Genomic DNA, 57,671 nt, shown 5'->3' on the forward strand with positions numbered 1-57,671 from the left:
CGATCAATTCGTTGATGTCACCCTCGCTCAGGCCATGCTCTTGCAGCAGTTCGCGTGTGTGTTGGCCCAACAATGGAGCGGCTTGACCCGTGTCGGTGGGTGTTTCCGAAAAGTGAATCGGGCAACCAATGCCGCGCGTGGTGCCTGCTTGCGGGTGCTCCAACGTGACCACCATGCCGCGTGCCAGGGTTTGCGGGTGTGACAGTGCCTCGCCAATGGTGTGCACCGGCCCTGCGGGCACACCCGCTGCATCCATGTCGGCCTGCCACTCGGCGCGTGTGCGTTGGCGCAGCACCGCGTTCATGAGCGTGACCAATTCGTCCAAGTGCGCCATGCGGTCGCTGTTGGTGACAAATCGGGGGTCTTCGCGCCACTCGGGGTGGCCCAGCACTTGGCAGATGCGCTCCCAGTTGGTTTGGTTGGCTCCGCCGATGTTGATCCAGCCGTCGCTCGCCTCAAAGGCTTGGTAGGGTGCGGTCAGAATGTGTGCCGAGCCCGTGGGCTGCGGTTCGCGCTGCGTGGCCAGCCAAACAGCGGCGTGCCAGTAGGTTTGTTGCAGGGCCGCGTCGCTCAAAGAGGTGTCCACCATTTGACCCTCTCCGGTTTTGAGCTTGTGGATATAAGCGGCCAAGACGCCCGTGGCCGCCAAAATGCCCGCGTTCATGTCGGACACGGCGTTACCGCTTTTGGTAGGGGGGCGACCGGGCTCGCCCGTCACCGCCATCAGGCCGGCAAAGCCTTGTGCAATCAGGTCAAAACCGCCTTTGTTGGCGTAAGGGCCGGTGCGGCCATAGCCCGAGATGGCGCAATAGATCAGACCTGGGTTCACCTCCCTCAGAGCTTCGTAGCCCAACCCCAGCTTTTCCATGGTGCCACCCCGAAAGTTCTCGACCAGCACATCGGCGTCTTTGACCATGCGGAGCAACAGGGCGCGGCCTTGCGGTTTTTTCAGGTCAATGGCCAGGCCGCGTTTGTTGCGGTTGAGCATCAAAAATGGCGCGGACACACCGTTGACTTGTGGGTCGCGGTAGCCCCGAGCGTCATCACCGCCGGGGAGCTTCTCGATCTTGATGACGTCGGCCCCCATGTCGGCCAACAGCATTCCACAGGTGGGGCCCGACATGATTTGTGTCATCTCGAGGACGCGCAGTCCGGCCAGTGGGCCTGTGCGTGTGGCTTTTGCCAAGCTCGCCATATTCAGCGGCCTTTCCAAAGGGGTTTGCGTTTGGCCACAAAGGCGTTGACGCCTTCGTGGAAGTCTTGGCTGCCATAGGCCTGGCGTATCAGGTCTTCAGCTTCTCGAATGGCGGTGGCGCTGTGTTTGACCAAGAGATTCAGAGCCTGTTTGCTGACCTGCTGAGTCACCGGGGCCAAGGCCATCAGGCGCTGCACCAATTCTTGGGTTGCCGCATTGATGTCGCTGGGCTCTGCCAGTTGGTGCAAATAGCCGCAGGCCAGGGCTTCGTCCGCGCCGATCATCTCGGCCAGCATGAGCATGCGTTTGACGCGTTGCGGCCCGAATGCGGCACTCAGGCGTGTCACGTTGGCCACCGACAAGCAGTTGCCCAAGGTTTTAGCAATTGGCACACCCAATTGCGAGCCCGGTGTGGCCAGGCGAAAGTCGCAAGCGGTGGCAATGGCCAGGCCGCCGCCAACAGCCCAGCCTTCAATCAGCGCCACAGTGGGCATGGGCAAAGAGCAAAGCAAGTCGATGCAGGCTTCGATTTGCGCCTCGTAGGCCACGCCGTCTTGGCCCGTGCTGAAGGTTTTGAATTGCTCAATGTCGGTACCGGCTACAAAGGCTTGGCCTCCTGCACCACGAAACACGACAGCGCGCACGCTGGCGTCAACTTTGAACGCTTCGCAGTGTTTGCTGAGTTGTTGGTACATGGCCCAGGTCATCGCATTGCGCGCCTGGGGACGGTTGAAGGTCACCGTGGCCACACCTTGCCGGATGGCAAGGTCCACGGTGCCTGCTGCCAAGGTGTCTGTCATCAGCTGTCGAGCTTGACGTTGCTGTCTTTGACCACTTTGGCCCACTTGACCTGCTCGGTGCGGATGAAATCAGCAAAGCGTTGGGCCGATCCGCCACCGTCTTCTGCGCCAAATTGGGCCAGTTTTTCCATCACATCGGGCATGAGCAACACTTTGTTGATGTCTTCGTTCATGCGCTGCACCATGGCCGGAGGCATTTTTCCCGGTCCTGCCAAGCCGTACCAAGTGGTGGCTTCAAAGTTGGGAAAGCCTGCCTCCACCATGGTGGGTACATTGGGGTAGCTGGATGCACGCTTGGCACGGGTCTGCGCAATGGCGCGTACTTTGCCGCTTTTGACATGGGGTGTCGCAGCGGTCATGGTGTCAAACGAATAGCCGATTTGGCCCCCAATCAAATCCGCCAACATCGGGGCAGATCCTTTGTAGGGAATGTGGATGGTGTCCACACCCGCTGCCAATTTAAAGGACTCCAAAGCCATGTGCTGTGCCGAGCCTTGACCGGCAGAGCCAAAGCTCACCTTGCCGGGATTGGCCTTGCATTGAGCGACCAGTTCGGCCACGGTTCTGGCGGGCTGGTCGTTGTTCGAGATCAGCAAATTGGGCGTGATGCCGACCAAGGTCAAAGGCGTGAAGTCGCGGTCCACCACATAGTTGAGTTTGGGCATGAGCGCCGGGGCCAAGGCGTGGCTGTTGATGTGCGCCATCAGCAGGGTGTTGCCATCGGGGGGAGCTTTCGCCACAAACTCCGCAGCGATCACACCGGTCGCACCTGCACGGTTTTCCACCAACACGGTGATGCCCCACATGATTTGCAGTTTTTGCGCCACGATGCGGGCCAAGATGTCGGTGCCGCCACCGGGTGCAAATCCCACTAAGATGCGCACCGGTCCGGCGGGCAGGGTTTGGGCCTGGATGGCCGGGGTCACCATCGTTGCGGCTGTGGCTGCCGTAGCGGCCACAAAGGTTCTGCGTTTCATGTTGTCTCCTTGGGTAGTTGTTGGAAATGCACGCGAGAAAACGGAAAGCCCTAGGTTCTATGTCCTGTGTTCAGTGATTCGAAAAATGGTCCATGATGGCCTGCACGCCGCTGCCTTGCAAGGCCACGCCAAACAGCTTCAGGCCCATTTCGCAGCCCGCCACGGTGGCGATCAAGGTCAGGTCGTTGCTGTCGCCCAGGTGGCCAATGCGGAACATTCGGCCTTTGACTTTGCCCAAGCCCGTGCCCAGTGAGCAGTCAAAGCGTTCGTGAATGACTTTGCGCACCGCGTCGGCGTCCACACCCTCGGGGGTCATGACGCCGGTCAGGATGGGTGAGTAAACGGCCGGGTCTGCGCACTGGATAGGCAGACCCCAAGCGTTCACGGCCGCCCGCACGCCGGCGGCCCAGCGCTGGTGACGCGCAAAGACTTTGTCCAGACCCTCGGCCAGCAGCATGTCGCAAGCCTCGCTCAGGCCATAGAGCAAATTGGTGTTGGGGGTGGAGGGCCAGTAGCCGTTTTTGTTCATCTCAATCATCTCACCCCAAGCCCAATAGCTCCGAGGCATGCCGCCTTTTTGAGCGGCTTCGATGGCGCGGGGTGACAGGGCGTTGAAGCTGATGCCAGGTGGCAGCATCAGCCCTTTTTGTGAGCCGCTGATGGTCACGTCCACGCCCCATTCGTCATGGCGGTAGTCTGCACTGGCCAGGCCAGAAATGGTGTCCACCAACAGCAAGGCGGGGTGTTTGGCTGAGTCCATGGCACGGCGAACGGCGGCGATGTCGCTGGTCACGCCGGTCGAGGTTTCGTTGTGCACCACGCACACGGCCTTGATGCTGTGGCCTTTATCGGCCTTCAGGCGCTGCTCGATCAGGTCGGCTTGTACGCCGTTGCGCCAGCCTTCCAAGCCAGGCAGGCTCAAAACTTCGGACTTGAGACCCAGCTGGTTGGCCAGCTTGTTCCACAAAAAAGCAAAGTGCCCGGTCTCGTACATCAGCACATGGTCGCCAGATTGGAGCACGTTACTCAGTGCCGCTTCCCACGCACCGGTGCCCGAGGCGGGATAAATCATCACTGGGTGGCGCGTTTTGAAAATCTTTTGCACATCGGCCAGGACTTTCAGTCCGAGGGCGCCGAACTCGGGACCACGGTGGTCGATGGTGGGCGAGCTGATGGCCCGCAAGATGCGGTCGGGTACGGGTGAGGGGCCTGGGATTTGCAGGAAGTGGCGACCGGTGGGGTGGAAATTGGTGACGAGCATGGGTAAAAAAGCCTTTCTGTTGAGCTTATTTTTTGTATTCAAAATACATTTGTCAAGGGCATTTGCCCTAGAATTCGCTTCATTACCAAGTTTTTTTGTATTCAAAATAAGTTCATGGCTTCAGAAAACCTGTCTATTGCCCGCCCTGTCTTGCACGAAAAAGTCGCACACCGCTTGCGCCAAATGCTGGTGGAGGGCTTGATCCCGCCGGGTGGCAAACTCAATGAACGCACACTTTGCGAAGAGCTGAGCATTTCGCGCACCCCGCTGCGTGAGGCCATCAAAATGCTGGCCGCTGAAGGACTGGTGGAGCTTTTGCCGAACCGGGGTTCTGTGGCTGTGCAATTGAGCGAGGCGGATGTGCGCCATACCTTTGAGGTGATGGCTGGCCTGGAGGGCTTGTCGGGCGAGTTGGCTGCGCAGCGCGTGACCGAGACCGAGCTGAGCGAGATCAAGGCATTGCATTACGAGATGATGGCCGCCTACACGCGGCGCGACCTGTCGACTTATTACCAGGTCAATGCGGCGATTCACCGCAGTATCAATGCGGCGGCCAAGAACCCGGTGCTGACCGCAACTTACAACCAAGTCAATGCCCGTTTGCAGGCGCTGCGATTTCGTTCTAACCAAGACGGTGACAAATGGCAATGCGCGGTGGACGAACACATCGCCATGGTGCAGGCCCTGGAAGCCCGCGACCCAGCGGCCCTGCGGCAAGTGCTGATGCAGCACCTGGACAACAAGCGCAACGTGGTCATCGACCAGCTGCGTGCCGTGCGCCACAGCATCGACAGCACCCCAGACACCTCATTCATCACCGAAGGACACGCCCCATGAACGCCCCTTTGCCGATCGATTTGTCCAAATCCTTGCCCCACCATGCCTACGACAAAGTCGCTCACATCAGCAACGAGGTGGCCGGTATGTTGGCCAAGCGTTTGCGCTCGGACACCCGGGGTGAGGTCCTCTTTTCGGCAGCCGATAGGGGTCGCTACGCCACCGATGCGTCGATTTATCAGGAAATGCCTGTGGGCGTTTTCGTGCCGCGTGACGATGCCGATGTGCGCGTGGCGCTGGACATTTGCCGTGACTTGGGTGTGCCCATCGTGCCGCGCGGCGGCGGCACCAGCCAGTGTGGCCAGACGGTGGGCGCAGGCTTGGTCATTGACCATTCCAAGCACATGCGCAAGATGATGGCGGTGGACGCTGAGCAGCGCACCGCCACCGTAGAGCCAGGCCTGGTGCTGGACCACTTGAACGCAGCACTCAAAACGCATGGCCTGTGGTACCCGGTGGATGTGTCCACCAGCGCCCAAGCTACCTTGGGCGGCATGGCCGGCAACAACTCGTGTGGCAGCCGCTCTATCGCTTACGGCAACATGGTGCACAACGTGCTGGGTGTCGAGGCTTGGTTGGCCGATGGCAGTTTGCTCGAATTTGGCGCCTATGAAAAAGCACAAGGCCGGGCTCGCCAGATTGGCGATTTTGTGCGCGACTTGGCACTGCAACATGCGAGTGAACTCGATGCCCACTGGCCTAAAGTGTTGCGCCGCGTGGCCGGTTACAACCTGGATATTTTTCGCAACCAAAACGAGCGGCCTTACACAGCGGACGGCTCGGTCAACCTGGCGCATTTGCTGATTGGCAGCGAGGGTACGCTGGCCCTCACGCGTTCGCTGACTTTGCGCTTGGCCGATTTGCCACGCGCAAAAGTGCTGGGCGTGGTGAACTTTCCCAGCTTTTACCAAGCCATGGATGCGGCACAGCACATCGTTAAACTGGGGCAGGGCATGCCGGTGGGACAGCTGTCGGCGGTCGAGCTGGTGGACCGCACCATGATTGAGCTGTCTTTGCAGAACCCTGCATTTGCCCCAACCATCCGCACCGCCTTGTCACCCCACATCAACGGCGGCATGCCCGAGGCGGTGTTGTTGGTGGAGTTTTCTGGACCGAGCAAAGGCGACATCGCGCACAAGATCAAGGAGCTGGTAGAGCTGATGGGCGACTTGGGTTTGCCCGGCAGCGTGGTCGAGATGGTAGACGATGCGCCGCAGAAAAATCTGTGGGAAGTGCGCAAGGCGGGCTTGAACATCATGATGAGCCTGCGCGGCGACGGCAAGCCGGTGAGCTTCATTGAAGACTGTGCCGTGCCACTGGAGAGCCTGGCCGAGTACACCGACGCGCTGACCGGCGTGTTTCGTAAATACGGGAGCCGGGGCACTTGGTACGCCCACGCCTCGGTGGGCACCTTGCATGTGCGGCCCATTTTGGACATGCGCCGCGATGGGGCTGCCAAGATGCGCGCGATTGCCGAAGAGGCGAGTGAACTGGTGCGCCGCTACAAAGGCGCTTTCAGTGGTGAGCATGGTGATGGCCTGTGCCGTGGTGAGTGGATTGGATGGCAGTTTGGCCCGCGAATCAGCGAGGCTTTTGCTCGCATCAAGCACGAAATGGACCCGCAGCAACTGCTGTGTCCCCAACGCATCGTTAACCCACCCAAAATGGACGACACGTCTTTGATGCGTTTCCCTCCGACTTACAAGGTGGTGCCCATACAAACCGCGCTGGACTGGCGCGCTTGGGATGTGCAAAACGACCCGGTCACCGAGCAAACCAGCGCCCCAGGCACAGGCGGCGACCCTGCGCAGGGCCTGGCCAAGGCGGTGGAGATGTGCAACAACAATGGCCATTGCCGCAAGTTCGATGCGGGCACCATGTGCCCCAGTTACCGCGTGACCCGCGATGAGCAGCACCTCACACGGGGCCGTGCCAACACCTTGCGCCTGGCTTTGAGTGGCCAGATTGAGGGTCTGGCAGGCCATGACGCCTTGTCCAGCCAAGCTGTGCACGACGCGATGGACCTGTGTGTGGGCTGCAAAGGCTGCAAGCGCGATTGCCCCACCGGGGTGGACATGGCCAAGATGAAGGTCGAGTTTTTGCAGCACTACAAGGCCAAACACGGCCATACCCTGCAAGACAAGCTGGTGGCCCATTTGCCCGAATACGCGGCTTGGGCAGCACGGCTGGCCCCAGTGCTCAACCTGCGCAACCGCATGCCCTTGCTGGCCGCTCTGACTGAAAAGCTCTTGGGCCTGTCGGCCAAACGCAGTTTGCCCGAATGGCAGATGCGTCACTTCTTCAACACTCCGCCAAGCGCTGCACAAGCGACTGCCAGCCGAGAAGAGGTCTTGGCAGCAGCGCGTGGCGTGGTCTTGTTTGTGGACACTTTTAACGGCTACTTGGAGTCGGCCAACGCGCATGCGGCTGTGAAGGTGCTGCAGGCGGCCGGCTACACCGTGCATGTGGCCACCAAGTTGCAAGAAGACGGTCAACACTTGTGCTGCGGCCGCACCTACTTGGCCACTGGCATGGTGGAGCGCGCCCGTGAAAAAGCCAACGAAGTTGTGCAAAGTTTGCTGCCTTTTGCCGAACGGGGTTTGTCCATTGTTGGCTTGGAGCCTTCGTGTTTGCTGACCTTGCGCGACGAGTTGCTGGTGATGGGTTTGGGCGAGGGCGCTCAAAAGATTGCGCAGCAGGCTTTGCTGTTTGAAGAGTTTTTGTCCCGGGAGGCCCAAGCAGGACAGCTGGATGTGCTCAAAGCGCAGATCGCCCCGGTGGACCGACCGGTCCTGCTGCACGGGCATTGCCACCAAAAAGCCTTTGACGCCGTATCACCCGTGATGGAGGTCTTGCGCTGGATTCCGGGCGCCAAGCCTCAATTGATCGAGAGCAGCTGCTGCGGCATGGCGGGCAGTTTTGGCTACGAAGCCAAGCATTACGAGGTGTCCATGCAAATGGCCGAGTTGAGTTTGCTGCCCGCCGTGCGCGCCCAAACCGACGCGATCGTGGTGGCCGACGGCACCAGTTGCCGCCACCAGATCCAGGACGGCGCTCAGCGCGAGGCCGTGCACCTGAGCCAGTTGCTGGCGGGTTTGCTACCAGGCTGAGCCACTGAGCCCAAGTGTCTTAAGGCGGACTGAGTGCCAAACGCAGTCCGCTGGTCCACGCGCGGGTTTGGGCGGTGATTGGATCGGTGAAACGCACCGACTGGGCCAGCAATTGCAGGGGCTGGCTGAAGTCTTCCGGTGTATCCGGCCCGCGCAGGACGGTGGGGTAAAACTGGTCCCCTTCAATCGGGATGCCCAAGGCGTTCATGTGCACACGCAACTGGTGGCGTTTGCCGCTGATGGGCTCCAGCGCATACAGCGCCCTCTCGCCATCGGTGTGCAGCAAAGCGATTCGGGTCTCGCTGTTGGCAGGCCCTGGCACCTCCTGCGTTCTGAAAAAAGGCTCGCCTGGCACCAAGCGGCTGGTGTGCACCAGCGGCAGCTGCAGGTGCGGCGCGTGCGCAGCCACTGCGTGGTAGGTCTTGTGGATCTGATGGTCCCGAAACAGCGCGTGGTAAGCGTCACGTTCTTGCAGGCGTTTACCGAACAAGACCAGACCCGCGGTTTCGCGGTCGATGCGGTGCAGCGGCACCAACTCGGCGCAGCCCGTCTGGCGCTTGAGCTGCACCAAGAGGCTTTGCTGAACATAACGGCCCGTGGGCGTGACGGGCACGAAGTGCGGTTTGTCCACCACCAGCAAGTGATCGTCTTCAAACAGGACCTGCGCCTGAAACGGCAACACGGGCTCGTCGGTCAGGTGCCGGTAGTAATAAAGCCGCTGGCCCGGTTGGCAACTTTGGTCGGGCAGGGCCGCTTGGCCGTCTTCGTGCAGCACCAAGCCTCGCGCCAAACGTTCGGCCCATTCGCTGCGCGAAATGCCGGGCATGCGCTGGGCCAAAAAATCGAGCAATTGCGGTGCGCCTTGCGGCACCGAGACAACGCTCGCGCTCACGCCGTTGCGCATGGGCAACTGAATGCCCCGCATGGGCAACGGGACGGCGTGCCCAACTTGGTTCATGTCAGACCCGGCGAAACACCAAGTCCCAAACCCCGTGACCGAGTTTGAGGCCCCGGTTTTCAAATTTGGTCAGCGGCCGGTAATCGGGCTTGGTGGCAAAACCGTCGGCCGCTTCGCTGGTGTTTACGAGCAAAGGCTCGGCGCGCAGCACACCCATCATTTGCTCGGAATAAGGCTGCCAGTCGGTGGCCAGGTGCAGGTAGCCCCCAGGCTTGATGTGCTGGGCCAGGCGGTGCACAAAGGGCGACTGGATCAGACGGCGCTTGTGGTGGCGGCTTTTGTGCCAAGGGTCCGGAAAGAAGATGTGCACGCCGTCCAGGCTGTCGGTGCCCAGCATGTGGTCCATGACCTCGATGGCGTCGTGTTGCACGATGCGGATGTTGGCAATGCTTTCTTCGCCACAACGCTTGAGCAAGGCACCCACACCCGGCTCATGCACTTCGCAACAAAGAAAATTGTCACCAGGTCGAGCCTGCGCGATTTTGGCCGTGGCGTCGCCCATCCCAAAACCGATTTCCAAAATCAGCGGCGCGGGACGCCCAAAGGCGGACTGCACATCCAGTCGCGCAGGGCTGTAGGGCGTCATGAACTTCGGGCCGAACTGCTCAAACGCCCGCATTTGACCCGAACCCATGCGGCCGGCGCGCAACACATAGGTTTTGATCTGCCGCATGAAAGTTGCGTCGGAGGCAGCCTGTTCGGTCATATTTTCGTGAGCTGTCTGCTGTTGGGTGTTCTCGGGGGGCTTCATGAAGGGTGGCTGGATGGCCGAATTGTTTTGCAAAGCCTGCGATTATCGCGGTTGCAGTCGGGGTTGGGGGTCGAAAGCCAGTCTTGCCAACACCGCCCAGCACCCAAGGTCTGAGTTGAACCGCGTTCAAACCCGACAGATCGCTTTTGCTGATCTTTTCTCTTCAGGCCTCCCTTTCTCTGAAAATATTGAATTTATCATTTAATTCAAAAAAAGTTGTTATTTGTAATATAATAGAGCAAACTAGTTGTTCAAGATGTATCTTTAAACAATACACGAATTTTGGAAATGGTTGATGAAAACACATCACTTCACAACTTATCTCGCTGTCACTTTGAGCCTGTGCCACATGAGTGCCAGGGCTCTAACGCCTGAAACAGAACCTTTCTTGGCCTTGGCGCTCCAAGAGGTCATGGAACTGGAAATCACCTCGGTGTCTAAAAAACCACAAACGATTTCCCGCGCTGCGGCAGCCGTTTTTGTCATCACCGGTGACGACATTCGTCGCGCAGGCGCCCAAAGTATTCCGGATGCCTTACGGCTGGCGCCTGGTCTGCAAGTGGCACAAATCAGCGCCAACGCATGGGCGGTGAGTGCTCGCGGCCCCAATGGACGCTTTGCCAACAAACTGTTGGTCTTGGTGGATGGGCGCACCGTGTATTCACCCATGTTTTCGGGCACGTCATGGGATGTCCAAGACACCATCTTGGCAGACATTGACCGCATTGAAGTCATTCGAGGTCCGGGTGCAGCCCTTTGGGGTGCCAACGCTGTCAACGGCGTGATCAACATCATCACCAAATCTGCAGTAGCCACGCAGGGCACCTTGGTCGACATGCGCGCAGGCACAAGCACAGAGGGTCAAATTTCCTTGCGCCATGGTGGCCAGTTAGAAGGTCTTGGTCATTGGCGTCTATATGGTAAAGCGTTCGAGAACAAGGCTTTCACCCTTGCCAATGGTCAAGGCAAAGCCATGGACGCCTGGAAGCAACAACGCCTCGGTTGGCGTGGGGACATGAACCCCACTGCGCAAGATGCGGTGACCGTCCAAAGCGAGATTTACCAGGGCACCTCCGGTGAGTCCGCCTTGCTCAACCGACTGCTGCCGCCTGGAAATCTGCTGCAAGGAACCACTCAAACTGTTTCTGGCGGACATCTTTTGGCACGTTGGCAGCGCGAACTGCCCAACAACAATTCACTCACACTGCAAACCTATATTGACCATTCCAAACGAGATTGGCCAGCCCATCCGTTCATGCGTTTGAACACCCTCGACGCTGACTTTCAATACCGTCACCGCGCCTTCAAAGGCCATGACATTGTGCTGGGTGCGGCGATGCGACGTAATGAGAAAACGTTTCATGCCTCGACCACTGGTTTGCCAGACGGCATCGTCCAATACGACACCTTTGGCATCGACCAGTTGAAAACACGCATGTGGAGTCTGATGGCGCAAGACGATATCAGCTTGATCGCGGAATCGCTCACACTCACCTTGGGTAGCAAGTTGGAAAAGTACGACAACGACAAGCTGAAACCACTTCCCAACGCCCGGATACTTTGGACCCCCAATGACAGGCAAACACTCTGGGCCTCTGCCAGCAAAGCCATTCGCACCCCCAGCCTGATTGACAACCATGGCACGATCCGTGCGCTGTTGCCGCCGGAATTCACCCTCAATGGGAGTGGCCTGCCCCGCCCGGGTTTCATCGAGGTGATGGGTCGCAGCACTTCCGAACAGTTATGGGCGTATGAAGTCGGTTGGAAGCAACGTTTGGCCCCCGGTTTGACGTTAGACACATCCGCTTATTACAACGATTACACCCAATTGCGAGCTGGCAGTTTTAATTTGAACAGCACGCGCTGCATGTCCTCCTACAACATCCCTTTACCCCCTGGCGCACCGCCATTCGCAGAGTGCTACTTGCCTGCACCGCTGCCCAATCAGTATCTGATCCTGCCCGCCACGCTCACCAATGATTTCAGTGGCCACAGCTATGGCTTGGAAGCTTGGCTCGATTGGCAAGCCTCACGCAAACATCGCCTGCAAGCCAATGTGACGCGCTACGCGATGGTCCTCAAGACCGCCGCCAGCAATGTCTACAGTTGGGACTCCCCTGACAGCAGTCCGAAATGGACAGGCTCCGCGCGCTGGTCCTACACCCCTGATTCACGCACTGAACTTGACCTGATGGTGCGTCATGTGGGGGCGCTGCGTGATGTGCTATTTGGTCAATCTGTACCCAGCTACACAACTTTGGATATGCGTTGGGCTTGGTCCACAGCACCTGGGGTGCAATGGAGTGTGACGGGGCGCAATCTCATGACGCCGCGCCACCTGGAGTTCGTGTCTGAGGCCGCTGACGTAGCGCGCACACTGGTTGGTCCTTCGGTGATTTTGGGGCTGCGTTTGCAGTACTGAACCTACAGAAACGGCACGCGTTCGATGCTTGTGCAATTTTCTTCGTTCGTTCGCACCACATGGTGCGGTGGACTCAGCGTGATGGTGCTGTGGTCTTGCCTAGCTGCTGGCGCTGCTTGGGCGGACCCACCGCGAGAAGCTCGGATCAAAGCGGTCTTGGTTTTGCGCTTGCTCAAATTCGTAGACTGGCCACCAGAGAATGCACTGCGCATGTCCGAGTCTTTGCAAATTTGCACTTGGGGTGAATCCCCCACGGAGGCCGCTTTGCAAAGTTTACAAGGACAGAAAATCAGAGACCGTGAAGTCCGAGTCCGCAAAGTCAGCACACCGCTGGACACACGGGGTTGCCATGTACTCTTTGTGAGCGAGATGGTGCGAGATGTCACACCCGCACAGCTCTACAACTCGGGCAGCGCCGCAGTGCTGACGATCAGTGATATGCCCGATTTCAACAAACGCGGAGGCATCATCAATTTGGTTCGACAAGAAAACCGCATCGGATTTGAAATTCAGCTGCGCTACGCGCGCGAGCAAAGATTACAAATCGGTTCCCCATTGCTTGATTTGGCACGTGTGGTGGATTGAACAAACTGTTTTTGTATGCGCAAACCCGACCTGATCCAAAACAAACTGAACAGCTTGATGCTGCGAGCTGTCCGCTTGGCGCTGTTGTGCACCACTTTGCTTTTGGTGATCTATCAAGGCTGGACATTCAAGCAAAACATGTTTGACCGCTTGTCGGTGGTCGCTCAAATGTCGGGGAGCAACCTGACTGCCGCTCTGGAGTTTGAAGACGCGCGTCAAGCGCAACGGCTGTTGCAATCGGTTCAGGCAGAACAAGACATCGTGGCGGTGACCTTGTACAACAGTGAACGTCAACGCTTTGCCAGCTACACGGAGGCACGCCAAAAAGACTTTGCACACCCGCAACAGTTGAACATTGCACAGGCGCATGAACACAGAGACTTTGACCTGCAAACCAAGTTGATCACACACACTGCGCCCGTTTTTTTGCACAGCGAAACTGTCGGCTATTTGGTGATCAGTGCCAGCCTCGATCGGCTGTTTCATCAATGGCTGATCAGTCTTTTACTGATTTCTTTGATTGCTTTGATTTCGGGTTGGCTGGCCATGCGGGCCGTGGCTTATTTACAGCAGCGACTGGTTGAACCCATCACCCAGTTGGCGCAATCGATGCGCCAATTCACCCAAGAGCAAGATTTCAGCCTGCGTGTGCGCAGCGCCTCAGACGACGAGGTGGGTCAACTGACCCAAGGCTTCAACGAGATGCTGGCCAATTTACAAACACGCGACATTGCGCTGGCAGACCGGAACCGCCAATTGGCACAAAGCAACAGCGAATTGGCCCTGGCTGTTGATCAAGCGACCCAGGCGCGCTTGGTGGCAGAGCAAGCGGCATACGTCAAGGCGATGTTCTTGGCCAATATGAGCCATGAAATTCGAACACCCATGAGTGGCATTTTGGGCATGACCGAATTGCTGCTTGAAAGTCCGCTGGACACAGAACAACGCAACCAAATGCAAACTGTGCTCGAATCTGGTCGCGCCTTGCTCAACATCATCAACGACATTCTTGATTTTTCAAAAATCGAGGCCAACAAGATGGTGCTCAGTCCCTCGGATGTGAATCTGCCCCATTTGATGCGCGATTTGATGCAGTTATTCCAACGCAGCGCCGAACTCAAAGGTTTGTCCTTCAAGCTTTGTGTTGACTCGGACGCTCACCTTTGGTGCCGCGTCGATGCCGGGCGTTTGCGCCAAGTTTTGGCCAACCTCTTGGGCAATGCCATCAAGTTCACCAACACCGGTCATGTGCATTTGAACCTCAAAGACATCAACCAGAGCGAACACAGCACGCAATTGCGCTTCGAAGTCACAGACACCGGCATTGGGATTTCCACCGAGCAACACGAGCAAATCTTCGATGAATTTAACCAAGGCGATATCAGCACCGCACGTCGCCATGGCGGAACCGGCTTAGGGCTGGCGATTGCGCAGCGTTTGGTCAAACTCATGGGCGGAGATCTGCAAGTGCAAAGCCAAGTTGGTCATGGCAGCACGTTTGGTTTCACGTTGGCGTTGGAAAATGCCCACAACCCCAACTTGACCCACAACAGCTTGCCGCATCAGGTCATGCCAAGCACCGTTGAAGCACGGCCCTCGCTGCAAGGCAGCCGACGCGTGTTGGTGGTGGAAGATCACCCTGTCAACCAAATCCTTGCATGTACCGCTCTCAAGCGCTTGGGTTGCGAGGTCGACCTTGCAAGCGGAGGGAAAGAGGGCGTTGAAGCCGCAATTTCCAATGCCTACGATTTGGTGCTCATGGACTGCCAAATGCCTGATGTGGATGGCTATGAGGCCACGCGTCAGATCCGCCTTTGGGAAAGCCGCCAAGGTCCGTCGGCCCTGCGAGCGCGCATGCCCATCGTAGCGCTCACTGCGCATGCCATGCCGGGTGATCGGGAAAAATGTGAAGCGGCCGGTATGGATGACTACCGAAGTAAACCGTTTTCAGGACAAGACCTGTTGGATGTCTTGCAGCGCTGGACATAGCGCAGTTGCTGACTCGGCCAGCCACGACCCAAGAATCAAGTTTCAGACAGTCCTGTTCGATCGAGTCGATTTGGCTGGCAAGCGCATTGGAGTTCACAGGGCTGCTTTGTGTGAACTTACCAGTCCATCACCGCGTAGCCCACCGTCTGCCCTGTTTCAAATATTTCATGAGCCTTGGCGATTTGGTCCAGTGAGAATCGGGCTCCGCTGCTGTGTTGCAACTGTTGGTGCGACAGAATGCAATGCGTCTAGGTCAAACTTCCCGCCCAAGGTGTTGGCGTGCACAGTTGTCCAAAGCTTTAAGGCTTGTTGAACCGGTGTGTGTTCGGGCAGCTTAGGCAATCCCAATGCATGCGCTGCTGTGTTCAGCGCTTGGAAGGGGTGCTTCAGGTCCAGTGCCAAGGCCCCGTTTTGCTTACTGAGTTTTTCGCCATGGGCGCCCAGCACCAGTGGCGTGTGCAGGTAGTGGGGTGTGGGCAGCCCCAAGGCGCGCTGCAGCACGATTTGCCGGGCCGTGTTATCGGCCAAGTCTTGGCCGCGAACCACATGGGTCACGCCTTGCGCGGCGTCGTCCACCACCACGGCCAGTTGGTACGCCCACAGCCCATCGGCTCGGCGCAACACAAAGTCCCCTACTTCTTCACACACGTTTTGTTGCTGAGGACCCAAACGGCGGTCGGTCCATTGGGTGAGGGCAGGCAGGCCCAGCGCGGTTTGCACCGCCCGTACATCGAGCCGCCAGGCTCGGGCGGGCTTGCCATTCAGGCCGTGGCGGCAGGTGCCAGGGTAAACCGCCGCTTGGTGGCGTGCCACCGATTGGGCTTGTACTGATTCGATGTCTTTGCGTGAGCAGCCGCAGGGGTAAGCCCAGCCTTTATGGATCAGTGTGTCCAGTGCGCTTTGGTAAGCGGCGTTGCGCTTGTTTTGCCACATCACTGGGCCGTCAGGCACCAGGCCACAATCGGCCAGTTGCTGCAAGATGGCCAGGTCGGCCCCTGGCACGCAGCGCGGCGTGTCCACGTCCTCGATGCGCACCAGCCACTGGCCGCCGTGGGCACGCGCATCGAGCCAACTGGCCAGTGCCGCAACCAGCGAGCCGGCATGCAAAAGGCCGGTTGGCGAAGGCGCGAACCGGCCTGTGTAAACCTCAGCCATGCGGGGTCAGAGTCAGGTGATCAGCGCTTTTTGAGCACCGCCAAGGCCAGCTCCAGGCCCGAGACGAAGGCGTCTTCGACCCGGTGGCCCAAACACCAGTCGCCGCACAGGCCGATGCCTTGCTCTTTGGACCACAAAAAGCTTTGTCCCAAAGGCTGTGCGGTTTTGGCGTACAGCCAGCGGTGGACCTCGGCATGGGCAGGGGTGACTCGGATGCCGGTGATCTCGGCAAAGGCCTTGATGAGTTTGCCTTTGACGCGTTCGGGGCTGTCGTTCACATGCTCGGCAGACCAAGGGGCGCTGGCCTGCACGGTCCAGCGCTCGATGCGCTCGCGGACGGGTTTGGATGACTCGCGGGCCATCCAGGCAATGCGGTGGTGGGTGCTGCGGGCGGCGTTCCATTGGGGGCCGATGGTGACCAGGCCGGGTTGGACAGCTTGGGGGTAGGCCAGCATCAAGGTCCAGCAAGGGTCCACCCGCACTGGGTCCAGCGGTTGGGCCAGGTCGCTCAGGCCCGAAGCCTTGAGCAAGACTTTGGCTTGTTCGGGTGGAATAGCCAAGATGACTTTGTCAAAGCCAGCGAAAACGTGTTGTCCGCCGTCCTCTGTTTCGGTTTGCAGCTGCCAGCCGTTTTTCCTCAGCGGGTCAACCATGATTTGGGTCACCCGGGTTTGCAGCTGCACATTGCCGTCTTCCACCAAAGGTGCCGCCCAGGCCTTGACCAAGGCATTCATGCCGGGCGCTGCGACCCAGTGGCGCTCGCCGCCGGGCAGGCCGGCTTCAATGACACGCCCATTCGGGTCGAGTACGCGCACGGCATTCGCGCTCCAGGGTTTGCAAACGCCCGGGGCTGTGCCAATGGCCAGTTCAAAGCGCGGGTCGCGCACGGTGAAGTACTGCGCTCCGTGGTCAAAGCTGCCAAACGCACTGGCGCGTGTGGACATGCGTCCCCCGAGGCCCCGGCTTTTTTCAAACAGGGTGACGTTGTGTCCCGCTTGGCGCAAAGTGCGAGCGCAAGTGACGCCGGCCATGCCGACACCGATGATGGCGATGTGTTGTGTAGTCATGGGTTCACTTTAGCTGAGAAAAGGGACCAGAAACTGCCCGGGTGGGTTATTCCCGATGCCCGAGGATCAGGACGTTTTCACACACGGTGCTGAAGACGCAGCAAGGCTGCACGTGTGGCTGGATTGTCAAGTTGGTGGAGCCACCATTTGAGAGCCTGTCCTGCAGGGGCTTGTCGGGTGTCGCGCCAAGCGTAATGGCACATGTTAGTCCGTGGGGTGTTGACTTGCTTGACCACCAACAAGCCACGGTCGATGGAGGGTTCGGCCAGCGATGCGGGTAAAAAACCGCCGCCCAGACCGCGCAATTGCGCTTCCAGCTTGCTGGGCATGTCGGGCACGGTGAACACGTCTTGACCGCCTTGCAGTCCGATGGTCAGGCCTGCGCCCCGGCTGACCGAGTCGGCCACGGCCACGGCGCGGTGTTTCGCCAGCATGGCATCGGTCAAAGGCTCGGCCGCAGTGGCCAGCGGGTGGTGTGCGGCCACGGCGTAGACAAAGCTCATCTCACCCAATGCGGCGTGCCGGATGTCGTTTTTCAGACCCGGCTCCAACACCACGCCCAAGGCCAGATCCGCCTGCCCCGAGGTGAGCACGTCCAGCGTACCCGACAAGGTTTCGTAGCGCAGCCGCAGCCTGGTGGTTGCACCCAGCGCCAGAAAACTGGCGCACAAATCCATCACCACACTGCGCGATACGATGCTGTCCACCGCCACAGTGAACACGGCCTCCCAGCCCGTGGCCACGCGGCGCACGCGGTTGGCCACGGCATCCATGTCGTCGAGCAAGCGACTGGCTTCGCGCAACAACTCTTGGCCTGCGGCAGTGGGTACGGCCTGACGGGCGCTGCGGTCAAACAGCAGCACATCCAGTGCGTCTTCGAGTTGGCGCACTCGGTAGGTCAGGGCGCTGGGGACCAGGTTCAGGGCGCGGGCGGCGGCCGCAAAGCTGCCTTTTTGGGCGATGGTTTGCAGCATGAGCAGGGTTTCGGGGGTCAGCCAGTCGCGAGGTGTTTGCATGGTGTCTGATTAATCATTCAATTGCTTTGAATGATGCCAGCAATCTGCGGCAACTTTCAAAGGGGCTTGTGAGGCTAAAGTTCAATCCTCACCAAGGTACAAGCTTTGGCCATTTGAAAAGGACATTTCCATGTTGACCATCCGCAAATCTGCCGACCGCGGCTACGCTGACCACGGCTGGCTCAAGTCTTATCACAGCTTTTCTTTTGCCAACTACTTTGACCCAGCCCATATGGGCTTTGGTAACCTGCGGGTGATCAACGAAGACCGCATTGCCCCTGGAACCGGTTTTGGCACGCACGGCCACCGCGACATGGAGATCATCAGCTACGTGCTGTCGGGCAACTTGGCCCACCAAGACAGCATGGGCAATGTGAAGGGCATTCCGCCCGGTGATGTGCAACGCATGAGCGCGGGCAGCGGCGTGCGCCACAGCGAGTTCAACCACGCCGAAGGGCAGTCGACGCACTTTCTGCAGATCTGGATCGAGCCCAATGTGACAGGGATTGATCCGGGCTATGAGCAAAAAACTGTGCCCGAAAGCGCCAAGCGCGGACAGCTGGCGCTGGTGGCTGCACCCCCCAAGGATGCCCAAGCGGCCGCGCACACGGTGGATATCCACGCCGATGCCCGCATGTACGCAGGCCTGTTCAATGGTGCGGAAAGTGCGGTGTTGAACCTGGACCCGGTCCGCAAGGCTTATGTGTTTTTGGTGCGTGGCGCGCTGCAGGTCAATGGCCAGGCGCTGGCTGCGGGTGATGCGGCGATGCTTCAGGCCGAGTCTTCTTTGGCTTTGAGCGATGGGCAGGACGCGGAAGTCCTGGTGTTCGACTTGGCCGCTTGATTTTTTAACCCTCTGACTTTTCTTCAGGAGCTTTTCTCATGGCAAAAACCGTTGTTGTTTACCACTCTGGCTACGGCCACACCCAGCGCGTCGCCCAATTTGTGGCCCAAGGCGCCAATGCTCAGGTGATCGCGATCGATGCCGACGGCAACATCACCGACGCTGATTGGACGACTTTGGACGCGGCCGATGCCATCATTTTTGGTTCGCCCACCTACATGGGCATGGCGTCGTGGCAGTTCAAGAAGTTTGCGGATGCCACGTCCAAGCGTTGGTTCAGCAGTGCTTGGAAGGACAAGGTCGCAGGCGGCTTCACCATTTCGGCCAGCCCCAGCGGCGACAAGCTGTCTACCCTCCAGTACTTCATTACCTTGGCCATGCAACAAGGCATGGTGTGGGTGGGCCAGCCGGCCATGAACGACGGCACGATCAACCGCATCGGCTCCAACTCCGGCCTGATGGCGCAAGTGGGGCCCACCAGCCCGGCTGAAGACATTCCCCAGGGTGACCTGGACACCGCCAAAGCCTATGGCGAGCGCGTGGCTGCGGTGGCGGCCAAGCTGCGCGGTTGATGCGTTTGGAGGATCAGACAGTTGCTAGGATGCAGGTATGAAAATCATCTCCATGCTGCCTTGGGCCGATTGGCTGGCACTGTTTTCTTTTTTTGGTTTGTGGGTGGGCTATGCTTGGTTTGCGCGCATTCGAGGCAAGTTGGACAAAACCCTGATTGCCACCACCAACACGTACCGGCAAAGTTGGATGCTGCAGGCCACGGCGCGTGATCCCCGCATGCTCGATGGCTTGATCACCCAGAACTTGTCTCAAACCCCTGCGTTTTTTTCATCCACCAGCATCATCATCATTGGTGGTTTGTTTGCGCTTTTGGGCACCACCAACAAAGCGGCCGAGTTGGTGGGCGAGATTCCTTTCGCGCAGCCGACGCCCTTGCTGGTTTTTGAGCTCAAAATTTTGGTGCTGGTGGGCATTTTTGTGTATGCCTTCTTTCGCTTTTCTTGGTCGATGCGGCAGTACACCTTTGTGGCTTTGGCCATCGGCGGTATGCCGCCGCCTGAAGCCTTTGCCAGTGGCGAGTATGACCGGCATCACTATGCACAGCGGGCAGGCAATCTGGTCAGTGCCGCCGCTGAAACTTTCAACGATGGTTTGCGCGCGTATTACTTTTCGTTTGCAGCCATGGCCTGGTTTTTCTCGCCATTGGCGCTGGTCCTGGCCACAGCGCTGGTGGTGCTGATTTTGTACGGACGCGAGTTTCGCTCGGAGGTCTTGCAGGTGCTGCGTGACTGAAGTCGCATACCAAAGATTGCACCCAGTCGGCACATGAGCCCGTCAGCACCCAGGTCCACCCGGGTGAGCTTCTACAATGGTCAGCTATGTTTGTTCATCTGCGCCTCCACTCCGAATTTTCTGTCGTTGACTCCACATGTCGCATCGACGATGTGCTCAAAATGGCGGCCCAAAACGCCCAGCCAGCACTGGCCATCACCGACCTGAACAACCTCTTTGGCACGGTCAAGTTTTACAAAGAGGGGCGCGGCAAAGGCGTCAAACCTATCATTGGCGCGGAAATCTACTTGGAAGGCCTGGGCGGCGACGCTGGGGTCACCAGCCGTGTGGCTTTGTTGGTGCAAAACCACCCCGGTTACCTGAACCTGTGTGAGATCTTGGCCCGTGCCTGGACACAAAACATCGTCAAAGGCGTGGCCGTGGTCAAACTGGCTTGGCTCCATGAGTTGTCTAACGGTTTGATTCTCCTTTCGGGTGCGCAAGCCGGTCCGGTAGGGCAGGCCATTGTGCAGGGCGATGCCGACAAGGCAGCCGACATGGCGCTGCAGCTGGGTTCGATGTTCCCCCATCGGTTTTATTTGGAGCTACAACGCGCTGGCCGACCCGAAGACGAGCCGCAGGTGGCGGGTGCAGTGGCGCTGGCCGCACGATTGGGGTTGCCTGTGGTGGCTACGCACCCCGTGCAGTTTCACGGCCCTGAAGATTACGCAGCCCACGAAGCCCGGGTCTGCATCTCTGAGGGCGAAATCTTGGCCAACCCCCGTCGGGTTCGGCGTTTCACCCGCGAGCAGTATTTCAAATCGGCAGCTGACATGTGTGCCTTGTTTGCCGATGTGCCCAGTGCGATTGCCAACACCCTAGAGATCGCCAAGCGCTGCAACCTCAGCTTGGTGTTAGGCAAGCCCCAGTTGCCAGATTTTCCGATTCCGCCTGTGAACGGCGTGGTCATGTCGGTCGAAGACTATTTTCGGCATGTGTCTTTTGAAGGTCTGGAGGCACGCTTGCTTCACCTGTACCCGGTTGAGGCCAAGCGGATTGAAGAACGAACGCGCTATGTGGAGCGGCTGGAGTTCGAGCTGAACACCATTTTGAAGATGGGCTTTCCGGGTTACTTTTTGATCGTGGGTGACTTCATCCAGTGGGCCAAGGCCAACGGTTGCCCGGTGGGTCCTGGAAGGGGTTCGGGCGCAGGCTCGCTGGTGGCCTATGCGCTCAAGATCACCGACCTCGACCCCCTTCAGTACAACCTGCTGTTTGAACGATTCTTGAACCCCGAGCGTGTGTCCATGCCCGACTTCGACATTGACTTTTGTCAGGGTAACCGCGACCGGGTGATCGACTATGTGAAGGACAAGTATGGGCGCGAGGCCGTTAGCCAGATCGTGACCTTTGGCACCATGGCCGCACGGGCAGCGATTCGCGATGTGGGCCGGGTGCTCGACATGAGCTACACCTTTTGCGACGGCATCAGCAAGCTGATCCCCAACAAGCCAGGCATGTCGGTCACGCTGCAATACCCTCCTGCCAATCCCAAAGAAGGTGACAAAAACAATTACGCGATCGCCATGGAACCCATATTGGCTGATCGGATTGAGCGTGAAGAGGATGTGAAGACGCTCATCGAACTGGCGCAAAAACTGGAAGGCATGACCCGCAACGTGGGCATGCACGCCGGGGGGGTGTTGATTGCGCCGGGTAAGTTGACCGATTTTTGTCCTCTTTACCAGCAGCCTGGCAGTGAATCGGCGGTGAGCCAATATGACAAGGATGACGTGGAGGCCGCTGGCCTGGTGAAGTTTGACTTTTTGGGTCTGGCTACGCTGACCATCTTGGAGATCGCCCGCGAGTTCATCATGAAGCGCCATCAGGGCCAAGAGAACTTCGCCTTTGAAAACATCCCGCTCGACGACGTCCCCACTTACAAGTTGTTTTCGGACGGCAAGACCGAGGCGGTGTTCCAATTTGAAAGCCGCGGCATGCAGGGCATGCTGCGCGACGCCCGCCCCAGCCGCCTGGAAGACCTGATTGCGTTGAACGCGCTTTACCGTCCGGGCCCGATGGACCTGATTCCCAGTTTTGTGGCCCGAAAACACGGCCGTGAGCCCGTGGAGTACCCGCACCCGGCAGTGGCCCAGATGCTGAGTGAAACCTACGGCATCATGGTCTACCAAGAGCAGGTCATGCAGACGGCGCAGATTTTGGGCGGTTACTCGCTGGGTGGCGCTGACTTGCTGCGCCGCGCCATGGGCAAGAAAAAGGCCGAAGAGATGGCCGAGCACCGCGAAAAATTCCGCGATGGGGCACTGGCCACGCACAACATCCCTCAGGAAAAGGCCGATGAAATTTTTGACCTGATGGAGCGATTCGCCGGCTACGGTTTCAACAAGTCGCACGCCGCCGCCTATTCACTGCTGGCCTACCACACGGCTTGGCTCAAGGTGCACTACACCGCCGAGTTCTTCTGCGCCAACATGACGGTAGAAATGGACGATACCGACAAGCTCAAGGTGCTGTACGAAGACGCGCTCAAGTTCGGAATTCGCTTTGACCCGCCTGACGTGAACCGGGGCACACACCGCTTTGAGCCGGTGACCGACAAGATCATCCGCTACGGCCTCGGGGCCATCAAGGGCACAGGCCAGCAGGCGATCGACGCCATCGTGGCCGCCCGCAACGAGGGTGGTCCCTTCAAGAGTTTGTTTGACTTTGCGGTGCGCGTGGACCGGACCCGCATCAACAAGCGCACGGTGGACGCACTCATCAAGGCCGGCGCCTTTGACTCACTGCACATGAACCGCGCCGCCTTATCGGCCAGCATCGACCGGGCGTTTGAGTTTTCAAACGCCACCACGGCCAACGTCAACCAGGGCGGCCTGTTTGACATGCTGGGCGACGACTCGCACGGTTCCAGCACGCAAGAGCCAGATCTGGTTGAAGTCATGCCCTGGGGCATCAAGGAGCGCTTGTTGCTTGAAAAAACCGCCGTGGGCTTCTTTTTGTCAGGCCATTTGTTTGACGCGGTGGAGCGCGAAGTGCGCCAGTTCGCTCGCCGCAAAATTGACGACCTGATCGACAGCCGCGAATCCATGGTCTTGGCGGGCATCGTGAGCGACCTGCGCATCATCAGTGGCCAGCGCGGCAAAGTGGCGATCTTCAAGCTCGACGACAAATCGGGCGTGATGGAGGCCACCGCCGACGAAGCTTTGATCAACTCGGCCAAACATTTGCTCAAAGACGATGAGCTCATCATCGTCACGGCCAAGATGCAGGCCGACCGTTTTTCGGGTGGTTTCAGGCTCAAGATTGAGCAAATCATGGACTTGGGCGCTGCCCGCTGCCGATATGGCAAATACCTGCGTGTGGCGGTCAACGGCCGTGCGCCCGACATCGCCCGCTTGGTCAGAGAGTTTCCGGCGCAACGCGAACAAACCGAGCAAGGCGACTTGGTCCGCGGTTTGTCCGTGCGTTTGGTGCTGGAGCGGCGCGATGAGGCGCTGGGCGCGCGCGCCGAGCTGGCGCTGGGCGACGGGGCCCAATTTTTTCCGACCGACGCAGCCCTGGCCAGCTGGATGGCACAAGCCGACCAAGGCCAGGCGCGGATTGTTTACGACTGATCGACCGCCTGCGCCAAGCCGCATCAGCGGGCGCTGTTTTGCGGCATTTGCGGGTTGTTGTTGATGCTCGCAGAGACGGCGTCAGGTGATGCGTTCTGGTTGGTGTTGGACGCGTTGCTGCTGCTGGCGTTGCTCAACTGATTGTTGTTCTGGTTGACGGTGGTGTTCCCCGTGATCGAACCAAAATTAGGGCTGCCCGCAATCACCCCGTTGTTGACCATGGGCCGGACCACAGGCGCCCTGGGCGGAGGGTTGGTGTAGGTCACCGAGGACGCTTGGCCCTCTTTGCCCAGAGACTCGTAAAGCTTGCCCATCAGCTCGGGATTCCCGGCGATTTTGGCTTCGATGGCACCTTCGAGGATGGACGAGATCTCCAGCGTCAAGGCGGTGCCCAACCAGTTGGGGCTGTTGGCCAGCAAAGTCGCCAATTGCACATCCGTGCAACTGCCAGCATTGCGCTCCAGCCAAGCTTTGGCCAAATTGGCCCGTGACTCGGGGGCATGGGTGCGCAGGGCGAGCGATTTGAAATGCGCCACAAAACACGCGCTAGCCGGTGCTTTTTGGGCCCATGCGCTGGTCATGGGCAGACCCCCCATGACCATCATCAAGCCAGCAACAAGTGTTTTCAGGGTCATGGGTATGGACGGCCAAATGGGGTGTGAAGTCGGAGTTTGAATTTGAACTCGGTGAAGATGTATCGACACGATAAGACCAAAGTTGAGGTGCTAGATCTCGGTCATGCCTTCAAGCAGCACTCGGTCAGTCGAGCGGCCTGAAGCCCAGCACGATCACAGGCGGTACCCGGCCATCGGTGTCTTTGGGCAGGATCTCGGTTTTGTCGATGGCCCGCAACACCGCTTCGTCCCAGGCCTTGTTGCCACTGGATTGAAGAATACGGCGGCTTTGGATCGTGCCGTCGGGTGCCACCCGCACTTCCACCTCGGCCCTGGGGTTGCCCACCATGTCCCCTGGGTAGGTGATGTTGGGTTTGATGCGGCCCACCAGGCGGCCGGCATAGGTGGCCGAAGGCCCGGACGATTTGAGCGCGGTTCCGGTGGCGTTTTCGCCGCCCGAGGCCCCTGCCATGCCTTGCATGCGCTTGAGGTTTTCTTGACGCACGGCGTCTGCCTTGGCGGCCTCGGCTTTCTCAGCTTTGTCAGCCTTGTCTTTGTCAGCGGCTTTCTTTTTCTCGCGCTCTTTATCTTCTTGCGCCTTTTTCTCTTTGGCGAGCTTGGCTTTCTCGGCCTTGTCCTTTTCGGATTTCTCTTTTTCGGCCTTGGCTTTTTCTAACTTTTCTTGGGCCGCCTTGTCTTTGATGGCCTTTTCTTTCTCTGCTTTTTCTTTCTCGGCCTTCAGCTTTTCAGCTTCCTTTTTCTTGTCGTCCAGTTTCTTCTTTTCCAGAGCGATTTGCGCGTCTTTCAGGGCCAATGCGGGATCAGGGGCCGGTGGTGGGGGTGGTGTGGGTTTGGCAGGCGGCGTGGGTTGCGGTTCCGGCTCAGGCACGGGTTCCGGCTTTGGCAAAGGCTCTTGCAATCGGGGCGCGGCTGCCTGCGGAACGGCCGACCACAGCTCGGCTTCGGCTTGCAAAGATTGCGGTTGGGTTTTCCAAGCCGTGGCCAGGCCCAAGGCCAAGAACAACAAAGCGTGCGCGATCACGGCCACCAGCCATGCACGTCCCATGCCCGGCGGCTCTGGGGGCGCAAATTCGAGGTGCGGCGTGGCCTTGGCGGTCAAACCCGTGTCCTTCTCAAGGTGCCAGTTGAACCGACAAGCCGACGCGGGCAATGCCTGCACGTTGCAAGCTGTCCATGACCTTGACCACGGTTTCGTATTTCACCGTGCGGTCGGCGCTGATGACCACGGCCGTGTTGGTGTCGTCACCCACCAGTCGTTTCACGCTGCTGGCCACGCTTTGCAGCGTGGCGCTGTCGGTTTTGCCATCGCTCACCAGTTCCAGCCGTTCGTCTTTCTGGATCAGGATCTGGATCACTTTGTCGGGCTGTTTGGCCGCCTTACCCACGCTGGGCAGATCCACCATGCTGGGTGTGATCATGGGCGCGGTGACCATGAAGATGATGAGCAGCACCAGCATCACGTCGATGAAGGGCACCATGTTGATTTCCGAGATGGTGCGGCGCCCGCGGCCTCGGGAGGATGTGGAGGGCATGCTCTTGGGCCTTTCTCAGTGACCAGATGCCGAGCCATTGCCTATGGCTGCATTGGCACCCAGGCTGCGCTGCAAGATGTTGGAGAACTCTTCAATGAAGGTTTCCAGTTTGATGGCGATGCGGTCCACGTCGTGGGAAAAGCGGTTGTAGGCCAACACCGCCGGGATGGCGGCAAACAGGCCAATCGCGGTGGCCACCAGGGCTTCGGCAATGCCGGGGGCCACAGCCGCCAAGGTCACTTGCTGCAAGTTGGCCAAGCCCGTGAAGGCGTGCATGATGCCCCAAACCGTGCCGAACAATCCGACATAGGGCGAAATCGATCCAACCGAGGCCAAAAAAGCCAGTTGGGACTCGGCCGCGTCCATCTCGCGCTGAAAGCTCGCCCGCATGGCGCGGCGGGCGCCGTCGAGCAAGGTGCCGGCGTCGGTGATGCGGCGTTCGCGCAGTTTTTGGTACTCGCGCATGCCACTGGCAAAGATGCGTTCCATCGGGCCCGAGAGTTTGGCGTTTTGGCTGGCGGCGTTGAACAGTTCGTTCAAGCTGGTGCCTGACCAAAAAACGCGCTCAAACTCTTCGTTCAGGTTTTTGATGCGCTTGATGGCGGTGATCTTGCGCACGATGGCCGCCCAACTGGCCACGGAGATGCTGAGCAAAATGAGCACCACCAGCTGCACGACAAAACTGGCGTGCAAGAGCAGCGAGACGATGGACATGTCTTGGTTCATTTCAGGGCTTCCAGAACGGGGGCCGGGATGCGGCCGGGTTTCAAGGTGGTGCTGTCGACCCAGCCTAAGCGAATGGTGCCTTCGGCCAGCAATCGGTCGTTTTGGTTGGGCGTGCGCAAGTAAGCGCGTTGGGCAATGCTCAGGCTGGCTTTGCCGCCGGTTTGCAGCTCGGCGGTCACGACCAGGGTGTCGTCCAGTCGGGCGGGTGAGTGGTATTTGACGGCGGTCTCACTCACCACAAACATACCACCCGATTGGTCGCGCAGCACTTGCTGGCCAAAGCCCAAGGCGCGCAGCCACTCGGTGCGGGCGCGCTCAAAAAACTTGAGGTAGTTGGCATAAAACACGATGCCGCCCGCGTCGGTGTCCTCCCAATAAATGCGGATGGGGTGTTCAAAAGCGCTTGGGCTTGACGTGCTCATGGCTGCAACCAGGCTTTCAGGCGGGCAATGGCGGTTTGCAGTTCGGCCATCGAGTTGGCGGTGGAAAAGCGCACAAAACGCGCGGTCTGGTCCGTACCAAAGTCGCGCCCCGGGGTGATGGCCACATGGGCGTGTTCCAGCGCAGCAAATGCAAAGTCCCAGCTGTCTTTGAGGCCCAACTTTTGGCAGGCGGTGCTGCAGTCGGCCCAGGCGTAAAACGCGCCATCGGGTGCCACGGGCACCGTCAGACCCAAGTCGTTCAGGGCCGGGATGAAGTAATCCCGCCGGGCTTTGAATTCGGCGCGGCGGCGTTCGTATTCTGACAGGCTCTTGGGCTCAAAGCAGGCCAGGGCCGCTTGTTGCGACACGGTACTGGCACAGATGAACAGGTTTTGCGCCAGGCGCTCCAGCACGGGCGTGAGCTGCTCGGGCACCACCAGCCAGCCCAGGCGCCAGCCGGTCATGTTGAAGTATTTGCTGAAGCTGTTGATGCTGATGACGTCATCGCCCAGAGCCAGGGCGCTTTGGCCGAACTGGTCGTCGTGGCTCAGGCCCAGGTAAATCTCGTCGATCAGGGTGATGCCGCCTTTTTCGCGCACCACTTCGACGATGCGGGCCAATTCAGCCGGGTCGATCGAGGTGCCCGTGGGGTTGGAGGGCGATGCCAGCAAGACGCCACGCGTGTTGTGCCCCCAGGCTGCAGCCACTTTGCCGGCGCTCAATTGAAAGCGTTCTTCTGCCGTGGTGGGCAGCAAGACTGCGGTGCCTTCGGCCGCACTCACAAAGTGGCGGTTGCAGGGGTAGCTCGGGTCGGGCATCAGAATTTCGTCGCCCCGGTCGATCAGTGCCAGGCAGACCAGTTGTAAAGCTGCGGATGCGCCCGCGGTGACCACGATGCGGCTGGCGGGCACTTGAACGCCAAAGCGCTGCGCGTACCAGCCGCTGATGGCTTGTCGCAGGGCGTCCAGTCCCAGCGCAGGGGTGTATTGGGTTTGACCGGCGGCGACCACGGCCTGTGCGGCGGCTTGCACGCGGGGGGGGGCGGTGAAGTCGGGCTCACCGATGTTCAAGAACACCACGGGCCGGTCGGTGTGCGCGACTTCGCGGGCTTTTTGGCTGGCGGCCTTGGCCACTTCCATGACCCAAAAGGGCTCGATCCGCTCGGCACGCTCGGAGATGCGCATGGTGTGGGCTTTTATTTGGCGCGGCCGGACTGGCGGTCAGCCTGCACTTCGGCGCTTCGTAATTCTGGGGCCAGGCCGTTCAGCACAGCGTTCACGTATTTGTGACCGTCGGTGCCGCCAAAGTCTTTGGCCAGCTCGATGCACTCATTGAGCACCACGCGCCAGGGCACGTCCAGGCAGTGCTGCATTTCATAAACGCCGATCCACATGATGGCCCGTTCGATGGGCGAAATCTCGGCAAAACTTCGATCGAGTTTGGGCCCGATCAAGGCGTCCAGAGCCTCGGATTGTTCAGTGCAGCCGTAGAGCAGGGCGTCGTAATGGGCCGAGTCGGCTTTGTGAAAACCCGACAGGTCGCGGGTGAACACGTCGATGTCCGAGGCCTCGTTTTTGCCCACAATGTGCTGGTAGAGCGCCTGTAATGCAAACTCACGCGAACGGCTGCGAGCGGGCTTGGCAGACGACTTGCGCGTGCCTGCGGCTGCGGGCGGGGTGCTTGCAGCTTCTGGTTCTGGCGTGCTGTTCAGATCGTTCATCAAGTGTTCTCTTTGTCGTCAAACTCTTCTGCCAGATCCGCAGACAGGTCGTCCATGATGCAGGCCATCTCGACCGCCACCCGGGCAGCATCCCGGCCTTTTTCGGTTTGGCGCACAATGGCTTGTTCGAGGTTTTCGGTGGTCAAAATCGCGTTGGCGATCGGCAGGTTGTAGTCGAGCGATACGCGGCTCACGCCCGCGCCAGATTCGTTGGCCACCAGCTCGAAGTGGTAAGTCTCGCCACGGATGATGCAACCCAACGCGATCAGTGCGTCGTATTCGGCGCGCTCGGCCATGGCCTGAAGGGCGACAGGCACTTCGAGGGCGCCGGGCACCATCACATGGTCGATGCTGGTCACGCCCAGCGCTTCGAGTTCTGCGATGCAGGCTTTGGCCAGGGCGTTGGTGATGTCTTCGTTGAAGCGGGCTTGCACGATGCCGATGTGCAGAAATTGGCCGTCGAGTTCGTCGGCAAGGCCTTTGTTGGCGTCAAGCATGTTTATTCCTTGGGGATGTAGCCAGTGATTTCGAGGCCGTAGCCGGTCATGCTGGGCATGCGACGAGGGTTGCCCATGAGTTTCATTTTGTGTACGCCGCATTCGCGCAGAATTTGGGCGCCCACACCGTAAGTGCGCAAGTCCATCTTGCCGCGCTCAGGCGCTTGGGCTGAGCGGGCACGGCCTTCAAATTGGGCCAGCAACTGGTCAGCTGATTCGCCGCAGTTGAGAAGCACAGCCACACCTCTGCCTTGGGCGTTGATGTAGCGCAGGCTGGCGTCCAAGCTCCATGAGTGCATGGCGCGGTTGACTTCCAGCGCGTCGAGTACCGACAGCGGTTCGTGCACCCGTACGGCCACTTCGGTCTCAGGCGTCCATTCGCCCTTGACCAAGGCCAGGTGCACAGCTTGGTTGGTTTGGTCTCGGAAGGCGTGGGCGGTGAATGCGCCGTGCGCAGTTTGCAGGGGACGGCTGCCGATGCGCTCAACCAATGACTCGTTGCGGCTTCGGTGCTCGATCAAGTCGGCAATCGTGCCGATCTTGAGGCCGTGTTCGGCTGCAAAAATTTGCAGATCGGGCAGTCGGGCCATGGTGCCGTCGTCCTTCATGATCTCGCAGATCACCGATGAAGGAGAGCAGCCAGCCATGTCGGCCAGATCGCAGCCGGCTTCGGTGTGGCCTGCACGCATGAGTACGCCGCCATCTACCGCTTGCAGGGGAAAGATGTGACCCGGCTGCACCAGGTCGCTGGGCTGGCTGGCCTTGGCCACGGCTGCTTGTACCGTGCGGGCACGGTCAGCGGCCGAAATGCCGGTGGTCACGCCTTCGGCGGCTTCAATCGACACGGTAAATGCCGTGCTGTAGAAAGTGCCGTTGCGGGCAGCCATGGGCGGGAGCTTCAAAAATTCGCAGCGCTCGCGGGTGAGCGTGAGGCAAATCAGGCCTCGCCCAAATCGGGCCATGAAGTTGATGGCTTCGGGTGTGACATGGTCAGACGCCAGCACCAGATCGCCTTCGTTTTCACGGTCTTCTTCGTCAACGAGGATGACCATGCGACCGGCTTTCATCTCGGCCACGATCTCTTCGACAGGCGAAATGGTCACAGGTGTCAGTTGCGCGGGCGCGTTCATGGGCTGTCTTTCTGGATCAGGCCAGCGCTTAGCATGCGCTCCACGTAGCGGGCCACGGTGTCGATTTCGAGGTTGACCCGGCTGCCCGCATGGAGGCTGCCGAGGGCGGTATTGTCTACAGTGTGGGGAATCAGATTGATGCTGATCTCGCAGCCATCGGGGAGGTCAGTTACGCTGTTGACGGTGAGGCTCACGCCATTGACTGTGATCGAGCCTTTGTAGGCGAGGTATTTGGCCAGCGCGTGCGGGGCGAGGACGCGCAGCTCCCAACTTTCGCCGATTTGTGCGAAATGGCGGATCCGGCCCACGCCGTCCACATGACCCGACACGATGTGTCCACCCAAGCGGTCGTGGGCACGCAGCGCTTTTTCAAGGTTGACGGTGCCTTGCTGGTCCAAGCCGCTGGTCTTGTCCAGCGACTCGGCCGAGATGTCGATCGTGAACTGACGGCTTTCGGGGCTGAAGCTGGTGACGGTCATGCAAGCGCCGTTGAGGGCGATGCTGTCGCCCAAGCCCACATCGTCAAGGTACCCGGCAGGGGCCTCGATGGTGAGGCGTTTGCCGTGGTGTAAAGAGCGACCCAGGTCGTGGGTGGCGACGATTCGCCCCACGCCGGTGATGATTCCGGTAAACATAGCCTTGTATTTTCGCAGGTAAAGAGGGTGAAACGGCCGACAGCACAAGAAAAATGCAGGGTCTGAATCCCTTCTGCTTTGATTTTCAGTCCCTTTTGCTCAGGGTAAACCAAGGCGGCAGGCCTTTTGCTGTGTGCCTAAAATGGTGCATTGCAGCAGATTTCCATTTGCCGCATCCCATCAGGAGTTTTCATTGTCGGTCAAGCCCAAAGTCAAATCGCCCCCTTCGCGCCCATCGCTCAAGGCGAGCAAGGTAGAGAAGCCGGCACAAGCTGTGGCCGTTCGCACCATCAAAAAATACCCCAATCGGCGCTTGTACGACACACAGACTTCCAGTTATGTCACGCTGGCCGAGATCAAAAAAATGGTGATGACGGCCATGCCTGTCCAAGTTTTGGACGCCAAGACGGGTGAGGACCTGACCCGGTCGATTTTTTTGCAGATCATTTTGGAAGAAGAGTCCGCAGGCGTGCCCATGTTCAGTGAGGCGGTTCTGTCCAACATCATCCGGTTTTATGGTCATGCGATGCAGGGGCACATGGGCACTTACTTGGAAAACCATGTGCAGTCCTTCATGGACTGGCAGAACAAATTGGGCGAATCCAGTCCTGTTTTGAGTCCGGAAGTCTGGGCACAATTCATGCAATGGCAAACACCGCTGATGCAAAACATGTTTTCTGGTTTGACCAACCCCTCGCAAAATGTGATGAACCAAATGCAAGAACAGATGCAAAAGCAGATCCAAAAGAACACTGAGCAGCTCTTGGGTGTCATGGGTTTGAGGGCTTGATGGGCACCGCATGACCTTTTGTCACGAAATTGTCGTTTTTGCGGGGACAATGCGGGGATGAGTGAAATGATGTCCACCACCCCTGTCGCCGCCAACCTGCCTGCACCCAAAGTGGGTTTCGTCAGTCTGGGATGCCCCAAAGCCCTGACCGATTCCGAACTGATCCTCACGCAATTGAGCGCTGAGGGGTATCGAACTTCCAAAACTTTTGAAGGCGCTGACCTGGTCATCGTCAACACCTGTGGCTTCATCGACGAAGCCATCCAAGAAAGCCTAGACACCATTGCCGAAGCGTTGAATGAAAATGGCAAAGTGATCGTGACCGGTTGCTTGGGTGCCAAAATAGGTGAGGGCGGCGGCAACATGGTGCGCGAATTGCACCCGAGCGTGCTGGCCGTGACCGGTCCTCACGCCACACAAGAGGTGATGGACGCGGTGCACACGCATTTGCCCAAACCGCACGACCCGTTTTTGGATTTGGTGCCCGGTGGCTTTGGCGAAGCGGGCCTCAAACTCACGCCGCGCCACTATGCTTATTTGAAGATCAGTGAAGGCTGTAACCACCGCTGCACCTTTTGCATCATCCCGTCGATGCGGGGTGACCTGGTATCACGCCCGATTGGCGATGTGCTCAAAGAAGCCAAGGCCTTGTTTGAAGGTGGCGTCAAGGAACTGTTGGTCATCAGCCAAGATACCTCGGCCTACGGGGTGGATGTGAAATACCGCACAGGCTTTTGGGATGGCAAGCCGGTCAAAACCCGCATGTTGGAGTTGGTCCAGGCGCTGGGCGAGATGGCCCGTGCGCACGGTGCATGGGTGAGGTTGCACTACGTATACCCTTATCCGAGTGTGGACGACATCATTCCGCTGATGGCGCAGGGTCTGGTCTTGCCTTATCTGGATGTGCCGTTTCAGCACAGCCATCCCGATGTGCTCAAACGCATGAAGCGACCAGCCAGTGGTGAAAAGAACTTGGAGCGGATCCAGCGCTGGCGCGAGATGTGCCCCGAGTTGGTGATACGCAGTACATTCATTGCAGGCTTTCCGGGTGAAACCGAAGAAGAATTTGAGCACTTGTTGGGTTTTTTGCGCGAGGCGCATATTGACCGGGCGGGTTGTTTTGCTTACAGCCCCGTTCAGGGTGCAAGCGCCAACGATTTGCCCGGGATGTTGCCCGAGGCACTGCGCGAAGAGCGGCGCGCCCGCTTCATGGCGGTGGCCGAAGAGGTGTCGATTGCCCGTTTGCACCAACGTGTGGGCTCCAGCATGCAGGTGCTGGTAGACAGTGCGCCGGCCATGGGTCGCCGTGGTGGCGTGGGCCGCAGTTTTGGCGATGCGCCCGAGATCGACGGTGTGGTGCGCTTGTTGCCCCCCGAAAAAATCAGCAAAACATTGAAAGTCGGTGAGTTCACCCGTGCCCGCATTGTGAGCGTGGAAGGTCACGATTTGGTGGGGGTTCCGGTTTGATGGTGTCCTGTGCGGCTTGGGCCAGCTTTGGGGTAAGCCAGCCGCAACACTTTCCTTGTGGCCAGCTTGCCAAGGGTTTGAAATCGAAGCCAAGTGAATGGCCCAACAAAAAAGCCGCTGATCGAAAATCAACGGCTTGTGATGTTTTTTTAAACTTATCGAGTTCGATAAGATTGGTGCCCAGAAGAGGACTCGAACCTCCACGATGTTACTCGCTAGTACCTGAAACTAGTGCGTCTACCAATTCCGCCATCTGGGCGCCTCAGGAATCAAAGGATTGTATATCAAAAAAGTAGCGCCACCCAGCGGCTTGCTGGAAGAAATTGAAGGCAGTGTGCAAGGGCATCGGGATGGTCACGGGTTCTTGATCCGGGATACGGGAGAGGGGGATATTTACCTCTCACCCAACGAGATGCGTGCTGTCCTGCACAAGGACCGTGTCAAGGTGCGCATCGTGCGCCAGGACCGAAAAGGTCGGCCTGAAGGCCGAATCGTCGAGATCATCGAGCGCCCCGAGCAGCCCATCATTGGGCGCTTGCTGCATGAGGGGGGCTTGTGGTTGGTGGCACCCGAAGACAAGCGTTATGGCCAGGATGTGATGATTCCCAAAGGCGCTACCGGTTCGGCCAAGCCGGGTCAGGTCGTGGTGGTCGAATTGACCGAGCCACCCGCCTTGTTCGGACAGCCCGTGGGCCGCGTGAAAGAAGTGCTGGGCGAGATCGACGACCCAGGCATGGAGATTGAAATTGCGGTGCGCAAGTACAGCGTGCCGCACGAGTTCTCTGCAGGCTGCATGGTGCAAGCCAAGGGCTTGCCCGACAAGGTGCTGGCCAAGGACCGTAAGGACCGGGTGGATTTGCGCGATGTACCCTTGGTCACCATCGACGGTGAAGATGCCCGAGATTTTGACGATGCTGTGTATTGCGAACCCGCCAAAGTGGGGCGTGGCAAGGGCTGGCGTTTGTTGGTGGCAATTGCCGATGTGAGCCACTATGTGCAAACTGGCAGCGATATCGACATTGATGCGTATGACAGAGCCACCAGTGTGTATTTTCCGCGCCGCGTGATCCCCATGCTGCCCGAAAAGTTGTCAAACGGCCTGTGCTCATTGAACCCAGATGTAGACCGCTTGTGCATGGTTTGCGACATGTTGGTCAACGCCAAGGGCGATGTACATGCCTACCAGTTCTACCCGGCGGTGATGCACAGCCATGCGCGGTTCACCTACACCGAGGTGGCGGCGATATTGGCCAATACCCGAGGGCCAGAAGCTGCCAAGCGCAAGGCGCGTGTGACCGATCTGATGAACCTGCAGGATGTGTACAAGGCTTTGCTGGCTTCGCGAGCTGTGCGCGGTGCTGTGGATTTTGAAACCACCGAAACCCAGATCGTGTGCGACGAGAGCGGACGCATCGAAAAAATCGTGCCGCGCGTTCGCAACGAAGCGCACCGCTTGATTGAAGAAGCCATGCTGGCGGCCAACGTTTGCAGCGCAGATTTCATTCAACAGGGCAAACACCCCGGTTTGTTCCGGGTGCACGAAGGCCCCACTGCCGAGAAAAAAGACATCCTGCGCAATTACTTGAAGGCGCTGGGGTTGGGCATCGGCATCAGCGACGATCCTCACACCAGCGAGTTCCAAAAAATCGCGCTCGCGACCAAGGACCGCCCGGACGCGCAGCAAATCCACACCATGCTGCTGCGCTCGATGCAGCAGGCCATTTACACCCCGGTTAACAGCGGGCACTTTGGCCTGGCCTATGAGGCCTACACCCACTTCACCAGCCCCATTCGGCGTTATCCCGACCTGCTGGTCCACCGTGTGATCAAAGCCATATTGATGGAGCGCAAGTACACGCTGCCCAGCTTGCCCGTGCCGGGCGAGGCGCATGCCAAGCTGAGCAAGCGACTTGAAAAAAGCCGCGCGGCCAAGGGCGACGCGCCCGAGTCGTCTGCACCGCGGGTGCGCATGTCGGCCACCGACCAGCGGGCTTGGGAGGCTGCGGGCTTGCACTGCAGCGCCAACGAGCGCCGCGCCGACGAAGCCAGCCGCGATGTGGAAGCCTGGCTCAAGTGCAAGTACATGCGTGAGCATTTGGGCGAGGAGTACAGCGGCGTGGTGTCTGCGGCCACCAGCTTTGGCATCTTCGTGACTTTGGACAACTTGTATGTCGAAGGCTTGGTACACATCACCGAGCTGGGAGGCGAGTATTTCCGCTTTGACGAGCTGCGTCAGGAATTGCGCGGCGAGCGCACGGGCATCCGCTACGCCATTGGCAGCAGGGTGCAGGTACAGGTCAGTCGGGTCGATTTGGATGGCCGCAAGATCGATTTTCGGTTGGTGACAGCGGGCGACGATTTGGTGCCGCGCGCCATGCGCGACAAAGGCCTGTCAGCCCCTTCGGAAAGTGGGCGCGACAAGAAGCGAGGTGCCCAGGATCGCCGAATGGCCGACGCCGAGCGCAACCGCTCACCCATCCAGGCCCTCAAGGCCTCGGTGAAAAAAGCGGCCGCGAAGAAAAAAGGCCCGAGGGCCAGCAAGCCACGGCGCTGAGGCAGTTCAGGCCAGCCGCTTCGCCAGTCGGCTGGCGGTGAGGGCCTCGGCGGACGTCCATTCATCGGCCAATCGGCCGTGTTGCGCCACCGCCGCGCAGGCTGCATCGAAAGCGCTCAGGCCTTGCGCCATGCGTGCGCCCACGAGTCCAGCCAGCACATCGCCAGTGCCGCCGATGGCCAGTCGGCCGTTGCCCGTGATGTTGATCCGAGGCGTGTGCCCGGGCGCGGCGATCACGGTGCCTGAGCCCTTCAGGACCACGCTGCATTGGAAAAGCTCAACCAGTTCTTGTGCCGCTTTCAAGCGGTCGTTTTGCACCTGCTGCGTGGTGCAGCCCAGCAGTCGTGCAGCCTCCAGCGGGTGGGGGGTGAGCACGGTGGCCTCCGAAGCCATGTCCACAGCCCGCTGTCGCAGTGCGTTTTGCAGTGAGATGTCTTGTGCCACGGCATTGAGGCCATCGGCGTCCAGCACCAATTGGGCACTGCGTTGAAGCACCTCGGGCAAGACCGCTTGCACCGCCCTGCCGCCACCACAGCCGCACACCACATGCAGTTTTGCAAGCTCAAGCCGCTTGAATTCGCGTTGCATCACGTCAGGCGGCACGTTGTCACTGGCTTGGTCAGACAGCAGGCTCAAAATCACACGCCCCGCACCCGCGTGCAAAGCCGCAGTGGCCGCCAAAACGGCCGCGCCGCTCATGCCGATGCCGTGTGTGACCATGCCTTCCCCACCAATCACCGCCACATCGCCGTGGCTGCCTTTGTGGCTGGCGTGGGCTTTGGGTGTCGTGGTGCAGGGGGCATTGAGCCAGGCCAGTGGTGCGATGCTGTGATGGCAGGGGCTGTAGCCCAAATCTTCCAGCCAGATCTGGCCGCTGGCGTCGCGTCCATGCCCCATGAGCAGCCCGGCTTGAACCGCGATGAGGCTCAGGGTGTGGTCGGCTTGCACGGCCAAGATGTCAGCGCTTTTGCCGCTGTCCCCAACCAGCCACTGGCCCGTTTGCGGGTTCACTCCAGTAGGCACGTCGATGGCCAGTACCGTTGCCAAGCAGTTATGCATGGCCAGAACGCAGGACTGCAAATCGGCGTTCAAGGCCCGCGTGGCACCAATGCCCAGCAGGGCGTCAACGCACAGGTCCTGCGCATCCATCTGCTGGCACCATTCGGTGGGTACGCTGGACTGAATGCGTACGCCTGCTTGTTGTGCCCGTTGCAAGGCCGCTTGGGCATTTGCCGGGCAGGATCCGCCTGATGCCACGAGGCTGACCACCACTTCTTTGCCCCATTGGTGCAGGTGCAAAGCGGCTTCCAAACCGTCGCCGCCGTTGTTGCCCGGACCTGCGGCGACCCAGATGCGCCGGGCATGCGGTGCCACGGCCAGGGCCAAGCGGGCGCATGCCAGCCCCGCGCTTTGCATCAAAGCTGTTGGGCTGAGGGCCTGCAACGCCGGCTCCAGAAGCCGCACTTGCGCAGGCCCCAGTATGGGCCAGGCGTGTGAGCGGCTCAGGATGTGCATGGTGTCAGTGCTGTTGCAGCAAGGGCTCGAGCAGCAAGGCCAGCTGCAAAATCGTGTCGTCGTGCATGGCCCCATGCCAGGCCATCAAGCCCACGGGGAGTTCACTCGGTGCGTGGCAGGGCAGGGAGATCCCGCAGCCGTCAAGTGTGTTCACGACGCTGGTGTTGCGCAGAAGCAGGCCGTTGACCCTGAAGAATTCGGTATCGCGCTCGGCCCCTGGGGCGACATCGCTGATTTTTGGGGTGGCGATCGGGGTGGTGGGTGAGAGCACGGCGTCGTAACCCACCAGTGCAGCTTCCACGCGGCGAATCCACCGCTGACGGTTTTGCACCAAATCCATGTATTCATGCGCTTTCATGCTGGAGCCGCGCATCAGGCGCTGCAGGACGCGAGGGTCGTAGCGGGCACTGTCCCGGTCCAGCCATTCGCGGTGCCAGGCAAAACCTTCGGCCGGGCTGAAGCCACCCGTGCTCATCATCGGCGTCAACTCATTCAGCTCCGTCAGATCCATCTCGTCGATGCGCGCCCCAGCAGCGCGCAGCTTGCTCAGGCTGCGCTCAAAAGCCCGCGACACGGTCGTATCCAAGTCTTCTTGCATCAGGTGCTTGACCACCGCCAGGCGGTAGCCGGACAGCGGCCGCTGCCCTCGGGGTACTCGTCTGGCCGACAGCACTTCGTGGGCCAAAATCGCGTCGCGCACAGAGCGCGTCATGGCGCAGACGGTGTCGAGCGTGGTGGACAGGGGCAGAGCGCCTTGTGTGGGTACCAGGCGGGCGGTGTTTTTGAAGCCTACGATGCCGTTCAAGGCGGCGGGCACCCGAATGGAGCCGCCCGTGTCCGAGCCCAGACCGATGAAGGCGGCACCGGTGGCCACCGACACGGCGGCGCCCGAGCTGGAGCCGCCGGGCGCATGGGGCTCCCCCAGAGTGCCCACGGCTTGGTTGTAAAGCCCGTCCCAGGCTGCAGGTGTGCCGTAGTGGGGGTTGGTGCCAACGCCCGAAAAGGCGAATTCAACCATGTTCGTGCGCCCGATCAGGCCCGCGCCTGCAGCCCTCAATCGCGCCACGGCGAGGCAGTCCGCTAGAGCCGGGGGCTGGTTTTTCAGGACGATCGAGCCGGCTTGGGTAATCTGCCCTTGAATGTCAAACAGGTCTTTGATGGACACCGCGAGGCCTGCGAGTGGGTTTTGCCCCACTTGGGCCTGGCTGGCTGTGCGAAGCAGCGCCTCGGGGGTGAGATGCATGAAGGTGTAGGCACAGCCAGGACTTTGGGCCAGAGTCAAACAATCTTCAGCAGCGGCTTGGGCCGTTGTGGACCCAGTCCGGATGGCTTGACGGGTAGCGATCAGGTCAGCTTTCATGGAGAAGGGCGCTTTCGGGTGGGTCAAGATGCTATAATCCTAAGGCTTTGCAGAGCAGGGATGCTGTCTTTTGAGTGTCATGTTGATCTTGATCGCCAACAATGACCCCAGCTCAGTGAAGTTCATCCGCGAATCTGTCCCGTCAAGGTGTCAAGTGCAATTTTCATTGCATTCGATCAGTGGGCAGGTTTTAGACCTAACCTTTGGAGTATTTTTATGTCCGTTACCATGCGCGAAATGCTGGAAGCCGGTGTCCATTTTGGTCACCAAACCCGCTTCTGGAACCCCAAGATGGCCCCTTTCATCTTCGGCCACCGCAACAAAATTCACATCATCAACCTGGAAAAATCGCTGCCGATGTTCCAGGACGCGATCAAGTTCGCCAAGCAGCTGTCCGCCAATCGCGGGAACATCCTGATGGTCGGCACCAAGCGCCAGGCCCGTGAGCTGGTGGCTGCCGAAGCCCAGCGCGCTGGCGTGCCTTTCGTCGACCAGCGTTGGTTGGGTGGCATGCTGACCAACTTCAAGACCGTCAAGACCTCGATCAAGCGTCTGAAGGACATGAAGGCTCAGCAAGAAGTTGGCCTCGACAGCCTGAGCAAAAAAGAGCAGCTGATGTTCAAGCGCGAGATGGAAAAGCTTGAAAAAGACATTGGCGGCATCCAAGACATGGCGGCTTTGCCAGACGCGATTTTCGTGATCGACGTGGGCTACCACAAAATCGCCATTTCGGAAGCCAAGAAATTGGGCATCCCGCTGATTGGTGTGGTGGACTCCAACCATTCCCCCGAAGGCATCGACTACATCATCCCTGGTAATGACGACTCGGCCAAGGCCGTGGCCTTGTACGCCCGTGGCATTGCTGACGCGATCATTGAAGGCCGTGCCAATGCGGTCAATGACGTGGTCAAGGCCGTCAGCGAAGCGGCTGACGATCACGCTGAAGAAGTCAACGCTTCTGCTTGAGATCCTAAGACTCGACCAAAGGGGCTTTGTGGCCCCTTTTTTTTAATCTGACTTTTAGACTGAATACGGAGAAATCAAATGGCTGTAATTACCGCAAGCATGGTTGCTGAACTGCGCGCAAAAACCGATGCCCCCATGATGGAGTGCAAAAAAGCCCTGACCGAAGCCGAGGGCGACATGGCCAAAGCGGAAGAGTTGCTGCGCGTCAAGCTGGGCACCAAGGCTGGCAAAGCCGCTTCGCGTGTGACCGCTGAAGGCGTGGTGACCAGTTTTGTCAGCGGCACCACGGGTGCCATGATCGAAGTCAATTGCGAAACCGACTTTGTGACCAAAAACGACAGTTTCTTGGCTTTGGCCAACGCTGCAGCCAAATTGGTCGCCGAGCACAATCCCGCTGACATCGCTGCTTTGGGTGCGTTGCCTTACAGCCAAGACAGTTTTGGCCCGACATTGGAAGACGTGCGCAAAGGCCTGATCGGCAAGATCGGCGAGAACATGAGCTTTCGCCGCTTCAAGCGTGCTGCGGGTGGCGCCAAGATCGCCAACTATCTGCACGGTACCCGCATTGGCGTGCTGGTGGAGTACGAAGGTGACGAGACCGCGGCCAAAGATGTCGCCATGCACGTGGCTGCCATGAAGCCTGTGTCTTTGACCAGCGCCGAAGTGCCTTCCGAGTTGATTGAAAAAGAACGCTCGGTCGCTGCGGCCAAGGCAGCCGAGTCCGGAAAGCCTGCCGACATCGCCACCAAGATGGTCGAAGGTGCTGTGCAAAAGTACCTCAAAGAGGTGTCTTTGTTCAACCAGTCGTTCGTCAAGAACGACAAGCAGACCGTCGAGCAAATGCTCAAGGCCGCTGGCACCACCGTCAAGGCATTCACCCTGTACGTGGTCGGCGAGGGCATCGAGAAGAAGGTTGACGACTTCGCTGCCGAAGTGGCGGCCCAGGTGGCTGCAGCTCAAAACGCTGCAGCCTGAACCCCTTGACCTGTTGATGCATTTTTATTGTCCACATTGATCACCCAGGAGCCCATCATGTCCTCAGCCAAGCCAGCCTACAAGCGTATTTTGCTCAAGCTGTCAGGCGAGGCCTTGATGGGGGATGATGCTTTTGGCATCAACCGCGCGACCATCGTTCGCATGGCCGAGGAGATCGCCGAGGTGACTCGACTGGGCGTGCAAGTGGCGGTGGTGATTGGTGGAGGCAACATATTCAGGGGTGTGGCGGGCGGCTCTGTCGGTATGGACCGCGCTACAGCCGACTACATGGGCATGTTGGCCACCGTGATGAACTCTTTGGCTTTGGCCGATGCCATGGACAAAGCCGGTTTGACGGCCCGTGTCATGTCGGCCATCGGCATTGACCAAGTGGTCGAGCCCTATGTTCGCCCCAAAGCTTTGCAGTACCTAGAAGAGGGCAAAGTGGTGGTTTTTGCTGCTGGCACGGGTAACCCTTTTTTCACCACCGACACGGCAGCCGCATTGCGCGGTGCCGAAATCGGTGCCGAAATGGTGCTCAAGGCTACCAAAGTGGATGGCGTTTACACGGCCGATCCCAAAAAAGACCCTTTGGCCACCCGTTACACAGAAATCAGCTTCGACGAAGCCATTTCCCGAAATTTGGGCATCATGGACGCCACCGCTTTTGCCTTGTGCCGTGACCAAAAGTTGCCGATCAAGGTGTTCTCGATCATCAAGAATGGCGCCTTCAAACGTGTGGTTCTGGGTGAAGACGAGGGTACCCTGGTTTATGCTTGAGAACGTTCTGACAAGGAGAGCCCGATGACCATTGCTGACATCAAAAAAACATGCGAGACCAAGATGGAGCAGTCCATTGCGGCCTTCAAAAACAACCTGACCAAAATTCGCACCGGCCGTGCCAATCCGGCCTTGCTCGACACCATCCATGTTGATTACTACGGTTCTATGGTGCCTTTGTCGCAAGTGGCAAACGTGTCTTTGATGGACTCGCGCACTATCAGCGTGCAGCCTTGGGAAAAAGGCATGGGTGCCAAGATTGAAAAAGCCATCCGTGAAAGCGATCTGGGCCTGAACCCCGCTTCCATGGGCGATTTGATTCGCGTACCCATGCCCCCCATGAGCGAAGAGCGCCGCAAGGAAATGACCAAGCTAGCCCGCACCGAAGGGGAGAACGGCAAGATCGCGATCCGCAATTTGCGCCGCGATGCCAATGAAGCGGTTAAAAAATTGGTCAAAGACAAAGAAGCGTCTGAGGACGATCAAAAGCGTGCCGAGGCCGAGGTCCAGAAACTGACCGACAAGCGCATGACCGAAATCGATCAGTTGGTGACCGCCAAAGAGCAAGAAATCATGGCGGTTTGACAGGTCTTTCAGTGCCGTGGTCTGCCGCGGCCTGAATGGCCGCCTTCAAGGCGGCTTTTTTTTGGAGATTCAGTGCTCAAACAACGTGTCATCACTGCGGTCCTTCTTTTGGCCCTGCTTTTGCCCGCACTTTTTGCGGTCAACCCTTGGCCATTCATGGGGCTTACTGTGGTTTTGATCGCCGCAGGTGCTTGGGAGTGGGGTCGTCTCAATGGTGTAGGAAGCTCCAAAGCATGGCTTGGAGCGCTTTTGTGTGTGCTGGCCTGTGCTTTGGCACAACAGCTGGGTTGGGTGCGTGCCACACCACCACTCCTTTGGTTGTTGGCCGGTGCCATTTGGGTTTTGTTGGGTGCCTGGATGATTCAGCGTGGGGTGTCTGGCTGGGCACTTTGGCCGCGAGTGGTTCGCTGGATGTGTGGATTGCTTTTGTTGGCCTTGGCTTGGTTGGCCTTGGCGCAAGCGCATCATAAAGGCGTGAATTTTCTTTTGTCTGTGTTGGTGTTGGTCTGGGCGGCAGATGTTTTTGCTTATTTTTTTGGCCGTGCGCTCGGTGGACGTTTTTTCAGCGTCAAGTTGGCACCCTCGATCAGTCCAGGCAAAAGTTGGGAAGGTGTTTTCGGTGGTGTCTTGGGCGTTCTCTTGGTGGCGCTGGTCTGGGCTCAATTCGACCAAAGTGGTGCTTCGGCTCAGCCGAGTTTCTTTACCCTGATTTTGGCCAAGGGCTGGTGGGTGGCCGTGCCGGCTTTGTTGTTCATGTCTGCCATGAGCGTGGTGGGCGACTTGGTGGAGTCTTTGGTCAAACGCAGTGCCGGCATGAAAGACAGTTCGGGTTTGTTACCGGGGCATGGTGGGGTTCTAGACCGCGTCGATGCTTTGCTGCCGACTTTGCCTTTGGCCATGATGCTGGTGGTCTGGATTTGAAATGGAGACATCTCACATGAATCACGCTCAGTGCATCACCATCTTGGGTTCGACCGGCTCGATCGGTACCAGCACTCTGGATGTATTGGCCCGTCACCCTGATCAATATCGCATCCATGCGTTGACGGCCTCCAGCCAGGTCAATTTGATGTTGTCCCAATGCGCTCGATTTTCCCCCGAAGTGGCTGTGATGGCGCAAGAGGATGCAGGCAGGTTGCTGGCTGAAAAAGTCAAAGCCGAGGGTTTGCCTGTCAGGGTCTTATGGGGTGCCCAAGCTTTAGACGAAGTGGCTTCGGCCCCGCAAGTGGATGCCGTGATGGCCGCCATCGTGGGTGCCGCAGGCTTGTCCCCTTGTTTGGCTGCGGCCCGCTCGGGAAAACGTCTCATGTTGGCCAACAAAGAAGCTTTGGTGGTGGGAGCAGACGTGTTCCTAGAAGCGGTGCGCGCGGGGGGGGCTTTGTTGTTGCCCATCGACAGTGAACATTCGGCCATTTTTCAATCCTTGCCTGAGGATCCTTCGACTTGGCAGCGGCGGGTGCAAAAAATCATCTTGACTGCATCCGGTGGTCCGTTTCGTGCGCGAGACCCTCAGACCCTCAGGCATGTGACCCCAGAAGAGGCTTGCGCTCATCCGAATTGGGTGATGGGCCGAAAGATCTCGGTCGACTCTGCCACCATGATGAACAAGGCGCTGGAGGTGATTGAAGCGCATTACTTGTTTGGCATGTCGCCGGAGCAATTGGAAGTGGTGATTCACCCCCAAAGTGTCATCCACTCCATGGTTCAGTACCGTGATCATTCGGTGGTCGCTCAGTTGGGGACACCGGATATGCGGGTGCCCATTGCTTACGGATTGAGTTGGCCAGAGCGCATCACTTCCGGTGCTCAAGCGCTTGATTTTCACGCCTTGTCTGCGATGACTTTTGAGGCGATGGACCAAGCTGATCATCTGTTGCGTTTCCCAGGAATTCAACTGGCTTGGGAGACTCTGCGGGGAGCGCCAGGCAGTTGCGCTGTTTTGAACGCGTCCAACGAAGTGGCGGTTGATGCATTCTTGAGCAAACGCATCAGGTTTGACCAGATTCAGGATGTCAATAGAGCGACGCTGGACAGCATGAGTTTCAGTGCCCCAACAGGTCTAGAAGCCTTGTTGGCCTTGGATGCAAGCAGCCGTTCACAAGCGGAGCAAAGCATTTTAAAGATGCGCTGATCAGGGCCTGGCGATGCCGCTGAACACTGATGAAGCCTGATGTATTATCTTTGTTGGTTTTTTGGCTTAAATGCACAATGGAGCCAACTTTTTTCGCCCGGCGGCATGGCAACTTGGCTATCGGGCTTTTACCGAGAGGTTCAGAGTTTTGACTTTCGACCCCGGTTGTGAATTGGTCTTTGAACGATTGCACCATGAATTTTTTTGAATCCCGCTTCCATTGCATACCATTTGCCATCAAGGCCATCGCTTGCGCGGCACTCAGCCTGCCGGCTTTGGCTGTTGAGCCTTTCACGGTGCGCGACATTCGCGTGGAGGGTCTGCAGCGCATCGAACCCGGAACGGTTTTTGCATCACTGCCCGTCAGAGTTGGCGACCGCTACACCACCGATACGGGTGCAGCAGCGATTCGCGCATTGTTTGCCCTCGGTCTGTTCAAGGATGTGCGCTTGGAGACCCAAGGGGACGTGCTGGTCGTGGTTGTGGAAGAGCGCCCCTCGGTGGCTTTGGTTGAGTTTGTGGGTCTCAAGGAGTTTGACAAGGACGTTCTCACCAAAGCACTCAGAGACATTGGCTTGTCGGAGGGGCGCCCGTTTGACAAAGCTTTGGCCGACAGGGCCGAACAAGAACTCAAACGTCAGTACATCAGCCGCAGTTTGTATGGCGCCGAGGTCGTCTCGACCACCACGCCAGTGGACCGCAACCGTGTGAACCTGACTTTCACCATCACCGAAGGCGGTCCGGCCAGGATTGGTCAAATCGAGATCGTAGGCAACAAGGCCTTCACCGACCAAACTTTGCGCGACCAATTCAATTTGGACACCGGTGGTTGGATGAGTTGGTACACCAAATCCGACCGTTATTCGCGCACCAAGCTCAATGCCGACTTGGAGGCCTTGCGCTCCTATTACCTTTCGCGTGGGTTTTTAGAGTTTCGCATTGATTCCACCCAAGTGGCCATGTCCCCTAACAAGCAGGAGATGTCGATCACCATCAACATCACCGAGGGTGAGCGCTTTGTTACTTCTGGGGTGAGCCTTGAAGGCAATTACCTGGATCGGGATGATGAGTTCAAGGCCCTGATCAAGATTGCCGTGGGTAAGCCTTACAACGCAGAGATGGTTGCCGAGACGACCAAGGCATTCACCGAGTATTTTGGCAAGTTCGGCTTTGCTTTTGCGCGCGTAGAGGCCAAGCCGGTGATCGATCGCCAAAACAACCGCGTTCAATTTGTGTTACAAGCCGAGCCGTCAAGGCGTGCTTATGTGCGGCGCATTCAAGTGGCGGGCAATGACCGTACGCGTGATGAAGTGATTCGCCGGGAGTTTCGTCAATTAGAGTCTTCTTGGTACGACGGCGACAAAATCCGTCTGTCGCGTGACCGCGTGGACCGCTTGGGTTACTTCACCAGCGTAAATGTGGAAACCATAGAAGTACCGGGTGCGCAAGACCAGGTGGATTTGTTGTTCACGGTCACAGAAAAGCCCACAGGAAGCATTTCTTTGGGCGCAGGTTTTTCATCCATTGAAAAAGTGGCTTTGAATTTTGGTATTCGCCAAGACAATGCTTTTGGATCTGGCAACTTTTTGGCTGTAGAGGTCAATACCAGCCGTTTTAACCAAAATTTGGTGGTCAGCACCACCAACCCGTATTACACCCAGAACGGCATTTCCAGAACTTTCGATTTTTTCCATCGAACCACTCGGCCATTTTTTGGCAATATTAATTCTTACCGAATTATCAACACAGGCTTGGGAACGCGCTTTGGTGTTCCGGTGACCGAAACTGACACAGTATTTTTAGGTGTCAATGCTGAGGAAACCCATGTCAAGGAAGGCATTGGCATACAAGCTCCTGATAGATTGCGAGAGTACTTGGATGCTAAAACGGCTTTGCCCATCACTGTAGGTTGGGCCAGAGACAGACGTGACAGCGCCTTGGTTCCAAGCCGCGGCGCTCTTCAAAGGTTCAATTCGGACGTGAGTTTGGCGGGTGATCTTCACTATGCACGCGCAAATTACCAGTTCCAACAGTACATCCCGCTGACTAAAAAATACACATTCGCTTTCAATGCGGATGTCGGAATGGGTCAAGGCTTGAACGGCCAAGCGTTTCCACTTCTAAAGAACTACTATGTAGGTGGTTTAGGCAGTGTTCGAGGATTTGAAAGAAACACATTGGGCCCGCCGCCTAAAACTGGTGAAGCTGTTACCTTTTTCCCTGGTGGGTCTAAGAAACTGGTTTTCAATGCCGAGTTCATCACCCCGTTCCCCGGCGCTGGCAATGACAAAACCTTGAGGTTGTTTGGCTTCACCGATGCGGGCCGTGCGTTTGACGCTAGCGAAAACATGTCCTTGGATAAACTGAGCGTTTCCGCTGGTGTGGGTTTGAGCTGGATCTCGCCCATGGGTCCACTTCGCTTTTCTTATGCAACGCCCATCGTCAAGCAGACAAACGATAGAATCCAGCGTCTGCAATTCCAAATTGGAACCTCCTTCTAATGAACTCGATTCATCCCAAAATTGCTTTGGCCTGCTGCATTGCAGCTTCTTTGTTGTCTTTCAATGCTCAGGCCCAAGACATCAAGCTGGGCTTTGTCAATACAGAGCGCATCTTTCGTGAAGCTGCCACAGCCAAGCAAGCCCAAGCCAAGTTGGAGCAAGAGTTTTCCCGTCGCGAAAAAGAATTGGTGGACAACGGCAACAGCTTGAAGCTGGCTTCTGAGCGTTTTGAGCGCGAAGCCCCAACTTTGGCCGAGTCGCAACGGACGGCACGCCAAAAACAATTGTTGGATCAAGACCGTGAGTTTCAGCGTAAGCGCCGTGAATTTCAAGAAGACTTGAATGCACGGAAAAACGAGGAGCAGCAAATTGTGGTGGAGCGCGCTAATCGCGCTGTGAAACAGGTGGCTGAGGCTGAAAAATACGATGTGATTTTTCAGGAAGCCGTCTACATTCACCCGAAACATGACATCACCGACAAAGTCATCAGGGCCCTGAACGCCTCGGTGGGTAAGTGATCGTCATTGCCTGATTCTTTGCTGTGTCATTGACACTCTCGGCGATTGTTGAGCGGCTTGGTGGGCAATTGTCCGGATCTCCGGATTTGACCATTGAAGGCTTGGCGCCTCTGCAATCGGCGCATGCCCATCAAATCAGTTTTCTGAGCAATCCCAAGTACCAAAACCAACTGGCCGAAAGTGAAGCTGGTTGTGTCATTGTGGCGCCTGCTTTTGAGTCATTGGCCAGTGTTGGCCGAGCGGTGATCGTGACCGATGACCCTTACCTTTACTTTGCCAAGTTGACGCGCTTGTGGAAGCAAACGCTTGGGTCTGACCCGAGTCCGCGCATTCACCCCAGTGCAGTGGTTCATCCGCAAGCTGAGGTGGCACAGGATGCAACCATTGGTCCCCTTTGCGTGCTGGAACGCGGCTCTCGCGTGGGCCCCGGTTCCATCCTCAAATCCAGGGTGACCCTGTCTGAGGCCTGTGTGGTGGGGGCCCGGTGTATTTTGCACTCGGGTGTGGTGATTGGAGCCGATGGCTTTGGCTTTGCTCCTCACCAAGGGCAGTGGGAAAAAATCGAACAACTTGGCGCCGTTCGCATTGGTGACGATGTCGAAATTGGCGCCAACACCTGTATTGACCGGGGTGCATTGGAGGACACCGTCATTGAAGATGGCGTGAAGCTCGATAACTTGATTCAGATTGGTCACAACGTTCACATCGGGGCGCATACGGCCATGGCTGGGTGTGTGGGCGTAGCTGGCAGTGCCCGCATCGGTGCACATTGCACTGTCGGTGGCGGTGCTGTGGTGTTGGGTCATTTGACCTTGGTAGACCATGTGCACATCTCGGCAGCCTCGGTGGTCACGCGCTCCATTTTTCAGCCGGGTAACTACACCGGCATGTTTCCCTTGGACACCAACGCCAATTGGGAGAAGAACGCTGCCACCCTCAAACAACTGACCCGTTTGCGTGAACGCATCAAAGCCTTAGAGGCGGACATTCATAAAAAAAAGGAAACTTGATCATGATGGACATTCATAAGATATTGAAACAGTTGCCTCACCGCTATCCCATCTTGTTGGTTGATCGTGTCTTAGAGATTGAAAAAGGCGTTCGCATCAAGGCCCTGAAAAACGTGTCCATCAATGAACCCCACTTTCAGGGTCATTTCCCTCATCGCCCAGTGATGCCGGGTGTTTTGATGCTGGAGGCTTTGGCTCAAGCTGCTGCCTTGTTGGCTTTTGATACCTTGGGCGAAACGCCCGATGACCAGACGGTGTACTACTTTGCAGGCATTGATGGCGCACGCTTCAAGCGACCTGTGGAGCCGGGAGATCAGTTGATCCTGGAGGTAGAGCTTGACCGCATGAAATCGGGAATTTTTAAGTTCAAGGCACTCGCCAAGGTGGGCGACGAGATTGCCACCGAGGCTGAGTTGATGTGCACCATGCGGAAAATTCCGCAGGCTTGAGCAGCATGAGCAAGATTCATCCTACGGCCATCATCAGCCCGGGGGCTGAGCTTGACACTTCGGTGAGCGTGGGTCCTTACAGCTTGATCGGGCCGCATGTACGCATCGGTGCCGGCACAACCGTGGCCAGCCACTGCGTGATCGAGGGCCACACCACCATTGGTCAGGACAACCGAATTTTCCAGTTTAGCTCTTTGGGTGCAGTGCCCCAGGACAAGAAGTACAACAACGAGCCTTGTGAGTTGGTGATCGGGGACCGCAACACGATCCGCGAGTTTTGTACTCTTAACATCGGCTCGCCGGGTGACCGGGCTGTGACCTCGGTGGGTCACGACAACTGGATCATGGCCTATGTGCATCTGGCGCATGACTGTCAGGTAGGCAACCACACGATCTTTGCCAACAACACGCAACTTGCAGGCCATGTGGTGGTCGAGGATTGGGTGATCTTGGGCGGCTTCACTGTGGTACACCAGTTTTGCCGCATTGGTGCGCACAGTTTCACGGCCATGAACTCCTTGTTGTTTGCCGATCTGCCGCCTTTTGTGATGGCACAAGGCCAGCCGGCTCAAGCGCGTTCGATGAACTTTGAAGGACTGCGTCGGCGCGGGTTTTCAGCTGAACGCATCAGCGCCGTCAAGGCCATGCACAAAGCGCTGTACCGTGACGGCTTGTCGCTGAGCGATGCCATGACCCGAATTGCTGCTTTGGCCGTCCAAAACTCGGATGTCCAGCCCGATGTGGACATGATGCTGAGCTTTTTGCAAGCTGCCTCACCTCAGCGCGGGATCGTGCGTTGACACTGTCCGCAGATTTGTCCGCGCCTAAAGCCCCTGCGGGGGCTTTGTCCTTTGCCATGGTGGCAGGAGAGGCCTCAGGTGATTTGCTCGCGGGCTTGCTGATTCAAGGTCTGCACTCGCGATGGCCGCAAGCGCGTGGTGTCGGCATTGGCGGTCCACGGATGCAGGCGCAAGGTTTTGATGCGTGGTGGCCGCACGACAAGTTGGCCGTACGTGGTTATGTCGAGGTGTTGCGCCATTACCGGGGCATCGTCGCCATCCGAGACCAGTTGCGCCAGCGTTTGCTGATCCATCCGCCTGACGTGTTCATCGGGGTTGATGCACCCGATTTTAACCTCGATTTGGAGGCCGCACTCAAAGCCGAAGGCATTCCCACGGTGCATTTTGTGTGCCCCTCAATCTGGGCCTGGCGGCCTGAGCGCATCGAGAAGATTCGGGGCAGCGTAGACCACATGCTTTGTATTTTTCCCTTTGAGCCAGCACTTTTGGCCCAAGCCGGGGTGCAAGCCACCTACGTGGGCCATCCTTTGGCGCAAACCATTCCCATGCACCCGGACCGCTTGGCAGCACGCCAAGCCCTGGGCCTGGATGCACAAAGGCCAATGGTGGCGGTTTTGCCGGGCAGCAGACAGTCCGAAATTGAGCACCTGACGCCCCGCTTTGTGCGGGCTGCCCAACTCATGCAGCAACAAAACCCGGCCTTGCAATTTGTCTTGCCGGCCATCCCCAGTTTGCAGGCACGCATTCAAGCGCTGGTCGATGCGCAAGGCGGTGTGCCTGGTTTGCAGTTGCTCCACGGGCAGTCGCACACCGCGCTGGCCGCTTGTGATGTGACCTTGATTGCCAGTGGTACAGCCACTTTGGAGGCGGCTTTGTTCAAGCGACCCATGGTGATTGGTTACCACATGAACTGGCTCAGCTGGCAAATCATGAAGCGGCAACAGCTTCAACCTTGGGTAGGTTTGCCCAACATCCTGAGCGAGGACTTTGTGGTGCCTGAGTTTTTGCAAGACTGCTGCACACCCGATGCCTTGGCCCAAGCTTGCCTGTCTTGGTTGTCCGCGCCAGACCGGGTGGACGCCTTGCAGACCCGATTTCAACAATTGCACTTGGCTTTGCAGCGTGACACGGCTCAGCTCTCAACCCATGCCCTCGAAAAAGTTCTCTCGCGCTGAGCAATCCACCTTGCATTTTGGGGTCTCCGGTTTGACGGCGGGCGTGGATGAGGCCGGGCGCGGGCCTTTGGCTGGCCCGGTGGTCGCAGCAGCCGTGATTCTCGACGATTTGAAACCCATTCGCGGATTGAACGACTCGAAAAAACTCACAGCCAAGCGCCGAGAGGCCTTGTTTGATGAGATCCGGGCTCGTGCTTTGTGCTGCGCCATAGCCGAGGCGTCGGTGCAAGAAATTGACCGTCTCAACATTTTGCAAGCCACTTTGTTGGCCATGAAGCGGGCCGTGGAGGGCTTGCGCTTGCCGCCCAAATTGGTGCTGGTGGATGGCAACCGTTTGCCCTTGCTGCCCATGCAGGCCGAAGCCATTGTCCAAGGTGATGCGCTGGTGCCCGCCATCTCGGCCGCCTCTATCTTGGCCAAGGTGCACCGAGACCGTTTGTGCCTGGCGTTGCACCAACAGTACCCATTGTATGGTTTTGACCAGCATAAAGGTTATGGCACAGCGCAGCATTTGGCCGCTTTGCAAGCCCATGGCCCAGCCGACTGCCACCGCATGACCTTTGCCCCGGTGGCCAGGAGTGTGCGATGAAAACGATCAGCTCACGCGATAACCCACAGCTCAAAGCCTGGCGGCGCTTGACCCAGGACAGCACGGCTTACCGCAAGGCGGGACAGTTCTGGCTGGAAGGCGATCACCTGTGCCGCGCCGCCTTGCAACGCGGTGTGCGTCCGCTCCAGGTGGTGCTGACAGAGTCGTTTCAAGCTGAGAAAGGCGATGAGTGGCTGGGGTTGACCGATCAGGTGTTTGTGTTGCCAGATGCCTTGTTTGCCAGCCTGAGTGGTTTGGAGTCACCGGGCCGCATGGGTTTTGTGCTGGCGTGGCAAGCCGCTCATGAGGTCTTGCCTGATGCACCCACCGTCGTGCTTGACCGTTTGCAGGATGCGGGCAATGTCGGAGCCATTTTGCGCTGTGCCTCGGCTTTCGGTTACCGGCAAGTGCTGGCCATCAAGGGCACGGCGGCTTTGTGGTCAACCAAGGTGCTGCGGGCGGGCATGGGGGCGCATCTTGGCCTGCACCTCGTCGAAGCCCTCAGCGAGGCCGATCTGGCGACTTTGCATGTGCCCTTGCTCACCACCAGTTCCCACGAGGGGCCGTTTTTGCACGCCTTGTTGCAAGCGGGTGAATTGCCCCAAAAGTGTGCGTGGGTCTTCGGACACGAAGGGCAAGGCGTCAGTGCCAGTCTGATGGCCATGGCCCGGCACCAGGTGCGCATTGCCCAGCCGGGCGGTGAAGAATCCCTCAATGTGGCCACGGCGGCGGCCATCTGCCTGCATGCCAGTGCTACCGCTGGTCCCTGAGCCCATTGGCGGCTCGGCCGCAAGTTCTGCTGGGTGATTTGTCAGGGTTTACTAGCGGTCCTCAGCTATAATGAGAGGCTTTCCCGCATCAACCTGTACGCCACAGTCCATCCTAGGCCCAATCCTCGAACAAGCAGCCAAAAAGAGATCCCATCTCTGGTGAGTGCTGAGGCGTACCCGAACTATTCCGGAGAACCCAGTGCTTTTGTCTCTTCAGGGAACCTTCCCGCCCGCCATTTTGGCGCTTGCAGACGGCACGGTCTTTATCGGCAACTCGATCGGAGCCACCGGCTCCACAGTCGGCGAAGTGGTGTTCAACACCGCGCTCACTGGCTACCAAGAAATCCTCACCGACCCCAGCTATTGCCAGCAGATCGTCACTTTGACGTACCCGCACATCGGCAACTACGGCGTCAATACGGAAGACATCGAGTCTGACAAAGTCCACGCCGCTGGCTTGATCATCAAAGATCTGCCATTGATTGCCAGCAATTTCCGCTCTAACCAAACCCTGTCGGCTTATTTGACCGATGCTGGTACGGTGGCCATTGCCAACATCGACACCCGTCAACTGACCCGCATCTTGCGCACCAAGGGCGCGCAAAATGGCGCGATCGTCGGTTTGGCCAAAGGCCAATCGGTCACCCAAGCGGTCATTGACCAGGCGATTGCCGCAGCCAAGGCGGCCCCCAACATGGCGGGTCTCGATTTGGCGCAAAAAGTCACCGTGACTCAGCCTTACGACTGGACCCAAACCGAGTGGCAACTGGGTGCCGGTTATGGCACTCAGTCATCGCCCAAGTTCCATGTTGTCGCTTACGACTTCGGCGTCAAGAAAAACATCTTGCGCATGCTGGCCGAGCGCGGTTGCAAAGTGACCGTGGTGCCAGCCAAAACGCCCGCAGCTGAGGTGCTCCAACACAAACCCGATGGCATCTTCCTGTCCAACGGTCCTGGCGATCCGCAGCCTTGTGACTACGCGATTGCGGCAGCGGCAGAGCTGATCGAAACCGGTACCCCCACCTTCGGTATTTGTTTGGGTCACCAAATCATGGCCTTGGCCAGTGGTGCCAAGACCTTCAAGATGAAGTTTGGTCACCACGGCGCCAACCACCCCGTCAAAGACCTGGATTCCGGCCGCGTGTCCATCACCAGCCAGAACCACGGTTTTGCAGTAGACGAAAAGTCCTTGCCCGCCAACTTGCGTGCCACGCACGTGTCTTTGTTTGACGGCACCTTGCAGGGCCTGTCCCGCACCGACAAGCCCGCGTTCTGCTTCCAGGGTCACCCCGAAGCGTCGCCTGGCCCACACGACATTGCTTACCTCTTTGACCGCTTCATCAAACTGATGGAGGCGAAATAACATGCCAAAGCGCACCGACCTCAAAAGCATCCTCATCATTGGCGCAGGTCCGATCATCATTGGTCAGGCCTGCGAGTTCGATTACTCTGGCGTGCAGGCTTGCAAAGCCTTGCGCGAAGAAGGCTACAGAGTCATCCTAATCAACAGCAACCCTGCCACGATCATGACCGACCCGGCCACGGCTGACGTGACCTACATCGAACCCATCACTTGGCAGACGGTTGAGAAGATCATCGCCAAAGAGCGGCCCGATGCGATTTTGCCCACCATGGGAGGCCAGACCGCGCTCAACTGCGCTCTGGATTTGTGGCACCACGGCGTGCTTGAAAAATACAAAGTCGAGCTGATTGGCGCCACGCCTGAAGCCATCGACAAAGCCGAAGACCGTCTGAAGTTCAAGGACGCCATGACCAAAATCGGTCTGGGTTCGGCCCGCTCGGGTATTGCCCACAGCATGGAAGAAGCCTGGGACGTGCAAAAACGCGTCGGTTTCCCCACGGTGATTCGCCCCAGTTTCACGCTGGGTGGCACGGGTGGTGGCATCGCCTACAACCCCGAAGAATTCGAAACCATCTGCAAGCGCGGCCTGGAAGCTTCGCCGACCAACGAACTGTTGATCGAAGAATCGCTGCTCGGTTGGAAAGAGTACGAGATGGAAGTGGTACGCGACAAGGCGGACAACTGCATCATCGTCTGCTCGATTGAAAACCTAGACCCCATGGGTGTGCACACCGGTGACTCGATCACTGTGGCACCTGCACAGACGCTGACCGACAAGGAATACCAGATTCTGCGCAATGCCTCTTTGGCAGTGCTCCGCGAAATCGGTGTGGACACGGGCGGCTCGAATGTGCAGTTTTCGATCAATCCCAAAGACGGCCGTATGGTCGTCATCGAGATGAACCCTCGCGTTTCGCGTTCATCGGCATTGGCTTCCAAAGCCACCGGTTTCCCGATCGCCAAAGTGGCGGCTAAGTTGGCTGTGGGCTACACCCTCGACGAATTGCGCAACGACATCACCGGTGGCACCACGCCCGCCTCTTTCGAGCCTTCGATCGACTACGTGGTCACCAAGATCCCACGTTTTGCTTTTGAGAAATTCCCTACGGCTGACAGCCGTTTGACCACCCAGATGAAATCGGTGGGTGAGGTGATGGCCATGGGCCGCACTTTCCAGGAGTCTTTTCAGAAAGCCCTGCGCGGCCTGGAGGTCGGCGTGGACGGCATGAACGAAAAAACCCAGGACCGCGAAGTGCTGGAAAAAGAGCTGGGCGAGCCAGGCCCCGAGCGCATCTGGTACGTGGGCGACGCGTTTGCCATGGGCCTGAGCGTGGACGAGGTGTTTGCCTTGACCAAGATCGACCCTTGGTTCCTGGTACAGATTGAAGAGATCGTCAAGATCGAACTGGAGCTCGAAACCACCACACCCGAAGCCATCAGCGCTGACGAGTTGCGCGCGCTCAAGAAGAAGGGCTTCTCTGACCGCCGTCTGGCCAAGTTGCTCAAAACCACCGAGCATGTGGTGCGCGCGCGCCGCCATGCGCTGAACATCCGCCCCGTTTACAAGCGTGTGGACACCTGTGCTGCCGAGTTCTCGACCGACACCGCCTACATGTACTCCTGCTACGAAGGCCATGGTGAAGGTGAATGCGAAGCCGAACCCACGAACAACAAGAAGATCATGGTTTTGGGCGGCGGTCCGAACCGGATTGGCCAGGGCATCGAGTTTGACTACTGTTGCGTGCACGCAGCCTTGGCCATGCGCGAAGACGGTTATGAAACCATCATGGTCAACTGCAACCCCGAGACTGTGTCGACCGATTACGACACCTCGGACCGTTTGTACTTTGAGCCCGTCACCTTGGAAGACGTGCTCGAAATCGTGGACAAGGAAAAGCCTACAGGCGTCATCGTTCAGTACGGTGGCCAAACGCCTTTGAAATTGGCGCTCGACCTGGAAGCCGCGGGCGTCCCTATCATCGGCACCAGCCCCGACATGATTGACGCGGCCGAAGACCGTGAGCGTTTCCAGAAATTGCTACAAGACCTGGGACTGCGTCAGCCTCCCAATGCCACTGCTCGTACCGAGGCCGAAGCTTTGGAGAAAGCCGCCGCCTTGGGTTACCCCTTGGTGGTGCGCCCTAGCTACGTGCTGGGTGGCCGCGCCATGGAAATCGTGCACGAGCAGCGTGACCTGGAGCGCTACATGCGCGAAGCGGTCAAGGTGTCGCATGACTCGCCTGTATTGCTGGACCGTTTCTTAAACGACGCCATCGAGTGCGATGTGGACTGCCTGCGCGACCCTGAAGGCAAGACCTTCATCGGTGGCGTGATGGAGCACATCGAGCAAGCAGGTGTGCACAGCGGAGACTCGGCTTGCTCCTTGCCGCCTTACTCACTGTCTTCTGCCACGGTGGACGAACTCAAGCGCCAATCGGCCGCCATGGCAGGTGCCTTGAACGTGGTGGGCTTGATGAACGTGCAGTTTGCGATCCAGCATGTGGCTGGCGAAGACGTGATCTACGTGCTGGAAGTCAACCCCCGAGCTTCGCGCACGGTGCCCTATGTGTCCAAAGCCACGGGCATCCAGTTGGCCAAGGTTGCTGCTCGCTGCATGGCCGGCCAGTCTCTGGCGTCGCAAGGCATCGCCCATGAAGTCACGCCGCCTTATTTCAGTGTGAAAGAAGCCGTCTTCCCCTTCGTAAAGTTCCCCGGCGTGGACACTATCCTCGGCCCCGAGATGAAGTCCACAGGCGAAGTCATGGGCGTGGGCAAGACCTTTGGCGAAGCTTTTGTGAAAAGCCAACTGGGTGCAGGCACCAAGTTGCCACGCCCCACCAAAGCCGACGGCTCGCCTTCGGGCAAGGTCTTCATCTCGGTGAAAAACAACGACAAGACGCGTGCCATTGAAGTGGCCCGTCAGCTGGTGGCCCAAGGCTTTGAGCTGGTGGCCACCAAAGGCACGGCTGCTGCCATTCAGGCCGCAGGCGTGGCCTGTGCCACGGTGAACAAAGTGACCGAAGGCCGCCCGCACATCGTAGACATGATCAAAAACAACGAAGTTGTGCTGGTCATCAACACGGTCGAAGAGCGCCGCAATGCGATCGCTGATTCGCGCCACATCCGCACCTCGGCTTTGCTTAACCGTGTCACGACCTTCACAACCATCGCTGGCGCTGAAGCGGCTGTGGAGGGCATGAAGTACATGGATCAGCTGGATGTGATTTCCATCCAGGAAATGCACGCCCAACTGGTGGCATGAGCCGTGGTCTGTAGTTCTGCACCCCCGACAGGGTGCAAGGCATAATGCTGTCAATGACCGCCGAGTTTCAAAACTCGGCGGTTTGCTTTTGGAGAACCGAACATGTCAACCATCCCGATCACCAAACGTGGTGCTGAAAAACTCAAGGACGAGTTGCACCGTCTCAAAACGGTGGACCGTCCAAGCGTGATCCAGGCCATTGCTGAAGCGCGTGCTCAGGGCGATCTGAGTGAGAACGCCGAATACGATGCGGCCAAAGACCGACAAGGATTCATCGAAGGGCGGATTCAGGAAATCGAAGGCAAACTTTCGGCTGCCCAGGTCATCGACCCTGCGTCGGTGGATGCAGGAGGCCGCGTGGTGTTTGGCGCCACCGTCGAGTTGGAAGACGAGAGCTCGGGTGAGGCTGTGACCTACCAGATCGTGGGCGAAGATGAGGCCGACTTGAAACTGGGGTTGATCAACATCAGCAGCCCGATTGCTCGCGCCTTGATTGGCAAGGAAGAGGGCGATGTGGCCGAAGTGCAAGCGCCGGGCGGCGTGCGCCGTTACGAAATCGTGGGTGTGTCTTACGTTTGAGTCAAAAACAAGGCCGCTTTTCAGCAGCCTTGGTGTGTATTGTCAGCCTGATGCGGTCGGTTCGGCATTTAGTCGTGGCGACCTTTCTTGAGCGATTTTTGCTTGGGCTTGGCCCGCTTAATCTGGCCGCCAGCGGCCAGACGCTGGTTGCCCAGCACACGAACAGTTTTGACTTCAGGGCGCTGGCCACCACGTGAGCTGTATTTCAGGATCTTGAAGTCGCGGGGACCAGCCTTGCGGTCTTCATCGACGGCTTTGAGCTTGTCCGGCTGGGGTCGCCACAGGACCAGCAATTTGCCAATGTGCTGGATCGGCGCGGCGCTGAGTTGATCGGCCAGTTGCATGAACA

At 58.3% G+C, this 57,671-nt stretch carries 51 protein-coding genes and 1 tRNA gene (1 of these 52 running past the window's edge); 29 read left to right on the forward strand and 23 right to left on the reverse strand.

What is annotated here, in order from left to right:
• From ABWQ00_RS09995 to ABWQ00_RS10010, 4 genes are all read right to left on the reverse strand, one after another.
• A partial coding sequence (locus tag ABWQ00_RS09995; RefSeq protein WP_353238528.1) for a CaiB/BaiF CoA transferase family protein occupies positions 1–1,195 on the reverse strand: 1,195 nt, incomplete at its 3' end.
• A gap of 2 nt (positions 1,196–1,197) precedes the next feature.
• Positions 1,198–1,995, reverse strand: a complete 798-nt coding sequence (locus tag ABWQ00_RS10000) for an enoyl-CoA hydratase/isomerase family protein (protein ID WP_353238529.1) — start codon at positions 1,993–1,995, stop codon at positions 1,198–1,200.
• Positions 1,995–2,972, reverse strand: a complete 978-nt coding sequence (locus ABWQ00_RS10005; protein ID WP_353238530.1) for a Bug family tripartite tricarboxylate transporter substrate binding protein — start codon at positions 2,970–2,972, stop codon at positions 1,995–1,997. The genes ABWQ00_RS10000 and ABWQ00_RS10005 overlap by 1 nt, the downstream gene beginning before the upstream one ends.
• A 70-nt stretch (positions 2,973–3,042) precedes the next feature.
• Positions 3,043–4,233: a pyridoxal-phosphate-dependent aminotransferase family protein gene (locus tag ABWQ00_RS10010; protein ID WP_353238531.1), complete on the reverse strand. Its 1,191-nt coding sequence runs from the start codon at positions 4,231–4,233 to the stop codon at positions 3,043–3,045.
• Between the two features lie 114 nt (positions 4,234–4,347).
• Here ABWQ00_RS10010 and ABWQ00_RS10015 point away from each other — a divergent pair, with 114 nt between their 5' ends.
• Together ABWQ00_RS10015 and ABWQ00_RS10020 are read left to right on the forward strand one after the other, a co-directional pair.
• The gene (locus ABWQ00_RS10015) at positions 4,348–5,070 is read left to right on the forward strand and encodes a GntR family transcriptional regulator (protein ID WP_353238532.1); all 723 of its coding nucleotides are present in this window, start codon (positions 4,348–4,350) and stop codon (positions 5,068–5,070) included.
• The gene (locus tag ABWQ00_RS10020) at positions 5,067–8,180 is read left to right on the forward strand and encodes an FAD-binding and (Fe-S)-binding domain-containing protein (protein WP_353238533.1); all 3,114 of its coding nucleotides are present in this window, start codon (positions 5,067–5,069) and stop codon (positions 8,178–8,180) included. The genes ABWQ00_RS10015 and ABWQ00_RS10020 overlap by 4 nt, the downstream gene beginning before the upstream one ends.
• Before the next feature lie 19 nt (positions 8,181–8,199).
• Here the strand turns inward: ABWQ00_RS10020 and ABWQ00_RS10025 are convergent, their stop codons facing one another.
• The gene (locus ABWQ00_RS10025; RefSeq protein WP_353238534.1) at positions 8,200–9,138 is read right to left on the reverse strand and encodes a pseudouridine synthase; all 939 of its coding nucleotides are present in this window, start codon (positions 9,136–9,138) and stop codon (positions 8,200–8,202) included.
• A gap of 1 nt (position 9,139) precedes the next feature.
• Complete coding sequence (trmB, locus tag ABWQ00_RS10030) at positions 9,140–9,844, reverse strand: tRNA (guanosine(46)-N7)-methyltransferase TrmB (RefSeq protein WP_353238592.1); 705 nt, start codon at positions 9,842–9,844, stop codon at positions 9,140–9,142.
• Between the two features lie 433 nt (positions 9,845–10,277).
• On the opposite strand from trmB, the gene ABWQ00_RS10035 reads away from it, so the two are divergent.
• From ABWQ00_RS10035 to ABWQ00_RS10045, 3 genes are all read left to right on the forward strand, one after another.
• A complete protein-coding gene (locus tag ABWQ00_RS10035; protein WP_353238535.1) occupies positions 10,278–12,311 on the forward strand; it encodes a TonB-dependent receptor plug domain-containing protein in 2,034 nt (677 codons plus the stop codon).
• Positions 12,312–12,392: 81 nt separating this feature from the next.
• Positions 12,393–12,896, forward strand: a complete 504-nt coding sequence (locus ABWQ00_RS10040) for a YfiR family protein (protein WP_353238593.1) — start codon at positions 12,393–12,395, stop codon at positions 12,894–12,896.
• 15 nt (positions 12,897–12,911) lie between these two features.
• Complete coding sequence (locus ABWQ00_RS10045; RefSeq protein ID WP_353238536.1) at positions 12,912–14,885, forward strand: hybrid sensor histidine kinase/response regulator; 1,974 nt, start codon at positions 12,912–12,914, stop codon at positions 14,883–14,885.
• Positions 14,886–15,050: 165 nt separating this feature from the next.
• Here ABWQ00_RS10045 and gluQRS read toward each other — a convergent pair whose 3' ends face one another.
• From gluQRS to ABWQ00_RS10060, 3 genes are all read right to left on the reverse strand, one after another.
• Positions 15,051–16,040, reverse strand: a complete 990-nt coding sequence (gene gluQRS, locus ABWQ00_RS10050; RefSeq protein ID WP_353238537.1) for a tRNA glutamyl-Q(34) synthetase GluQRS — start codon at positions 16,038–16,040, stop codon at positions 15,051–15,053.
• Between the two features lie 20 nt (positions 16,041–16,060).
• Positions 16,061–17,107 (reverse strand): NAD(P)/FAD-dependent oxidoreductase, encoded by a 1,047-nt coding sequence (locus tag ABWQ00_RS10055; RefSeq protein WP_353238538.1) that lies wholly within the window; start codon positions 17,105–17,107, stop codon positions 16,061–16,063.
• Positions 17,108–17,184: 77 nt separating this feature from the next.
• A complete protein-coding gene (locus ABWQ00_RS10060; RefSeq protein WP_353238539.1) occupies positions 17,185–18,123 on the reverse strand; it encodes a LysR family transcriptional regulator in 939 nt (312 codons plus the stop codon).
• Between the two features lie 130 nt (positions 18,124–18,253).
• Here ABWQ00_RS10060 and ABWQ00_RS10065 point away from each other — a divergent pair, with 130 nt between their 5' ends.
• The 4 genes from ABWQ00_RS10065 (at position 18,254) to dnaE (ending at position 23,886) form a co-directional block, all read left to right on the forward strand.
• A complete protein-coding gene (locus tag ABWQ00_RS10065) occupies positions 18,254–18,967 on the forward strand; it encodes a pirin family protein (RefSeq protein WP_353238540.1) in 714 nt (237 codons plus the stop codon).
• A 38-nt stretch (positions 18,968–19,005) separates the two neighbouring features.
• Entirely contained in the window at positions 19,006–19,539 is a 534-nt protein-coding gene (locus tag ABWQ00_RS10070; RefSeq protein ID WP_353238541.1) for a flavodoxin family protein, read from the forward strand.
• A 37-nt stretch (positions 19,540–19,576) separates the two neighbouring features.
• Positions 19,577–20,272 carry a DUF599 domain-containing protein gene (locus ABWQ00_RS10075; RefSeq protein WP_353238542.1) on the forward strand — a complete coding sequence of 232 codons (696 nt, stop codon included), beginning with the start codon at positions 19,577–19,579 and terminating at the stop codon, positions 20,270–20,272.
• Positions 20,273–20,358: 86 nt separating this feature from the next.
• A complete protein-coding gene (dnaE, locus tag ABWQ00_RS10080; RefSeq protein ID WP_353238543.1) occupies positions 20,359–23,886 on the forward strand; it encodes a DNA polymerase III subunit alpha in 3,528 nt (1,175 codons plus the stop codon).
• 23 nt (positions 23,887–23,909) lie between these two features.
• On the opposite strand, the gene ABWQ00_RS10085 is transcribed toward dnaE, so the two are convergent.
• The 10 genes from ABWQ00_RS10085 to ABWQ00_RS10130 all read right to left on the reverse strand — a co-directional run bounded on the left by ABWQ00_RS10085 (position 23,910) and on the right by ABWQ00_RS10130 (position 31,183).
• Complete coding sequence (locus tag ABWQ00_RS10085; RefSeq protein ID WP_353238544.1) at positions 23,910–24,521, reverse strand: hypothetical protein; 612 nt, start codon at positions 24,519–24,521, stop codon at positions 23,910–23,912.
• 124 nt (positions 24,522–24,645) lie between these two features.
• Entirely contained in the window at positions 24,646–25,620 is a 975-nt protein-coding gene (gene tolA / locus ABWQ00_RS10090) for a cell envelope integrity protein TolA (RefSeq protein ID WP_353238545.1), read from the reverse strand.
• A 13-nt stretch (positions 25,621–25,633) separates the two neighbouring features.
• Positions 25,634–26,053, reverse strand: coding sequence for an ExbD/TolR family protein (locus ABWQ00_RS10095; RefSeq protein WP_353238546.1), 420 nt, complete (start codon positions 26,051–26,053; stop codon positions 25,634–25,636).
• Between the two features lie 15 nt (positions 26,054–26,068).
• Complete coding sequence (gene tolQ, locus ABWQ00_RS10100; RefSeq protein WP_353238547.1) at positions 26,069–26,779, reverse strand: protein TolQ; 711 nt, start codon at positions 26,777–26,779, stop codon at positions 26,069–26,071.
• Positions 26,776–27,201, reverse strand: a complete 426-nt coding sequence (locus ABWQ00_RS10105) for a YbgC/FadM family acyl-CoA thioesterase (protein WP_353238548.1) — start codon at positions 27,199–27,201, stop codon at positions 26,776–26,778. The genes tolQ and ABWQ00_RS10105 overlap by 4 nt, the downstream gene beginning before the upstream one ends.
• The gene (locus ABWQ00_RS10110) at positions 27,198–28,385 is read right to left on the reverse strand and encodes a pyridoxal phosphate-dependent aminotransferase (protein WP_353238549.1); all 1,188 of its coding nucleotides are present in this window, start codon (positions 28,383–28,385) and stop codon (positions 27,198–27,200) included. Before ABWQ00_RS10110 ends, ABWQ00_RS10105 begins: the two co-directional genes overlap by 4 nt.
• Before the next feature lie 11 nt (positions 28,386–28,396).
• A complete protein-coding gene (gene nusB, locus ABWQ00_RS10115) occupies positions 28,397–28,921 on the reverse strand; it encodes a transcription antitermination factor NusB (RefSeq protein ID WP_353238550.1) in 525 nt (174 codons plus the stop codon).
• Entirely contained in the window at positions 28,921–29,418 is a 498-nt protein-coding gene (gene ribH, locus ABWQ00_RS10120) for a 6,7-dimethyl-8-ribityllumazine synthase (protein ID WP_353238551.1), read from the reverse strand. Before ribH ends, nusB begins: the two co-directional genes overlap by 1 nt.
• 2 nt (positions 29,419–29,420) lie before the next feature.
• Positions 29,421–30,548 (reverse strand): bifunctional 3,4-dihydroxy-2-butanone-4-phosphate synthase/GTP cyclohydrolase II, encoded by a 1,128-nt coding sequence (ribBA, locus tag ABWQ00_RS10125; RefSeq protein ID WP_353238552.1) that lies wholly within the window; start codon positions 30,546–30,548, stop codon positions 29,421–29,423.
• Positions 30,545–31,183, reverse strand: a complete 639-nt coding sequence (locus ABWQ00_RS10130) for a riboflavin synthase (protein WP_353238553.1) — start codon at positions 31,181–31,183, stop codon at positions 30,545–30,547. The genes ribBA and ABWQ00_RS10130 overlap by 4 nt, the downstream gene beginning before the upstream one ends.
• Positions 31,184–31,325: 142 nt before the next feature.
• Between ABWQ00_RS10130 and phaR the strand changes: the two genes are divergently transcribed.
• Positions 31,326–31,973, forward strand: a complete 648-nt coding sequence (gene phaR, locus ABWQ00_RS10135; protein ID WP_353238554.1) for a polyhydroxyalkanoate synthesis repressor PhaR — start codon at positions 31,326–31,328, stop codon at positions 31,971–31,973.
• 57 nt (positions 31,974–32,030) lie between these two features.
• The gene (gene rimO, locus ABWQ00_RS10140; protein ID WP_353238555.1) at positions 32,031–33,440 is read left to right on the forward strand and encodes a 30S ribosomal protein S12 methylthiotransferase RimO; all 1,410 of its coding nucleotides are present in this window, start codon (positions 32,031–32,033) and stop codon (positions 33,438–33,440) included.
• 174 nt (positions 33,441–33,614) lie between these two features.
• Here the strand turns inward: rimO and ABWQ00_RS10145 are convergent.
• Positions 33,615–33,699: transfer RNA gene (locus ABWQ00_RS10145), tRNA-Leu, on the reverse strand.
• Positions 33,700–33,717: 18 nt separating this feature from the next.
• Between ABWQ00_RS10145 and rnr the strand changes: the two genes are divergently transcribed.
• Positions 33,718–35,994 carry a ribonuclease R gene (rnr, locus tag ABWQ00_RS10150; protein ID WP_353238556.1) on the forward strand — a complete coding sequence of 759 codons (2,277 nt, stop codon included), beginning with the start codon at positions 33,718–33,720 and terminating at the stop codon, positions 35,992–35,994.
• A 6-nt stretch (positions 35,995–36,000) separates the two neighbouring features.
• On the opposite strand, the gene ABWQ00_RS10155 is transcribed toward rnr, so the two are convergent.
• A complete protein-coding gene (locus tag ABWQ00_RS10155) occupies positions 36,001–37,509 on the reverse strand; it encodes an NAD(P)H-hydrate dehydratase (RefSeq protein WP_353238557.1) in 1,509 nt (502 codons plus the stop codon).
• A 4-nt stretch (positions 37,510–37,513) separates the two neighbouring features.
• Positions 37,514–38,869, reverse strand: a complete 1,356-nt coding sequence (locus ABWQ00_RS10160) for an amidase (protein ID WP_353238558.1) — start codon at positions 38,867–38,869, stop codon at positions 37,514–37,516.
• A 216-nt stretch (positions 38,870–39,085) separates the two neighbouring features.
• On the opposite strand from ABWQ00_RS10160, the gene rpsB reads away from it, so the two are divergent.
• The 17 genes from rpsB (at position 39,086) to greA (ending at position 57,322) form a co-directional block, all read left to right on the forward strand.
• The gene (gene rpsB, locus ABWQ00_RS10165; protein WP_353238559.1) at positions 39,086–39,835 is read left to right on the forward strand and encodes a 30S ribosomal protein S2; all 750 of its coding nucleotides are present in this window, start codon (positions 39,086–39,088) and stop codon (positions 39,833–39,835) included.
• 78 nt (positions 39,836–39,913) lie between these two features.
• Complete coding sequence (gene tsf, locus ABWQ00_RS10170; protein WP_353238560.1) at positions 39,914–40,810, forward strand: translation elongation factor Ts; 897 nt, start codon at positions 39,914–39,916, stop codon at positions 40,808–40,810.
• A gap of 57 nt (positions 40,811–40,867) precedes the next feature.
• Positions 40,868–41,590 carry a UMP kinase gene (gene pyrH / locus ABWQ00_RS10175; RefSeq protein WP_353238561.1) on the forward strand — a complete coding sequence of 241 codons (723 nt, stop codon included), beginning with the start codon at positions 40,868–40,870 and terminating at the stop codon, positions 41,588–41,590.
• 24 nt (positions 41,591–41,614) lie between these two features.
• Complete coding sequence (frr, locus tag ABWQ00_RS10180; protein WP_353238562.1) at positions 41,615–42,175, forward strand: ribosome recycling factor; 561 nt, start codon at positions 41,615–41,617, stop codon at positions 42,173–42,175.
• Positions 42,176–42,247: 72 nt separating this feature from the next.
• Positions 42,248–43,096, forward strand: coding sequence for a phosphatidate cytidylyltransferase (locus tag ABWQ00_RS10185; protein WP_353238563.1), 849 nt, complete (start codon positions 42,248–42,250; stop codon positions 43,094–43,096).
• Between the two features lie 16 nt (positions 43,097–43,112).
• Positions 43,113–44,306 (forward strand): 1-deoxy-D-xylulose-5-phosphate reductoisomerase, encoded by a 1,194-nt coding sequence (locus tag ABWQ00_RS10190; protein WP_353238564.1) that lies wholly within the window; start codon positions 43,113–43,115, stop codon positions 44,304–44,306.
• A gap of 194 nt (positions 44,307–44,500) precedes the next feature.
• Positions 44,501–46,807, forward strand: coding sequence for an outer membrane protein assembly factor BamA (bamA, locus tag ABWQ00_RS10195; protein WP_353238565.1), 2,307 nt, complete (start codon positions 44,501–44,503; stop codon positions 46,805–46,807).
• A complete protein-coding gene (locus ABWQ00_RS10200) occupies positions 46,807–47,325 on the forward strand; it encodes an OmpH/Skp family outer membrane protein (RefSeq protein ID WP_353238566.1) in 519 nt (172 codons plus the stop codon). The genes bamA and ABWQ00_RS10200 overlap by 1 nt, the downstream gene beginning before the upstream one ends.
• A gap of 23 nt (positions 47,326–47,348) precedes the next feature.
• Entirely contained in the window at positions 47,349–48,335 is a 987-nt protein-coding gene (gene lpxD, locus ABWQ00_RS10205; RefSeq protein WP_353238567.1) for a UDP-3-O-(3-hydroxymyristoyl)glucosamine N-acyltransferase, read from the forward strand.
• Between the two features lie 2 nt (positions 48,336–48,337).
• A complete protein-coding gene (gene fabZ, locus ABWQ00_RS10210) occupies positions 48,338–48,784 on the forward strand; it encodes a 3-hydroxyacyl-ACP dehydratase FabZ (protein ID WP_353238568.1) in 447 nt (148 codons plus the stop codon).
• Positions 48,785–48,789: 5 nt separating this feature from the next.
• Entirely contained in the window at positions 48,790–49,584 is a 795-nt protein-coding gene (gene lpxA, locus ABWQ00_RS10215; protein WP_353238569.1) for an acyl-ACP--UDP-N-acetylglucosamine O-acyltransferase, read from the forward strand.
• Positions 49,585–49,640: 56 nt separating this feature from the next.
• Positions 49,641–50,759 (forward strand): lipid-A-disaccharide synthase, encoded by a 1,119-nt coding sequence (gene lpxB, locus ABWQ00_RS10220; RefSeq protein ID WP_353238594.1) that lies wholly within the window; start codon positions 49,641–49,643, stop codon positions 50,757–50,759.
• Positions 50,731–51,348, forward strand: coding sequence for a ribonuclease HII (gene rnhB / locus ABWQ00_RS10225; protein WP_353238570.1), 618 nt, complete (start codon positions 50,731–50,733; stop codon positions 51,346–51,348). Before lpxB ends, rnhB begins: the two co-directional genes overlap by 29 nt.
• On the forward strand, positions 51,345–52,118 hold the full coding sequence (locus ABWQ00_RS10230) for a TrmH family RNA methyltransferase (RefSeq protein ID WP_353238571.1): 774 nt from the start codon (positions 51,345–51,347) through the stop codon (positions 52,116–52,118). Before rnhB ends, ABWQ00_RS10230 begins: the two co-directional genes overlap by 4 nt.
• 199 nt (positions 52,119–52,317) lie before the next feature.
• Complete coding sequence (gene carA / locus ABWQ00_RS10235) at positions 52,318–53,481, forward strand: glutamine-hydrolyzing carbamoyl-phosphate synthase small subunit (RefSeq protein WP_353238572.1); 1,164 nt, start codon at positions 52,318–52,320, stop codon at positions 53,479–53,481.
• Position 53,482: 1 nt separating this feature from the next.
• A complete protein-coding gene (carB, locus tag ABWQ00_RS10240; protein ID WP_353238573.1) occupies positions 53,483–56,743 on the forward strand; it encodes a carbamoyl-phosphate synthase large subunit in 3,261 nt (1,086 codons plus the stop codon).
• 102 nt (positions 56,744–56,845) lie between these two features.
• Positions 56,846–57,322, forward strand: coding sequence for a transcription elongation factor GreA (greA, locus tag ABWQ00_RS10245; protein ID WP_353238574.1), 477 nt, complete (start codon positions 56,846–56,848; stop codon positions 57,320–57,322).
• 68 nt (positions 57,323–57,390) lie between these two features.
• On the opposite strand, the gene ABWQ00_RS10250 is transcribed toward greA, so the two are convergent.
• Positions 57,391–57,671, reverse strand: the 3' portion of a protein-coding gene (locus ABWQ00_RS10250; RefSeq protein WP_353238575.1) for a YhbY family RNA-binding protein. Its footprint extends 193 nt past the window's final position; the window shows 281 of its 474 coding nt (coding positions 194–474); its start codon lies beyond the right edge, outside the window — the gene reads right to left on this strand; the stop codon is at positions 57,391–57,393.

Origin of the sequence: Limnohabitans sp., assembly GCF_040400975.1 — a bacterium.
Classification (GTDB): domain Bacteria; phylum Pseudomonadota; class Gammaproteobacteria; order Burkholderiales; family Burkholderiaceae_C; genus Limnohabitans_A.

Bases quoted from the DNA above. Each gene is read 5' to 3' on its own strand.
- ABWQ00_RS10000 (WP_353238529.1), bottom strand. From the start codon at position 1,995: ATGACAGACACCTTGGCAGCAGGCACCGTGGACCTTGCCATCCGGCAA.
- ABWQ00_RS10005 (WP_353238530.1), bottom strand. From the start codon at position 2,972: ATGAAACGCAGAACCTTTGTGGCCGCTACGGCAGCCACAGCCGCAACG.
- ABWQ00_RS10010 (WP_353238531.1), bottom strand. From the start codon at position 4,233: ATGCTCGTCACCAATTTCCACCCCACCGGTCGCCACTTCCTGCAAATC.
- ABWQ00_RS10015 (WP_353238532.1), top strand. From the start codon at position 4,348: ATGGCTTCAGAAAACCTGTCTATTGCCCGCCCTGTCTTGCACGAAAAA.
- ABWQ00_RS10020 (WP_353238533.1), top strand. From the start codon at position 5,067: ATGAACGCCCCTTTGCCGATCGATTTGTCCAAATCCTTGCCCCACCAT.
- ABWQ00_RS10025 (WP_353238534.1), bottom strand. From the start codon at position 9,138: ATGAACCAAGTTGGGCACGCCGTCCCGTTGCCCATGCGGGGCATTCAG.
- trmB (WP_353238592.1), bottom strand. From the start codon at position 9,844: ATGACCGAACAGGCTGCCTCCGACGCAACTTTCATGCGGCAGATCAAA.
- ABWQ00_RS10040 (WP_353238593.1), top strand. From the start codon at position 12,393: ATGGTGCTGTGGTCTTGCCTAGCTGCTGGCGCTGCTTGGGCGGACCCA.
- ABWQ00_RS10045 (WP_353238536.1), top strand. From the start codon at position 12,912: ATGCGCAAACCCGACCTGATCCAAAACAAACTGAACAGCTTGATGCTG.
- gluQRS (WP_353238537.1), bottom strand. From the start codon at position 16,040: ATGGCTGAGGTTTACACAGGCCGGTTCGCGCCTTCGCCAACCGGCCTT.
- ABWQ00_RS10055 (WP_353238538.1), bottom strand. From the start codon at position 17,107: ATGACTACACAACACATCGCCATCATCGGTGTCGGCATGGCCGGCGTC.
- ABWQ00_RS10060 (WP_353238539.1), bottom strand. From the start codon at position 18,123: ATGCAAACACCTCGCGACTGGCTGACCCCCGAAACCCTGCTCATGCTG.
- ABWQ00_RS10065 (WP_353238540.1), top strand. From the start codon at position 18,254: ATGTTGACCATCCGCAAATCTGCCGACCGCGGCTACGCTGACCACGGC.
- ABWQ00_RS10070 (WP_353238541.1), top strand. From the start codon at position 19,006: ATGGCAAAAACCGTTGTTGTTTACCACTCTGGCTACGGCCACACCCAG.
- ABWQ00_RS10075 (WP_353238542.1), top strand. From the start codon at position 19,577: ATGAAAATCATCTCCATGCTGCCTTGGGCCGATTGGCTGGCACTGTTT.
- dnaE (WP_353238543.1), top strand. From the start codon at position 20,359: ATGTTTGTTCATCTGCGCCTCCACTCCGAATTTTCTGTCGTTGACTCC.
- ABWQ00_RS10085 (WP_353238544.1), bottom strand. From the start codon at position 24,521: ATGACCCTGAAAACACTTGTTGCTGGCTTGATGATGGTCATGGGGGGT.
- ABWQ00_RS10095 (WP_353238546.1), bottom strand. From the start codon at position 26,053: ATGCCCTCCACATCCTCCCGAGGCCGCGGGCGCCGCACCATCTCGGAA.
- tolQ (WP_353238547.1), bottom strand. From the start codon at position 26,779: ATGAACCAAGACATGTCCATCGTCTCGCTGCTCTTGCACGCCAGTTTT.
- ABWQ00_RS10105 (WP_353238548.1), bottom strand. From the start codon at position 27,201: ATGAGCACGTCAAGCCCAAGCGCTTTTGAACACCCCATCCGCATTTAT.
- ABWQ00_RS10110 (WP_353238549.1), bottom strand. From the start codon at position 28,385: ATGCGCATCTCCGAGCGTGCCGAGCGGATCGAGCCCTTTTGGGTCATG.
- nusB (WP_353238550.1), bottom strand. From the start codon at position 28,921: ATGAACGATCTGAACAGCACGCCAGAACCAGAAGCTGCAAGCACCCCG.
- ribH (WP_353238551.1), bottom strand. From the start codon at position 29,418: ATGCTTGACGCCAACAAAGGCCTTGCCGACGAACTCGACGGCCAATTT.
- ribBA (WP_353238552.1), bottom strand. From the start codon at position 30,548: ATGAACGCGCCCGCGCAACTGACACCTGTGACCATTTCGCCTGTCGAA.
- ABWQ00_RS10130 (WP_353238553.1), bottom strand. From the start codon at position 31,183: ATGTTTACCGGAATCATCACCGGCGTGGGGCGAATCGTCGCCACCCAC.
- phaR (WP_353238554.1), top strand. From the start codon at position 31,326: ATGGTGCATTGCAGCAGATTTCCATTTGCCGCATCCCATCAGGAGTTT.
- rimO (WP_353238555.1), top strand. From the start codon at position 32,031: ATGAGTGAAATGATGTCCACCACCCCTGTCGCCGCCAACCTGCCTGCA.
- ABWQ00_RS10155 (WP_353238557.1), bottom strand. From the start codon at position 37,509: ATGCACATCCTGAGCCGCTCACACGCCTGGCCCATACTGGGGCCTGCG.
- ABWQ00_RS10160 (WP_353238558.1), bottom strand. From the start codon at position 38,869: ATGAAAGCTGACCTGATCGCTACCCGTCAAGCCATCCGGACTGGGTCC.
- rpsB (WP_353238559.1), top strand. From the start codon at position 39,086: ATGTCCGTTACCATGCGCGAAATGCTGGAAGCCGGTGTCCATTTTGGT.
- tsf (WP_353238560.1), top strand. From the start codon at position 39,914: ATGGCTGTAATTACCGCAAGCATGGTTGCTGAACTGCGCGCAAAAACC.
- pyrH (WP_353238561.1), top strand. From the start codon at position 40,868: ATGTCCTCAGCCAAGCCAGCCTACAAGCGTATTTTGCTCAAGCTGTCA.
- frr (WP_353238562.1), top strand. From the start codon at position 41,615: ATGACCATTGCTGACATCAAAAAAACATGCGAGACCAAGATGGAGCAG.
- ABWQ00_RS10190 (WP_353238564.1), top strand. From the start codon at position 43,113: ATGAATCACGCTCAGTGCATCACCATCTTGGGTTCGACCGGCTCGATC.
- bamA (WP_353238565.1), top strand. From the start codon at position 44,501: ATGAATTTTTTTGAATCCCGCTTCCATTGCATACCATTTGCCATCAAG.
- ABWQ00_RS10200 (WP_353238566.1), top strand. From the start codon at position 46,807: ATGAACTCGATTCATCCCAAAATTGCTTTGGCCTGCTGCATTGCAGCT.
- fabZ (WP_353238568.1), top strand. From the start codon at position 48,338: ATGATGGACATTCATAAGATATTGAAACAGTTGCCTCACCGCTATCCC.
- lpxA (WP_353238569.1), top strand. From the start codon at position 48,790: ATGAGCAAGATTCATCCTACGGCCATCATCAGCCCGGGGGCTGAGCTT.
- lpxB (WP_353238594.1), top strand. From the start codon at position 49,641: ATGGTGGCAGGAGAGGCCTCAGGTGATTTGCTCGCGGGCTTGCTGATT.
- rnhB (WP_353238570.1), top strand. From the start codon at position 50,731: ATGCCCTCGAAAAAGTTCTCTCGCGCTGAGCAATCCACCTTGCATTTT.
- ABWQ00_RS10230 (WP_353238571.1), top strand. From the start codon at position 51,345: ATGAAAACGATCAGCTCACGCGATAACCCACAGCTCAAAGCCTGGCGG.
- carB (WP_353238573.1), top strand. From the start codon at position 53,483: ATGCCAAAGCGCACCGACCTCAAAAGCATCCTCATCATTGGCGCAGGT.
- greA (WP_353238574.1), top strand. From the start codon at position 56,846: ATGTCAACCATCCCGATCACCAAACGTGGTGCTGAAAAACTCAAGGAC.